General features: G+C 71.0%; 54 protein-coding genes (1 of these 54 only partly in view). 41 read left to right on the forward strand and 13 right to left on the reverse strand.

Annotation, left to right across the window (positions count from 1 at the left end; translation table 11 throughout):
- Positions 1–135 precede the first annotated feature (135 nt).
- A complete protein-coding gene (locus ACFRFH_RS17125; RefSeq protein WP_382464208.1) occupies positions 136–324 on the reverse strand; it encodes a hypothetical protein in 189 nt (62 codons plus the stop codon).
- Positions 325–787: 463 nt separating this feature from the next.
- Between ACFRFH_RS17125 and ACFRFH_RS17130 the strand changes: the two genes are divergently transcribed.
- The 6 genes from ACFRFH_RS17130 to ACFRFH_RS17155 all read left to right on the forward strand — a co-directional run bounded on the left by ACFRFH_RS17130 (position 788) and on the right by ACFRFH_RS17155 (position 8,376).
- Entirely contained in the window at positions 788–2,404 is a 1,617-nt protein-coding gene (locus ACFRFH_RS17130; protein ID WP_382464209.1) for an ABC transporter substrate-binding protein, read from the forward strand.
- Between the two features lie 5 nt (positions 2,405–2,409).
- Positions 2,410–3,339: an ABC transporter permease gene (locus ACFRFH_RS17135; protein ID WP_382464210.1), complete on the forward strand. Its 930-nt coding sequence runs from the start codon at positions 2,410–2,412 to the stop codon at positions 3,337–3,339.
- Positions 3,329–4,213, forward strand: coding sequence for an ABC transporter permease (locus ACFRFH_RS17140; RefSeq protein ID WP_382464211.1), 885 nt, complete (start codon positions 3,329–3,331; stop codon positions 4,211–4,213). The genes ACFRFH_RS17135 and ACFRFH_RS17140 overlap by 11 nt, the downstream gene beginning before the upstream one ends.
- Positions 4,210–5,877: a dipeptide ABC transporter ATP-binding protein gene (locus tag ACFRFH_RS17145; protein ID WP_382464212.1), complete on the forward strand. Its 1,668-nt coding sequence runs from the start codon at positions 4,210–4,212 to the stop codon at positions 5,875–5,877. Before ACFRFH_RS17140 ends, ACFRFH_RS17145 begins: the two co-directional genes overlap by 4 nt.
- Before the next feature lie 74 nt (positions 5,878–5,951).
- Positions 5,952–7,868, forward strand: coding sequence for a translational GTPase TypA (typA, locus tag ACFRFH_RS17150; protein ID WP_382464213.1), 1,917 nt, complete (start codon positions 5,952–5,954; stop codon positions 7,866–7,868).
- 37 nt (positions 7,869–7,905) lie between these two features.
- Positions 7,906–8,376 (forward strand): hypothetical protein, encoded by a 471-nt coding sequence (locus ACFRFH_RS17155; RefSeq protein WP_382464214.1) that lies wholly within the window; start codon positions 7,906–7,908, stop codon positions 8,374–8,376.
- 179 nt (positions 8,377–8,555) lie between these two features.
- On the opposite strand, the gene efeB is transcribed toward ACFRFH_RS17155, so the two are convergent.
- The 3 genes from efeB to efeU form a co-directional block, all read right to left on the reverse strand.
- Positions 8,556–9,833: an iron uptake transporter deferrochelatase/peroxidase subunit gene (gene efeB / locus ACFRFH_RS17160; protein ID WP_382464215.1), complete on the reverse strand. Its 1,278-nt coding sequence runs from the start codon at positions 9,831–9,833 to the stop codon at positions 8,556–8,558.
- 2 nt (positions 9,834–9,835) lie between these two features.
- Positions 9,836–11,017 (reverse strand): iron uptake system protein EfeO, encoded by a 1,182-nt coding sequence (gene efeO / locus ACFRFH_RS17165; RefSeq protein WP_382464216.1) that lies wholly within the window; start codon positions 11,015–11,017, stop codon positions 9,836–9,838.
- 64 nt (positions 11,018–11,081) lie between these two features.
- On the reverse strand, positions 11,082–11,948 hold the full coding sequence (gene efeU / locus ACFRFH_RS17170) for an iron uptake transporter permease EfeU (protein ID WP_382464217.1): 867 nt from the start codon (positions 11,946–11,948) through the stop codon (positions 11,082–11,084).
- A gap of 99 nt (positions 11,949–12,047) precedes the next feature.
- On the opposite strand from efeU, the gene ACFRFH_RS17175 reads away from it, so the two are divergent.
- The 4 genes from ACFRFH_RS17175 to ACFRFH_RS17190 all read left to right on the forward strand — a co-directional run bounded on the left by ACFRFH_RS17175 (position 12,048) and on the right by ACFRFH_RS17190 (position 15,416).
- The gene (locus tag ACFRFH_RS17175) at positions 12,048–12,425 is read left to right on the forward strand and encodes a hypothetical protein (protein ID WP_382464218.1); all 378 of its coding nucleotides are present in this window, start codon (positions 12,048–12,050) and stop codon (positions 12,423–12,425) included.
- A 45-nt stretch (positions 12,426–12,470) separates the two neighbouring features.
- Positions 12,471–12,791 carry a ferredoxin gene (gene fdxA / locus ACFRFH_RS17180; RefSeq protein ID WP_382459791.1) on the forward strand — a complete coding sequence of 107 codons (321 nt, stop codon included), beginning with the start codon at positions 12,471–12,473 and terminating at the stop codon, positions 12,789–12,791.
- Position 12,792: 1 nt separating this feature from the next.
- Positions 12,793–13,926 carry a succinyldiaminopimelate transaminase gene (gene dapC / locus ACFRFH_RS17185; protein ID WP_382464219.1) on the forward strand — a complete coding sequence of 378 codons (1,134 nt, stop codon included), beginning with the start codon at positions 12,793–12,795 and terminating at the stop codon, positions 13,924–13,926.
- Positions 13,927–14,153: 227 nt separating this feature from the next.
- Positions 14,154–15,416 carry a citrate synthase gene (locus tag ACFRFH_RS17190; protein ID WP_382464400.1) on the forward strand — a complete coding sequence of 421 codons (1,263 nt, stop codon included), beginning with the start codon at positions 14,154–14,156 and terminating at the stop codon, positions 15,414–15,416.
- Between the two features lie 83 nt (positions 15,417–15,499).
- Here ACFRFH_RS17190 and ACFRFH_RS17195 read toward each other — a convergent pair whose 3' ends face one another.
- Together ACFRFH_RS17195 and ACFRFH_RS17200 are read right to left on the reverse strand one after the other, a co-directional pair.
- Positions 15,500–18,118, reverse strand: coding sequence for a penicillin acylase family protein (locus ACFRFH_RS17195; protein ID WP_382464220.1), 2,619 nt, complete (start codon positions 18,116–18,118; stop codon positions 15,500–15,502).
- Positions 18,119–18,239: 121 nt separating this feature from the next.
- Complete coding sequence (locus ACFRFH_RS17200) at positions 18,240–18,863, reverse strand: TetR/AcrR family transcriptional regulator (RefSeq protein WP_382464221.1); 624 nt, start codon at positions 18,861–18,863, stop codon at positions 18,240–18,242.
- Between the two features lie 123 nt (positions 18,864–18,986).
- Here ACFRFH_RS17200 and ACFRFH_RS17205 point away from each other — a divergent pair, with 123 nt between their 5' ends.
- From ACFRFH_RS17205 to ACFRFH_RS17240, 8 genes are all read left to right on the forward strand, one after another.
- Entirely contained in the window at positions 18,987–20,588 is a 1,602-nt protein-coding gene (locus ACFRFH_RS17205) for a carboxyl transferase domain-containing protein (protein WP_382464401.1), read from the forward strand.
- A gap of 5 nt (positions 20,589–20,593) precedes the next feature.
- Positions 20,594–22,774 carry a biotin carboxylase N-terminal domain-containing protein gene (locus tag ACFRFH_RS17210; protein ID WP_382464222.1) on the forward strand — a complete coding sequence of 727 codons (2,181 nt, stop codon included), beginning with the start codon at positions 20,594–20,596 and terminating at the stop codon, positions 22,772–22,774.
- Between the two features lie 2 nt (positions 22,775–22,776).
- Positions 22,777–23,970, forward strand: coding sequence for an acyl-CoA dehydrogenase family protein (locus ACFRFH_RS17215; protein WP_382464402.1), 1,194 nt, complete (start codon positions 22,777–22,779; stop codon positions 23,968–23,970).
- A gap of 97 nt (positions 23,971–24,067) precedes the next feature.
- Positions 24,068–24,853: a CoA transferase subunit A gene (locus tag ACFRFH_RS17220; RefSeq protein WP_382464223.1), complete on the forward strand. Its 786-nt coding sequence runs from the start codon at positions 24,068–24,070 to the stop codon at positions 24,851–24,853.
- Positions 24,850–25,497: a CoA transferase subunit B gene (locus ACFRFH_RS17225; RefSeq protein WP_370054081.1), complete on the forward strand. Its 648-nt coding sequence runs from the start codon at positions 24,850–24,852 to the stop codon at positions 25,495–25,497. The genes ACFRFH_RS17220 and ACFRFH_RS17225 overlap by 4 nt, the downstream gene beginning before the upstream one ends.
- The gene (locus ACFRFH_RS17230; protein ID WP_382464224.1) at positions 25,494–25,982 is read left to right on the forward strand and encodes a MaoC family dehydratase; all 489 of its coding nucleotides are present in this window, start codon (positions 25,494–25,496) and stop codon (positions 25,980–25,982) included. Before ACFRFH_RS17225 ends, ACFRFH_RS17230 begins: the two co-directional genes overlap by 4 nt.
- A complete protein-coding gene (locus ACFRFH_RS17235; RefSeq protein ID WP_382464225.1) occupies positions 25,979–26,797 on the forward strand; it encodes an HpcH/HpaI aldolase/citrate lyase family protein in 819 nt (272 codons plus the stop codon). The genes ACFRFH_RS17230 and ACFRFH_RS17235 overlap by 4 nt, the downstream gene beginning before the upstream one ends.
- Positions 26,798–26,967: 170 nt before the next feature.
- Positions 26,968–28,137, forward strand: a complete 1,170-nt coding sequence (locus tag ACFRFH_RS17240; protein ID WP_382464226.1) for an aldo/keto reductase — start codon at positions 26,968–26,970, stop codon at positions 28,135–28,137.
- 695 nt (positions 28,138–28,832) lie between these two features.
- On the opposite strand, the gene ACFRFH_RS17245 is transcribed toward ACFRFH_RS17240, so the two are convergent.
- Positions 28,833–29,417: a TetR/AcrR family transcriptional regulator gene (locus ACFRFH_RS17245; RefSeq protein ID WP_382464227.1), complete on the reverse strand. Its 585-nt coding sequence runs from the start codon at positions 29,415–29,417 to the stop codon at positions 28,833–28,835.
- Positions 29,418–29,599: 182 nt separating this feature from the next.
- On the opposite strand from ACFRFH_RS17245, the gene ACFRFH_RS17250 reads away from it, so the two are divergent.
- Together ACFRFH_RS17250 and ACFRFH_RS17255 are read left to right on the forward strand one after the other, a co-directional pair.
- Entirely contained in the window at positions 29,600–30,949 is a 1,350-nt protein-coding gene (locus ACFRFH_RS17250) for a M16 family metallopeptidase (RefSeq protein ID WP_382464228.1), read from the forward strand.
- A gap of 38 nt (positions 30,950–30,987) precedes the next feature.
- Positions 30,988–31,590 carry a histidine phosphatase family protein gene (locus ACFRFH_RS17255; RefSeq protein ID WP_382464229.1) on the forward strand — a complete coding sequence of 201 codons (603 nt, stop codon included), beginning with the start codon at positions 30,988–30,990 and terminating at the stop codon, positions 31,588–31,590.
- Positions 31,591–31,594: 4 nt separating this feature from the next.
- Here ACFRFH_RS17255 and ACFRFH_RS17260 read toward each other — a convergent pair whose 3' ends face one another.
- On the reverse strand, positions 31,595–32,104 hold the full coding sequence (locus tag ACFRFH_RS17260; protein ID WP_382464230.1) for a GNAT family N-acetyltransferase: 510 nt from the start codon (positions 32,102–32,104) through the stop codon (positions 31,595–31,597).
- Positions 32,105–32,200: 96 nt separating this feature from the next.
- On the opposite strand from ACFRFH_RS17260, the gene dapB reads away from it, so the two are divergent.
- Both dapB and ACFRFH_RS17270 read left to right on the forward strand, forming a co-directional pair.
- Positions 32,201–32,980, forward strand: coding sequence for a 4-hydroxy-tetrahydrodipicolinate reductase (gene dapB, locus ACFRFH_RS17265; protein WP_382464231.1), 780 nt, complete (start codon positions 32,201–32,203; stop codon positions 32,978–32,980).
- Positions 32,981–32,987: 7 nt separating this feature from the next.
- Complete coding sequence (locus ACFRFH_RS17270) at positions 32,988–33,443, forward strand: hypothetical protein (protein WP_382464232.1); 456 nt, start codon at positions 32,988–32,990, stop codon at positions 33,441–33,443.
- Here ACFRFH_RS17270 and ACFRFH_RS17275 read toward each other — a convergent pair.
- From ACFRFH_RS17275 to ACFRFH_RS17290, 4 genes are all read right to left on the reverse strand, one after another.
- The gene (locus tag ACFRFH_RS17275; RefSeq protein ID WP_382464233.1) at positions 33,440–34,348 is read right to left on the reverse strand and encodes a TIGR01777 family oxidoreductase; all 909 of its coding nucleotides are present in this window, start codon (positions 34,346–34,348) and stop codon (positions 33,440–33,442) included. The genes ACFRFH_RS17270 and ACFRFH_RS17275 overlap by 4 nt on opposite strands.
- A 4-nt stretch (positions 34,349–34,352) precedes the next feature.
- Positions 34,353–34,778 (reverse strand): OsmC family peroxiredoxin, encoded by a 426-nt coding sequence (locus ACFRFH_RS17280; protein ID WP_370054070.1) that lies wholly within the window; start codon positions 34,776–34,778, stop codon positions 34,353–34,355.
- Between the two features lie 104 nt (positions 34,779–34,882).
- On the reverse strand, positions 34,883–35,362 hold the full coding sequence (locus tag ACFRFH_RS17285) for a DUF4395 family protein (protein ID WP_382464234.1): 480 nt from the start codon (positions 35,360–35,362) through the stop codon (positions 34,883–34,885).
- Between the two features lie 2 nt (positions 35,363–35,364).
- The gene (locus tag ACFRFH_RS17290) at positions 35,365–35,844 is read right to left on the reverse strand and encodes a thioredoxin family protein (RefSeq protein ID WP_382464235.1); all 480 of its coding nucleotides are present in this window, start codon (positions 35,842–35,844) and stop codon (positions 35,365–35,367) included.
- Between the two features lie 114 nt (positions 35,845–35,958).
- Between ACFRFH_RS17290 and dapA the strand changes: the two genes are divergently transcribed.
- From dapA to dapF, 16 genes are all read left to right on the forward strand, one after another.
- The gene (gene dapA, locus ACFRFH_RS17295) at positions 35,959–36,936 is read left to right on the forward strand and encodes a 4-hydroxy-tetrahydrodipicolinate synthase (protein WP_382464236.1); all 978 of its coding nucleotides are present in this window, start codon (positions 35,959–35,961) and stop codon (positions 36,934–36,936) included.
- 73 nt (positions 36,937–37,009) lie between these two features.
- Entirely contained in the window at positions 37,010–38,686 is a 1,677-nt protein-coding gene (locus ACFRFH_RS17300; RefSeq protein ID WP_382464237.1) for a ribonuclease J, read from the forward strand.
- An 88-nt stretch (positions 38,687–38,774) separates the two neighbouring features.
- Positions 38,775–39,827, forward strand: coding sequence for an efflux RND transporter periplasmic adaptor subunit (locus ACFRFH_RS17305; RefSeq protein ID WP_382464238.1), 1,053 nt, complete (start codon positions 38,775–38,777; stop codon positions 39,825–39,827).
- Positions 39,824–40,525, forward strand: coding sequence for an ABC transporter ATP-binding protein (locus ACFRFH_RS17310; protein ID WP_382464239.1), 702 nt, complete (start codon positions 39,824–39,826; stop codon positions 40,523–40,525). Before ACFRFH_RS17305 ends, ACFRFH_RS17310 begins: the two co-directional genes overlap by 4 nt.
- Complete coding sequence (locus tag ACFRFH_RS17315; protein WP_382464240.1) at positions 40,522–41,736, forward strand: ABC transporter permease; 1,215 nt, start codon at positions 40,522–40,524, stop codon at positions 41,734–41,736. Before ACFRFH_RS17310 ends, ACFRFH_RS17315 begins: the two co-directional genes overlap by 4 nt.
- Before the next feature lie 50 nt (positions 41,737–41,786).
- On the forward strand, positions 41,787–42,278 hold the full coding sequence (locus ACFRFH_RS17320) for a GNAT family N-acetyltransferase (protein WP_382464241.1): 492 nt from the start codon (positions 41,787–41,789) through the stop codon (positions 42,276–42,278).
- 117 nt (positions 42,279–42,395) lie between these two features.
- Entirely contained in the window at positions 42,396–45,209 is a 2,814-nt protein-coding gene (locus ACFRFH_RS17325; protein WP_382464242.1) for a DNA translocase FtsK 4TM domain-containing protein, read from the forward strand.
- 5 nt (positions 45,210–45,214) lie between these two features.
- A complete protein-coding gene (pgsA, locus tag ACFRFH_RS17330; protein ID WP_382464243.1) occupies positions 45,215–45,838 on the forward strand; it encodes a CDP-diacylglycerol--glycerol-3-phosphate 3-phosphatidyltransferase in 624 nt (207 codons plus the stop codon).
- Entirely contained in the window at positions 45,825–46,343 is a 519-nt protein-coding gene (locus ACFRFH_RS17335) for a CinA family protein (RefSeq protein WP_382464244.1), read from the forward strand. Before pgsA ends, ACFRFH_RS17335 begins: the two co-directional genes overlap by 14 nt.
- Before the next feature lie 184 nt (positions 46,344–46,527).
- A complete protein-coding gene (locus tag ACFRFH_RS17340) occupies positions 46,528–46,839 on the forward strand; it encodes a helix-turn-helix transcriptional regulator (protein ID WP_345834619.1) in 312 nt (103 codons plus the stop codon).
- Positions 46,840–46,903: 64 nt separating this feature from the next.
- Positions 46,904–47,128: a DUF3046 domain-containing protein gene (locus ACFRFH_RS17345; RefSeq protein WP_382464245.1), complete on the forward strand. Its 225-nt coding sequence runs from the start codon at positions 46,904–46,906 to the stop codon at positions 47,126–47,128.
- A 239-nt stretch (positions 47,129–47,367) separates the two neighbouring features.
- Positions 47,368–48,447: a recombinase RecA gene (gene recA, locus ACFRFH_RS17350; RefSeq protein ID WP_382464246.1), complete on the forward strand. Its 1,080-nt coding sequence runs from the start codon at positions 47,368–47,370 to the stop codon at positions 48,445–48,447.
- A 335-nt stretch (positions 48,448–48,782) separates the two neighbouring features.
- Complete coding sequence (locus ACFRFH_RS17355; protein WP_382464247.1) at positions 48,783–49,382, forward strand: regulatory protein RecX; 600 nt, start codon at positions 48,783–48,785, stop codon at positions 49,380–49,382.
- A 64-nt stretch (positions 49,383–49,446) separates the two neighbouring features.
- Positions 49,447–51,111 carry a tRNA (N6-isopentenyl adenosine(37)-C2)-methylthiotransferase MiaB gene (gene miaB, locus ACFRFH_RS17360; RefSeq protein WP_382464248.1) on the forward strand — a complete coding sequence of 555 codons (1,665 nt, stop codon included), beginning with the start codon at positions 49,447–49,449 and terminating at the stop codon, positions 51,109–51,111.
- On the forward strand, positions 51,108–52,055 hold the full coding sequence (miaA, locus tag ACFRFH_RS17365; protein ID WP_382464403.1) for a tRNA (adenosine(37)-N6)-dimethylallyltransferase MiaA: 948 nt from the start codon (positions 51,108–51,110) through the stop codon (positions 52,053–52,055). The genes miaB and miaA overlap by 4 nt, the downstream gene beginning before the upstream one ends.
- Positions 52,056–52,093: 38 nt before the next feature.
- Complete coding sequence (gene dapF, locus ACFRFH_RS17370) at positions 52,094–52,972, forward strand: diaminopimelate epimerase (protein ID WP_382464249.1); 879 nt, start codon at positions 52,094–52,096, stop codon at positions 52,970–52,972.
- Between the two features lie 4 nt (positions 52,973–52,976).
- On the opposite strand, the gene ACFRFH_RS17375 is transcribed toward dapF, so the two are convergent.
- Positions 52,977–53,594, reverse strand: a complete 618-nt coding sequence (locus ACFRFH_RS17375) for a class I SAM-dependent methyltransferase (RefSeq protein ID WP_382464250.1) — start codon at positions 53,592–53,594, stop codon at positions 52,977–52,979.
- 88 nt (positions 53,595–53,682) lie between these two features.
- Here ACFRFH_RS17375 and hflX point away from each other — a divergent pair, with 88 nt between their 5' ends.
- The 3 genes from hflX to metE form a co-directional block, all read left to right on the forward strand.
- A complete protein-coding gene (hflX, locus tag ACFRFH_RS17380) occupies positions 53,683–55,242 on the forward strand; it encodes a GTPase HflX (RefSeq protein ID WP_382464251.1) in 1,560 nt (519 codons plus the stop codon).
- A gap of 227 nt (positions 55,243–55,469) precedes the next feature.
- Entirely contained in the window at positions 55,470–56,438 is a 969-nt protein-coding gene (locus ACFRFH_RS17385; RefSeq protein WP_382464252.1) for a methylenetetrahydrofolate reductase, read from the forward strand.
- Positions 56,435–56,498 carry the beginning of a 5-methyltetrahydropteroyltriglutamate--homocysteine S-methyltransferase gene (gene metE, locus ACFRFH_RS17390; protein ID WP_382464253.1) on the forward strand. It continues 2,288 nt past the right edge of the window, so only the first 64 of its 2,352 coding nucleotides appear in the window; its start codon is at positions 56,435–56,437; the stop codon falls past the right edge of the window. Before ACFRFH_RS17385 ends, metE begins: the two co-directional genes overlap by 4 nt.

The raw sequence follows: 56,498 nt of genomic DNA on the forward strand, positions 1-56,498 counted from the left end.
CTACATGCCCCCGGCCGCGGGCGGGCCGCACCCCGCGGCCCCCCCCCCCCCGCCGGCCCCGCGGGGGGCGCGGGGGCTTTAGGGCTGTTGTGCGGCTGGGGGCCGCGTCGCCCGCCGCGCCCCACTTTCATTCTGCTAGCGGTTGAAGGCGACGCACTTCTCGGTGTAGCTGCTCACGTTGCCCGACGATACTCCGAAGCCCCAGTTCAGCGTGCTCTTCCCGCTGTTGTACGAGTACGAACCGTTCGCCGTGACCTGGCGAACAAGAGTGTCCTGCGACCACGCCGTGTTGGAGGGATTCCCTTCGTTAGTGATACGTCGCACAGCGGCCGTGACTGACGACCGGGACCGGTTCGCCGTGATCGTCCACGAACGCCCAGGTCAGCGTGTGGTGTGCGCTGGCGTACGAGTGCTCGCCGGGAGATGCCGGAACCTCCACCGTGGCTCTCGCGCCCGCGGTGTTGTTCTCGTAGACCGTGAGACGAACGGCTGAGTCGCTCTGCCACGACACTTCGACGACCCCCGCGCCGCATCCCGCCGTCTGCCTCTCGCTGACAGAGGTCCTTTCGGACCGCTCGGGGGATGCGGCACCGGGGGCGCCGGGGAACCCTACCGACAGGGCCGCGAGCGCCATTGCACTGAACGCTGCGGATCTGAGGAAGGGAATTGTGGTTCGCACGGTAGTGATCGTAACGGGTTGAATCAGGAATTTCAATGTAACCAGAAGAACTTGCAACTCCAGCGCGGAGACCATATGGTCTGAAGTCGACCCGCTCAGGAGGAATTCGTGTCCATCAGACTTCTCGGCCGTTCGCTCGCTGCTCTGGCTGCGGCGGGATCGCTCGTGCTCACCGCCTGCAGCAGCCCCGACACCGCGTCGAAGGCGGACACGACCGCCATCGTCGTCGCGAACGGCAGCGAGCCGCAGAATCCGCTCGTCCCGACCAACACGAACGAGACCGGTGGGGGCAAGATCATCGACGCCGTGTTCTCCGGGCTGCTCGCCTACCAGGCCGACGGGAAGCCGGTGAACGATGTCGCCCGGTCGATCGAGACGAGCGACTCGCAGCACTTCACCATCACGATTAACGGCGACCGCACCTTCAGCAACGGCGAGAAGGTCACTTCCCGGTCGTTCGTGGACGCCTGGAACTACGGGGCGAAGAAGAGCAACGCGCAGCTCCTGAACTCGTTCTTCGAGGACATCGAGGGCTTCTCCGCCGAGACGGACAGCGAGCTGACCGGCCTCACCGTCGTCAGCGACACGGAGTTCACGCTCGACCTGAAGACCCCCGTGTCCGACTTCCCGCTGCGGCTCGGCTTCTCCGCGTTCTATCCGCTGCCCAGCATCGCCTTCGACGACATGGCGGCCTTCGGCGCGCACCCGATCGGGAACGGTCCATACAAACTGGCGAGCGCGAAGACCTGGAAGCACGACGAGAGCATCGACCTCGCGGTGAACCCCGGCTATACCGGCCCGCGGAAGGCGAAGAACGGCGGGCTCCGCTTCGTGTTCTACGCCTCGCTGGACTCCGCGTACGCCGACCTGAGGTCGGGGACGCTCGACGTCCTGGACGCGATCCCCGACGCGGCGATCGCGACCTTCGAGAAGGACCTCGACGGCCGGGCGATCAACCAGCCTGCCGCGGTGTTCCAGAACATCGCCATCCCGGAGCGGATCGTGCACTTCGCGGGCGAGGAGGGGAGGCTGCGTCGTCAGGCCCTCTCGCTGGCGATCGACCGGCCGCAGATCACGAAGGTCATCTTCGACGGCACGCGGACCCCGGCCAAGGACTTCACGTCGCCGGCGATCCCCGGCTGGTCCGGGAGGCTCGACGGCTCCGGCGTGCTCGACCACGACGCGAAGAAGGCCAAGCAGCTCTGGGCCGACGCGGACACGCTCTCGCCGTGGACGGGGACGTTCACGATCGCCTACAACGCCGACGGCGGCCACCAGGGCTGGGTGGATGCGGTCGCGAACAACCTCAAGAACACTCTCGGGATCGACGCGAAGGGTGAGGCCTCGCCGACGTTCGCCTTGCTGCGCACCGCGGTCACCGATCACACCATCGACTCGGCGTTCCGCCAGGGCTGGCAGGGCGACTACCCGGGACTGCTCACCTTCCTCCGGCCGGTGTACGGGACGGGCGCGCTGTCCAACGACTCCGGGTACGCGAACCCGGAGTTCGACGCCCTGCTCGCGAAGGGGCTCGCCGAGCCGGACGTGGAGGCCGCCAACGCCGAGTTCCGTGCCGCGCAGGAGCTCCTGCTGCGCGATCTGCCGGCGATCCCGCTCTGGTATCAGAACGTCACCGGCGGCTACAGCGCCTCGGTCGAGCACGTCACGTTCGGGTGGAACTCCGTGCCGCTCTACGAGCAGGTCACCAAGCACTCCGCGCCGTAGCGCCGATGATCCGCTTCCTCGGCTTCCGCCTCCTCCAGGCCGTCCCGGTCCTACTGGGCACGACGCTGCTCATCTACTTCATGGTGTTCGCCATGCCGGGGGACCCCATCGTCGCCCTGTTCGGCGACCGGGCGCCGAGCCCGGCGGTGCTCGCGGAGCTGCGCAGCCGGTACCTCCTCGACCAGCCGTTCCTCGTCCAGTACCTGAACTACCTCGGCGGCATCCTCCGCGGAGACTTCGGCACGTCGTTCTCCGGCGAGCCGGTGCGCGAGATCCTGGCGCGCACGTTCCCGGTCACGCTGCGGCTCGCGCTGCTCGCGCTCGCGATCGAGATGGTGGTCGGCATCGCGGTCGGGCTCGTGAGCGGCCTGCGGAAGGGCCGGCTCTTCGACGCGAGCGCGCTCGTGGTGGGCCTGCTGCTCATCTCGGCCCCCATCTTCGTGATCGCGTTCGTCCTCCAGTACGTGTTCGGGATCTGGCTCGGCTGGGCGCGGCCGACCGCCGGACCGGGGGCGCCGCTGCAGGACCTCGTCCTCCCGGCGCTGGCGATGGCGGCGATCAGCGTCGCCCAGATCGTGCGGCTGACCCGTTCGTCCGTCATCGACACGAACGGGATGGACTTCGTCCGGGTCGCAGCGGCCAAAGGGCTGGCCCGTCGCCGGATCGTGCCGGTCCATGTGCTGCGCAACTCGCTCATCCCGGTGGTCACGTTCCTCGCGGCGGACTTCGGCGTGATGCTCGTCGGGGCGACGGTGACGGAGGGCATCTTCAACGTCCCCGGCGTCGGGCGCACGCTCTACCAGGCGATCATCCGCGGGGAGGGGCCGACCGTGGTCTCGTTCGTGACGGTCATGGTGCTGCTCTATCTCGTCGTCACCCTGCTCGTCGACCTCCTCTACGCCGTGCTCGACCCGAGGATTCGCCATGCGTCGTGACGAGCCGTCGGCCCGGGCCGCCACGCTCTGGTCGGACGCCTGGGACGACCTGCGCCGGCGGCCGATGTTCTGGTGCTCGGTCGTCCTCATCGCGCTGATCACCGCCGTTGCCCTGTTCCCGGGACTCTTCGCGCAGGCCGCGCCGAACAACGACTGCCTGCTGGGCAACAGCAACGGCGGACCGGCGCCCGGGCACCCGCTCGGGTTCACCAAGCAGGGCTGCGACATCTACTCGCGCATCGTCCACGGCACGGGGACGTCGCTCTCGGTCGGTGTGCTGTCGACCACGCTCATGGCGATCCTCGGCGTCGTGTTCGGAGCGCTGGCCGGCTACTACGGAGGCTGGATCGACACTGTGCTGTCGCGCGTCGGCGACATCTTCTTCTCGATCCCGTACATCCTGGCGGCTGTGGTGATCATGTCGGTGTTCGCGAAGTTCGCCAGCGTCTGGGTCATCTCGCTCGCCATCGGGGTCTTCGCCTGGCCAGCGACCGCGCGGGTGCTCCGGGCGGAGGTGCTCCGCGTCAGGACGGCCGACCATGTGCTGGCCGCGACGGCGATCGGACTGTCCCGCTTCCGCATCATGCTGCGCCATGTGCTGCCCAACGCGCTCGCGCCGGTCATCGTCGTGACCACGCTGTCGCTCGCGGGCTCGATCGTCGCGGAGGCGACCTTGTCGTTCCTCGGCGTCGGACTGCCGAGCGACGTGATGTCGTGGGGCAACGACATCAGCCAAGCGCAGAACGACCTTCGGACGGCCCCGCAGACGCTCATCTATCCATCCCTGGCGCTCTCGGTCACCGTGCTGAGCTTCATCATGCTCGGCGAGGCGGTCAGGGACGCGCTCGACCCGAAGGCGAGGTCACGCCGGTGAGCGCAGCATCCACGCAGACCGACGCGAGCCCGCTCCTGGTGGTCTCGGGCCTCCGCGTGGGATTCCCTTCGCGCGGCGGCGTCACCACCGCGGTCGACGGCGTGGACCTGACCATCCGTCGCGGGGAGACGGTCGCGATCGTGGGGGAGTCCGGCTCGGGCAAGTCCACGACCGCGCACGCGATCATCGGGCTCCTGCCCGGCGCCGGCCGCGTCCTCGGCGGATCGATCGTGCTCGACGGCGTGGAACTCACGACGCTGGGCCGCAGGGAGCTGGAGTCCGTGCGCGGACGGGAGATCGGCTTCGTGCCGCAGGACCCGATGTCGAGCCTGAACCCGGTCTGGAGCGTGGGATTCCAGGTGGAGGAGGCCATCCGGGCGAACGGCGTCGCCAGAGGCCGCCGTGCGGTGCGCGCGAAGGCGATCGAGGTACTCGAGCGGGCAGGCTTAGCCGACGCGGGCAGCCGGCTGAAGCAGTACCCGCACCAGTTCTCCGGCGGGATGCGCCAGCGCGCGTTGATCGGGATCGGCCTCTCCGGCGACCCGAAGCTCCTGATCGCCGACGAGCCCACCTCCGCCCTCGACGTGACGGTGCAGCGCGGCATCCTGGACCACCTCGGCACGCTCACGCGGGAGCTCGGCACCACCGTGCTCCTGATCACGCACGACCTCGGGCTCGCGGCCGAGCGCGCCGATCGGGTCGTGGTGATGCACCAGGGCCGGGTCGTGGAGGCCGGGCCGAGCCGCGAGGTGCTTCAGCGTCCTGCGCACCCGTACACGCACAGGCTGGTGGAGGCCGCGCCGATCGTCGCCGCGGGGCCGCTGCGCACCACGGACCGGCGTCTGGCGGCGGCTGCGGAGGCGACCCCGGCGATCGAGGTCAACGGGCTCACCAAGGTCTACCCGGTGCGCAGCGGCGGCCTCCGATCGTCCTCCCTCACGGCCGTGGATGACGTGAGCTTCGCCGTGCCGACGGGCACCACGACCGCCCTCGTCGGCGAGTCCGGCTCCGGCAAGTCCACGGTCGCGAAGCTGATCCTGCGTCTGGAGGAGCCGACCAGCGGCCGCGTCGCGATCGACGGCCGGGACACCGGCGCCCTGAACGCCAGGGAGGTCTTCGCCCTCCGCCGCCGGATGCAGCCGGTGTTCCAGGACCCGTACGGGTCGCTCGACCCGCTCCGCAGCGTCGGCGCCAGCATCGCGGAACCGCTCGCCGTGCACCGGGTCGGCGACCGGGCCTCCCGTCGGCGGCGCGTCGCCGAGCTGCTGGACCGCGTGGCACTGCCCGCCGCGTTCGCCGCGCGCTACCCGAACGAGCTCTCCGGCGGCCAGCGCCAGCGCGTCGCCATCGCCCGGGCGCTGGCGCTGAACCCCGGCATCGTCGTGCTCGACGAGGCGGTGTCGGCGCTCGACGTTCTGGTCCAGGCGCAGGTGCTCGACCTCCTCGCCGAACTGCAGGACGACCTGGCGCTGACCTACCTGTTCATCACGCACGACCTCGGGGTGGTGCGCCGGATCGCGGACGACGTCTGCGTGATGCGGGCGGGCCGGCTGGTGGAGCAGGGCACGACGGCGGAGGTGTTCGGTTCGCCGCGTGAGGAGTACACGCGCGCCCTGCTCGACGCCGTGCCCGGTGCGGCCATCCCGCTCGGTCATCGGCCGTAAACGGAGGCGCCCGGCCGCTGGGATAGAATGGACCGTTCCCCTTCTTCCTTCTGACGAGAGTCGAGCCCTCACGCATGTCCGAGAACGCCGTCGCCCACCGCGACGATCTGCGCAATGTCGCGATCGTCGCCCACGTCGACCACGGCAAGACCACGCTGGTCGACGCCATGCTGCGGCAGACCAACTCGTTCGGCGACCACGAGCACGTCGAAGAGCGTGCCATGGACTCCAACGAGCTGGAGCGTGAGAAGGGCATCACGATCCTCGCCAAGAACACGGCGATCTCCTACAAGGGCAAGCACGCCGCCGACGGCCCGATCACCATCAACGTGATCGACACCCCGGGTCACGCCGACTTCGGCGGCGAGGTCGAGCGCGGCCTGTCGATGGTCGACGGCGTCGTCCTGCTGGTGGACGCGTCCGAGGGCCCGCTGCCGCAGACGCGCTTCGTGCTGCGCAAGGCGCTGGAGGCCAAGCTCCCCGTCATCCTGCTGGTCAACAAGACCGACCGTCCGGACGCCCGCATCGACGAGGTCGTGCACGAGAGCCAGGACCTCCTGCTCGGTCTCGCGAGCGACCTCGCCGACGACGTGCCGGACCTCGACCTCGACGCGATCCTCGACGTCCCCGTCGTCTACGCCTCCGGGCGCAACGGCGCCGCGAGCCTGAACAAGCCCGAGAACGGCGAGCTGCCGGACAACGGCGACCTCGAGCCGCTCTTCGAGGCCATCCTCGAGCACATCCCGGCGCCGACCTACGACCCGGAGGCTCCGCTCCAGGCGCACGTCACCAACCTCGACGCGTCGCCGTTCCTCGGCCGCCTGGCGCTGCTGCGCATCTTCAACGGCACGCTGCGCAAGGGCCAGACCGTCGCCTGGGTGCGTCACGACGGCGACGTGCACAACGTGCGCGTGACCGAGCTGATGATCACCAAGGCCCTCGACCGCTACCCGGCCGAGAGCGCCGGCCCCGGCGACATCGTCGCCGTGGCGGGCTTCGCCGACATCATGATCGGCGACACACTGGCCGACCCGGACGACATCCGCCCGCTGCCGCTCATCCACGTCGACGACCCAGCGATCTCGATGACGATCGGCACCAACACCTCCCCGCTCGTGGGCAAGGTCAAGGGCCACAAGCTCACCGCGCGCATGGTCAAGGACCGCCTCGACCGCGAGCTGATCGGTAACGTGTCGCTGCGCGTGCTCGACATCGGCCGCCCCGACGCGTGGGAGGTGCAGGGCCGCGGCGAGCTGGCGCTGGCCATCCTGGTCGAGCAGATGCGCCGCGAAGGCTACGAGCTGACGGTCGGCAAGCCGCAGGTGGTCACCAAGAAGGTGGACGGCAAGACGCACGAGCCGTTCGAGCACCTGACCATCGACGTGCCGGAGGAGTACCTCGGCGCGATCACCCAGCTCCTGGCGGCGCGCAAGGGCCGCATGGAGAACATGTCGAACCATGGCACCGGCTGGGTGCGCATGGAGTTCATCGTCCCCTCGCGCGGCCTGATCGGCTTCCGCACCGAGTTCCTCACCATCAGCCGCGGCACCGGCATCGCGAACGCGATCTCGCACGGCTACGACGAGTGGGCCGGGCAGATCATCACCCGCAGCAACGGCTCGATCGTGGCCGACCGCTCCGGCGTGGTCACCCCGTTCGCCATCATCGCGCTCCAGGAGCGGATGACCTTCTTCGTGAACCCCACCGAGGAGGTCTACGAGGGCATGGTCATCGGCGAGAACTCGCGCGCCGACGACATGGACGTGAACATCACCAAGGAGAAGAAGCTGACCAACATGCGTCAGTCGACGGCCGACAACTTCGAGTCGATGACGCCGTCCCGCCAGCTCACGCTGGAGGAGTGCCTGGAGTTCGCCCGCGAGGACGAGTGCGTGGAGGTCACCCCGGAGGCCGTGCGCATCCGCAAGGTGGAGCTCGACGCGACCGCCCGCGGTCGCGCCGCGTCGCGCCTCAAGCGCCAGGACGCGTAAGCGCCACCCTCGGGTCGGCGACGCGCATAATCGACTCATGAGACGCTCCCGCCTGCTCGCGCTCCCGGTCGCGGCCCTCCTCTTCGTGGGGGTCGCGCCGGCGCTCGCGGGCTGCAGCTTCCAGACCGTCGTGAAGAACGTCACCGGCGGCAACGTGGATCTGGGCGGGAACAAGGTTCCGTCCGACTTCCCGAAGGCCGTGCCGCTCGCGAAGGGCGCCGTCGTCTTCGGCGCCGGCGTCGGAAGCGGCCACGGCAAGGTCTGGAACGTGACGATCAAGGTGCCGGACGCGAAGGCGTACCAGGACATCGCGAAGCAGCTCGCGGACGCGGGCTTCGACGGCGGCTTCGGCGCCCAGGGGCCCGACGGTGGTGGCACCGGGACGTTCTCCAACAGCGAGTTCGGCGTCCTCGTCGTCGTCAGCGACGCCGGCAGCAACGGCTGGGTGGCCAACTACTCGGTATCGCGCGCGGCCGTCGACACCCCGACCCCGACTTCGACGCCGTAACCCCCTCCACGATTCGTGCCGAATGTCGCGAAAAGCGCCGCCAATCGCGCGATTCGTGCCGAATGTCGTGACCAGCGCCGCTTCTGCGATTCGTGACGAATGTCGCGAAAAGCGCGCGCATTTCGGCGATTCGGCACGAATGTCGTCGGGGAAATTCCGACGATTCGTGGGGAATGTTGTCAGGCGAAGAGCCCGGCGCCGACGTAGGAGCCCTCGCGGGCGCCGGGCGGCACCGCGAACACGGCGGAGCCGACGTGCTTGAGGTACTCGTTCATGAGGTCGTTCTTCGCGAGCCGGTTCTGGATGGGGATGAACTGCGTGCGCGGGTCGCGCTGGAACGCGATGAAGAACAGCCCGGCGTTCAGGCGCCCCAGGTCGTCGTTGCCGTCCACGAAGTTGTAGCCGCGGCGCAGCAGCTGCGCGCCCCCGTTCATCGAGGGATGCGCGAGGCGGACGTGCGAGTCGGGGTCGATCTTGGTGCCGCCGGCCGGTGACAGCGCGAGGAAGTTCGGCTCGCTGAACTCGGTGCCGCCCGAGAGCGGCGCTCCCTCGCCCTTGTCCCGCCCGACGATGCGCTCCTGCTCGCCGAGCTGCTGGCGGTCCCAGGTCTCGATGACCATGCGGATCTTCCGCGCCACCAGGTACGAGCCGCCGTGCATCCACGCCGCGCCGTCGCCGCGGTCGGCCCAGACCTGGTCGGCCACGATCGAGGAGTCCTCCGCCTTGATGTTCGCGGTGCCGTCTTTGAAGCCGAACAGGTTGCGGGCCGTGGTCTGGCTGCGCGAGGTGGATGAGGTGCGGCCGAAGCCGAGCTGCGACCAGCGGATGGCGGCCCGGCCGAACGCGATGCGGGACAGGTTGCGGATGGCGTGCACGGCCACCTGCGGGTCCTCGCTGCACGCCTGCACGCACAGGTCGCCGCCGGTGAGGCTGTCGAGCAGCCCGTCGCCGGGGAAGTGCGGGAGGTCGACCAGCGCGGCCGGGCGCTTGCCTGCGATCCCGAACCGGTCGGCGCCGTCGGCGGCCGTGAACAGTGTCGGGCCGAAGCCGAACGTGAGCGTGAGGCCGCCGGGCGGGAGGTCGAGCGCCTCGCCGGTGTCGTCCGGGGGAGCGTCGGACGGGCCGGAGGCGGGGCCGTACTTTCCGGCCGGCTTGCCCTGCGTCATCCGGGCCGCCGCGACGGTCCAGTCCTGCAGCAGCTCGATCAGCCCGTCCCGGTCGAGCCCGGCCGCCACGTCGAACGCGGCGAAGTGGAGCCGGTCCTGGGCGGGCGTGACGATGCCGGCCTGGTTCGCGCCGTAGAACGGGTAGGTCGCGCTGTCGGGGGAGGAGGCGACCGCGTGGCCCACGGCCGCACCGGCACCGAACCCGACGACGCCGGCGCCGACGGCGGCGCCCGCGAGGCCGAGCATCCCGCGCCGGGACAGGCCGGGGCGTGAGGTCGTGTCGTCGGCCACCGCTACTTGACCAGGATCGAGGTGAGCCGGCTGAGCGGCTCGCTCAGGGCGTTGACCGAGTCGGACAGCTCCTTGACCTGCGAGGTCGTGAGCTGCGTGTAGCTCACGAACCCGGCGCCCTCCGTGTACTGGGCGAGGAGCGTGTCGATCGTCGCGAACTCTGCGTCGAGCGTCTTCGCCGTGGCCTTCCCGGTCGCGCCCTTCTCCAGCAGGATCGCGCGCACGTTGCCGTAGGCGACCTCCGCGCCCTCCACGTTGGCCTTGAAGTCCCACAGATCGGTGTGCGAGAAGATCTCCTCCTCGCCGGTGATCTTGCTGCGCGAGACCTCCTCCATCAGGCTGGCGGCGCCGTTGGAGATCTGGTCGAGCGTGAGGCCGAAGTCCTTGGCGTGGACGAGGTCGTACAGCCGCTGGGTGTCGGCGACGAGCCGGTCGCCGAGGGTCTTCCGGCCGGCGGCGTCGGAGGCCGTGAACCCGGCGGGCGCCCACAGGTCCTTCTCGATGCGGTGCCAACCGGTCCACTCCTGGCCCTGCTCCAGGTCGGCCTCGCGGAGGTCGAGGGCCGGGTCGATGTCGCCGAACTGCTCGGCGGTCGGCTCGATCCGCTCGTAGTAGGAGCGCGCGACGGGGTACTGGGCGCGGGCCGCCGCGTCGTCGCCGGCCTCGTAGGCCGCCGCGAACGCCTTGGTCGACGTGAGGAGCTCCCCGGCCTGGTCCTTGACGTAGGAGACGTAGTTGGTCACAGCCTGCGCGACCTGCGTGCTCTCGCTGACGGACTTCGTGTCGCCGGAGCCCTTGGTGACGGTGAACTTCGCGACAGAGGTCGGGTTGCCGACCATCCCCTTGCGGCACGCGGTGAAGTAGCTGCCCTCGGCGAGCTGGACGACGTAGTTGACCGTCGTGCCCGGGCCGATGTTCTCCTTCTCGCCCGCGATCCGCAGCTTGTCCTGCGCGAGCACCTCGAACTCGTTGACGTCGCTGCCGGTGTTGGTGACCTGGAAGGTGATCGGGCCGGCGGGCGCCGTCGCCGTCTTCACGGTGCACGCGGTGTCTGTCAGCGTGACCTGGATGGCCTCCGCCTCGGCGACGGCCTTGTTCGGGACGCAGCCGGTGAGGGCGAGCGCGACGGCCGCGGCGGCGGCCAGGGTGCCGGCGATCGTGCCGAGCTGACGGTGTCGGGGCATGGCGGTGCTGTGCTTTCTGCTCTGGTGGATGCTGTGGTGGCCCGCGCGGCGGCGGGACCGCGGATCAGGAGTGGACGGGCGTCCGTGGCGCGGGGGCGGACGGAGCCGCGGTGGCGGCCGGTCGCGCGTGCGACGCCCGGTGCTGCCGCACGTAGAAGAACGTCACGACCACGATGTAGCCGGCCCAGGCGACGACCTGCGGCCAGGTCGGCGACGGGTTGAAGTTGAGGATGCCCGCGAGCGCGGTGCCGTACCAGCTCGACGACGGGATGAGGCCGCTGATGTCGTAGGCGTGGATGCCGGCGCCGGGGATCACACCCGCCTCCTGCAGGTCGCCGATACCGTAGGCGAGCACGCCGCCCGCGACGAGGATGAGGAACGCCCCGGTCCAGGTGAAGAACGACCCGAGGTTGATCTTGACCATGCCGCGGTAGAGAAGGAAGCCCAGCACCGCCGCCGTGACGAGGCCGAGGACCGCGCCGATGACCGGCTCCCAGCCGCCGCCGATGCTGGCGACCGTCGCCCAGACGAAGAGCGCCGTCTCGATGCCTTCGCGGCCCACGCTCAGCATGGCGAGGATCACGACGCCCCAGCCCGCGCCGACGAGCGCGGAGTCGAGCCGGTTCTGGAGGGTGGACTTCATGCTGCGGGCGGTCTTGCCCATCCAGAAGATCATCCAGGTGACGAAGCCGACCGCGATCAGGGACAGCGTCCCTCCGACGATCTCCTGCGCCTCGAAGCTGAGTCCGTAGGGGCCCCAGGTGAGCAGCGCCCCGATCCCGAGCGGGACGACGAGCGCGACGCCGACGCCGATCCACAGTTTCGAGAGGACGTCGTTCCGTCCGATCTTGACCACGTACGCGACGAGGATGGTGACGATGAGCGCCATTTCGAGGCCTTCGCGGAGGCCGATCAGATAGTTCGCGAGCACAGAGGACCTTCGAGTGGAGGTGGGGAATGTTGGTAAGGCTAACCTTACCTGCTCGACTCTAGAACACGTCCGGCTGCCGTGTCCAGTTAGGATTCGAGCATGCTGAGCCGGATCGTCAACGCCGTCCTCCTGGTCGTCGCGGGAGCGGTGATCGGCGGGATCGGCACGGTCGCGCACCAGCTCACCGTCACCTGGGGCGTCACGATCCCGCTCGGGCTGATCGGCTCGCTGCTCTGCTTCACCGCGCTGCTGGTGGGCTTGCGGCTGCTCGGCCACTCCCGCTGGCCCGCGCTGTGCGCAGCGCTCGGCGCGATCGCCGTCATCCTGGTTTTCACCCAGCAGAGCGCGGGTGGCTCCGTGCTCATCCCGAACAACCTGCTGGGGCAGATCTGGCTGGTCGGGCCGATCCTCATCGCCGCCGTCGTCGTCTCCTGGCCGGATGTGAAGCGGGCGGCGGGCCGGACCGGAACGGCCTAAGCTAGAGGGACAGCCACCCGCCGTCCGAAGGGAATCCGAACAACAGTGACCTACGTCATCGCCCTCCCGTGCGTCGATGTGAAAGACCGCGCCTGCATCGACGAGTGCCCCGTCGACTGCATCTACGAGGGCGAGCGCTCGCTGTACATCCACCCCGACGAGTGCGTCGACTGCGGCGCCTGCGAGCCGGTCTGCCCGGTCGAGGCGATCTACTACGAGGACGACCTCCCCGAGGAGTGGGCCGACTACTACAAGGCCAACGTGGAGTTCTTCGACGACATCGGCTCGCCGGGCGGCGCGGCCAAGGTCGGCGTGATCGCGAAGGATCACCCGCTCATCGTCGCCCTGCCGCCACAGGCGCACTGACGTGGCGCTCGGGGCCCTGCCCGACTACCCCTGGGACCTGATGGCGCCGTACGCGGCGCGTGCCCGTGAAGCAGTGCCGTTCGGCGACGCCTCCGGGATCGTGGACCTCTCGATCGGATCGCCGGTCGACCCGACGCCCGCGCTGATCCGCGACGCGCTCGCGCACGCGACCGACGCGCACGCCTACCCGCAGACCGTCGGCACACCCGCGCTGCGCGAGGCGATCGCCGCGTGGTTCGCGCGTCGCCGCGGCGTGCCCGGCCTCGCGCCGGAGGACGTCCTCCCGACCATCGGCTCCAAGGAGCTCGTCGCCTTCCTGCCCTTCTTCCTCGGCCTCGGCGAGGGGGACGCCGTCGTGCACCCCCGCGCCGCGTACCCGACCTACGCGATCGGCGCGGCGTTCGCCGGCGCGGAGGCCGTGGCGAGCGACGACCCCGCGGAGTGGCCGGAGAACACCCGCCTGGTCTGGCTCAACAGCCCGGGCAACCCCGACGGCCGCGTGCTGTCGGTGGAGGAGCTGCGGGCGGCCGTGACGCGGGCCCGCGAGCTGGGCGCAGTCGTCGCGGGCGACGAGTGCTACGCCGAGCTCGGCTGGGACGCGCCGTGGGATGCCGCACCGACCCCCAGCGTGCTCGACCCGCGCGTGGTCGGCGGCGACCGCAGCGGCGTGCTGGCCGTCTACTCGCTGAGCAAGCAGTCCAACCTCGCCGGCTACCGGGCCGCGTTCGTCGCGGGCGACCGCGCGCTGATCGCGCGCCTCACCACGGTGCGCAAGCACGCCGGGCTCATGCTGCCGTCGCCGCTGCAGGCCGCGATGGTCGTCGCGCTCGGCGACGACGCGCACGTCGCGGAGCAGCGCGGTCGCTACCGGGCGCGGCGGGAGCTGCTGAAGCCGGCGCTGGAGGCCGCGGGCTTCCGCGTCGACCGCAGCGAGGCCGGGCTCTACCTCTGGGCGACAGAGGGGCGCGACGCCTGGGAGAGCATCGGGCGGCTGGCGGACCTCGGCATCCTGGCCGGTCCCGGTGTCTTCTACGGCGACCACTATCCGGAGCACGTCCGCCTCTCGCTCACGGCGACGGACGAGCGGATCGGCGCCGCGGCCTCCCGGTTGCGCGCGTTTGGAGACACCCTCTAAAGGGCCTCCGCAGCCTTTGCCCGATGCCACAGTTGTCGCGTGGGTTGGCTAGGCTGTACGAGCACGGCTTCACTGCGTGGTCGACACGATCGGCACGCGAAGCATCCCAAACCCACTCAGGAGGCGTTGTGAGCGGACTCGGCACCGAGCAGGCCGGCACCGATCGGACTGCCGCGCAGCCGCAGGCGGAGCAGCGCGGCCCCGCCCAGGAGGCGGCCACCGCCCGGCTGAGCTACCCCGGCGGCGTGGCGGAGTTCCCGATCCTGCCGAGCACGCAGGGCGCGTCGAGCATCGACCTCTCCAGCCTGACCCGGCAGACCGGGCTCACCAGCCTCGACTACGGCTTCGTCAACACCGCCGCCACGCGTTCGGCCATCACCTACATCGACGGCGACGCGGGGATCCTGCGCTACCGCGGCTACCCGATCGAGCAGGTCGCCGAGAACTCGACGTTCCTCGAGGTCGCCTGGCTGCTCATCCACGGCGAGCTGCCGACGCCGGCCGAGCTGGCCGACTTCGACGAGCGCATCCGCCGCCACACGCTGCTGCACGAGGACCTCCGCCGCTTCTTCAGCGCCCTCCCGCACGACGCGCACCCGATGTCGGTGCTCTCCAGCGCGGTGTCCGCCCTGTCGACCTTCTACCAGGACTCGCTCAGCGTCAGTGACCCGGAGCAGGTGGAGCTCTCCACCATCCGCCTCCTCGCCAAGCTTCCCGTGATCGCGGCCTACGCGCACAAGAAGAGCATCGGCCAGGCGTTCATCTACCCGGACAACTCGCTGAGCTTCGTGGACAACTTCCTGCGGCTCAACTTCGGCACGATGGCCGAGCCGTACGAGGTGAACCCCGTGCTCTCGCGCGCGCTGGAGCGCCTGCTGATCCTGCACGAGGACCACGAGCAGAACGCCTCCACGTCGACCGTCCGCCTCGTCGGCTCCACCCAGGCGAACCTGTTCGCCTCGGTCTCGGCCGGCATCAACGCCCTCTACGGCCCGCTGCACGGCGGCGCCAACGAGGCCGTCCTGCAGATGCTCGCGGACATCCGCGACTCCGGCGAGAGCGTCCAAAAGTTCGTCGAGCGGGTCAAGAACAAGGAGTCCGGCGTCAAGCTGATGGGCTTCGGGCACCGCGTCTACAAGAACTTCGACCCGCGCGCCCGGCTCGTCAAGCAGTCCGCCGACGAGGTGCTCGCCGCGCTCGGCGTGCACGACCCGCTGCTCGACATCGCCAAGGAGCTCGAGGAGGTCGCGCTCGCCGACCAGTACTTCGTCGACCGCCGCCTCTACCCGAACGTCGACTTCTACACCGGCGTGATCTACAAAGCGATGGGCTTCCCGACCCGGATGTTCACCGTCCTGTTCGCCATCGGCCGCCTCCCGGGCTGGATCGCCCACTGGCGCGAGATGACGCAGGACCCGAGCACCAAGATCGGCCGCCCGCAGCAGCTCTACGTCGGCGACGCCGAGCGCACCTGGCCCAGCACCCGCTGACCCGCGCCTAGCCTTCCACCGAGGGGCACGTCGTTGTCACTTTTCACGCCGAGAAGTGACAACGACGTGCCCCTCGGCGGTGTTCAGGGGGTGAGGGTGAGGGTTTGGGTGGCGGCGGCGTCGGTTGCTGGGGCGGTGAAGGGCCACGGGCGCGTGCGGCCGGAGGCCCAGAGGGGGGCCTGGTCGGCGTAGTGGGAGTCGAACGCGTGCCCTGATGCGCCGGTGAGGTTGATCCAGGTGCTGCGGTCGAAGTCGGAGAGATCGACCACCATCCTCATCGACGGCGCCCGGTCGACCTTATAGCCGTCGGAGGCGTCCCAGCCGGTCGCGTCCACGACGCTCGAGCCGCCGCCCACCGGGTACGGCCCGCGGTTGAACAGCCACTCGATCGGCGCGACGCCGGACGACCCGAACGACGCGTTGGTGAGCTCCAGGGTGTGCAGGGAGTCCCAGCGCCAGCTCTTCGGGTCGCCGCCGAGGGAACTCTCGGTCTCCTTCCAGGCCTGGTTCGCCGCGTACTCGATCATGTCGTCCCGGTCGAGCGTGCCGAGCCGGCTGTCCGCCCACCACGCCGAGTCCGGCTGCTTCACGAGGGCCTGGACGACCTGGAACCACCGGTCGCCGCCGGCCGGGGGTGCGTCGGCCGGGAGCTTGCGCCCGAACGCGTCGGCGAGCAGGTTCTTCCAGAACACCGCGAAGTAGGCCGCGGCGGCGCTGTCGCCGTCGTCGTGGTAGTTCCAGCCGCGCAGCAGCGCCGCGGCCTTGGCGACGCCGGAGGCCGGATCCGCCTTCGCGCCGACCGCGATGAGCAGGGGGGTGAGCGTCGCCGCGTTGGCGTCGTACGTGTCGGCCTGGATGGCGGACATGTCCTTCGACGTCACCGTGTGGCCCGCGTCCAGCAGTTTCGTGAGGCGCAGCTGGATCTGGTTCGCGCGGTAGCCGGCGTCCCAGTCCTGCGTGATCATCGCGGGGAACTGCGGGCCGGCGGCGGCGTTGTTGGCCGTCACGATGTACCCGCTCGGCGGGTTCAGCACGCTCGGGAGCTGGTCGTAGGGGATGGTCCCTACCCAGCCGTACGCGCTGGTCCAGCCGGGAACGGGGATGGTCCCGTCGCCTTTCGCGCGCACCGGGATGAGTCCGGGCGCCTGGTAGCCGATGTTGCCGTCCACGTCGGCGTAGATGAGGTTCTGCGACGGCACCTGGAACGACGCCGCGGCGGCCCGGAAGCTCGCCCAGTCGTGCGCGGTGTCGAAGGCGAAGATCGCCCCGGCGGTCGGCCCGGGCGTGAGCGCGGTCCACTCCAGCGAGAGCTGGAACTCCTGCGCGGGGACGCCGAGCTTGCCGGCCTGGTCCTTCGCGATGACGCCGTAGCCGTCGCTGAGGTCGGTGATGATCGGGCCGTGCCGGGTCGAGCGGATCGTGATCCGCTCATCGGGGCCTCCCGCGACGTGGATCGTCTCGTGCCGGATGGTCAGCGGCACCTGCGCGCCGTCGTACTCGTAGGTGTTGCCGGTGACCTTCTCGACGTAGAGGTCGGCCACGTCCGGCCCGAGGTTGGTGAACCCCCACGCGATGCGGTCGTTGTGGCCGATGATCACGCCGGGGAGCCCGGAGAAGCTGAAGCCCGCGACGTCGAACGGGCACTGCGCGTCGACGACCGCGCAGTGCAGGCCGACCTGGTACCAGACCGAGGGCATCACCGCGCCGAGGTGCGGGTCGTTGGCGAGCAACGGCTTCCCCGTCGCGGTGTGCGCTCCGGAGACGACCCAGGAGTTCGAGCCGATGTCGTCGCCGGCCGGGCCCATCAGGGTCGGGAGGGCGTCGAGGCTCGACGCCACCTGCTCCAGCCGGTTCTGGTACTGGGCGGCGGGCACAGCGGCGAGCGCGGCCGTCGCGTCCGCATCGCCGGCCGCGGAGGAGGCCGGCGCCTTCGAGCCGGCCGGGGCGGCGTCCGGGGTCGTCGTGGCCGGGGTGCCGCCGCCGAGCGCCGTGATCGTCGGGTGCGCGCTGTAGTCGTAGGCGGGATGCAGCTCGGCGATCTGCTGGGGCGTCAGCTTGGTGGCCAGCAGCGCCCGGTCGATCTCGTCCTCCAGGTTGGAGCGGAGGTCCCAGGCCATCGCCTTGAGCCAGGAGACCGAGTCGACCGGCGTCCACTGCTCCGGGTGGTAGTCCGGGTTCTGGATGCCGAGGATCGCGTACTCCAGCGACAGCTGCGGGCCGGAGTGCGTGTTCAGGTACGCGTTCACGCCGTCGGCATAGTCCTGGTAGTAGCGCAGCGAGGTCTTGTCGAGTTGCTTCACCTCCTGCTCGGCGACGTCCTTCCAGCCGAGCGTGCGGATGAAGGTGTCGGTGGGGAGCTGGCTCGCGCCGAACAGCTCGGAGAGCCGGCCGGAGGTGACATGGCGGCGGAAGTCCATCTCCCAGAACCGGTCCTGGGCGTGCACGTAACCCTGCGCCCGGAAGAGGTCGTCGGCGGTGCGCGCGGTGATCTGCGGGACGCCGGCGGAGTCGCGCGTCACGGTCACCGGAGCGCTCAGGCCGTTGAGGTGCAGCGAGCCGGAGGTCTGCGGGAACGAGAGGGTGACCGTCCACACCGCGAGGCCGCCCGCGAGGAGGACGAGGACGAGCATCACGGCGAGGATGACTCCGAGCGTCCGCAGCACACGGTGGTGCAACCTCAGCCGGGGGGTGTCGTCGCCCACGTCGCCTCCCGTCGAATCCGCCGGGGGCGTCGCCCGGCGCGTGTTCGGACTCTAGCCGACGCGGGTGTCGTACCGAAGAGGCGGTTCGGGTCGTCCCGAGGTCAGGGAGGCGAGCGCGGTGTCAGCGGGAGGTCAGCGCCGACCAGGCCATCCGTTCGAGCACCGGGCGCACCGAGGCGTCGGTGGTGTGGGCTGCGCCGGCGCGCGCTGAGTGCGGCGTGGAGTTGATGAGCCCGAAGGTCGCCTGCACGCGCACGCGCAGTTCGTCGGCGGCGAGCGACGGGTGCAGCTCGCCGAGCACGCGCATCCACAGCTCGATGTAGCGGCGCTGCAGGGTGCGCACCGCGCGGCGGTCCTCGGGGGCGAGGGCGTCGAGGTCGCGGTCCTGCACGCGGATGGTGTCGGCCTCGGTGAGCGCGAAGTTCACATGGAACGCGATCAGCCCGTGCAGCGCGCCTGCGGGGTCGGCGGCCTCCCGCACGACGGCGGCGCCGCCGTCGAGGAGGTTCTCGCTGACCCCGACCAGGAGGGCGGCGAGCACGGCCTGCTTGGACGCGAAGTGCCGGTAGACGGCGGGGCCGCTGACGCCGGCGGCGGCGCCCAGGTCTTCGATCGAGACGCCGTTGAAGCCGCGCTCGGCGAATTTGCCTGCCGCGGCCTCCAGCAGCGCCGCGCGCCGGTCGGCCTTCGCCTGACTGCGCTGGGTCGGCCGCGCGAGCGGGTCGGCCGGGACGGTCTCGGTCATCTCTCTAGGACTCTCCAGTGCGGGCTGGACATTCGGGTTAATGAACACTAACCTAAATTCGAGTTAGTGACCACTAACTCATGTCGACGAGGACACGGGAGCACGATGCCTGCCCTGAGCACGATGCCCGACCAGAGCACCACCGCGGGCGCGAGCGCGCCGGCGGGGAACGGCGCCGCCCAGCGCGCGCTGGTGGCCGACCTCCGCGAGCGCCTGGCCGTCGCCGCGGCCGGCGGCCCGGAGCGCGCCCGCGAGCGCCACGTCGCCCGCGGCAAGCTGCTGCCGCGCGACCGCATCGACGCGCTGCTCGACGAGGGCAGCCCCTTTCTCGAGATCGCCCCGCTGGCCGCGACCGGGATGTACGGCGACGAGAGCCCGGCCGCCGGCGTCATCGCCGGCATCGGCCTGGTCGAGGGCCGCCACGTCATGATCGTCTGCAACGACGCGACGGTGAAGGGCGGCACGTACTACCCGATGACCGTCAAGAAGCACCTGCGCGCGCAGGAGATCGCGCTGGAGAACCGCCTCCCCTGCGTCTACCTGGTCGACTCGGGCGGCGCGTTCCTGCCGATGCAGGACGAGGTCTTCCCCGACCGCGACCACTTCGGCCGCATCTTCTACAACCAGTCCCGGCTGTCGGCGGCGAAGATCCCGCAGATCGCCGCGGTGCTCGGCTCGTGCACCGCCGGCGGCGCGTACGTCCCGGCCATGAGCGACGAGACGGTCATCGTCCGCAACCAGGGCACCATCTTCCTCGGCGGCCCTCCGCTGGTGAAGGCCGCCATCGGCGAGATCGTGACGGCGGAGGAGCTCGGCGGCGGCGACCTGCACGCCCGCACCTCCGGCGTGGTCGACCACCTGGCGGAGGACGACGAGCACGCGCTCGGGATCGTCCGCGAGATCGTCGCCACCCTCCCGCAGCCCGCCGCGCCGGCGTGGGAGGTGCTGGCCACCCGCGCCGCCATCGCCGACCAGGAGGAGCTCTACGACGTCGTCCCCGTCGACGTGCAGGCGCCCTACGACGTGCACGAGGTCATCGGCCGCCTGGTGGACGCGGGGGAGTTCAGCGAGTTCAAGCCGGACTACGGCACCACGCTGGTGACCGGCTTCGCGCACATCCACGGCCACCCGGTCGGGATCGTCGCCAACAACGGCGTGCTGTTCAGCGAGTCGGCGCTCAAGGGCGCGCACTTCATCGAGCTGTGCGACCAGCGCGGGATTCCGCTCGTCTTCCTGCAGAACATCTCCGGCTTCATGGTCGGCCGCGACTACGAGGCGGGCGGCATCGCCAAGAACGGGGCCAAGATGGTGACCGCGGTCGCCACCACCCGGGTGCCCAAGCTCACCGTCGTGATCGGCGGCTCCTTCGGTGCGGGCAACTACTCGATGTGCGGCCGGGCGTACTCGCCCCGGTTCCTCTGGATGTGGCCGGCCTCCCGCATCTCCGTCATGGGCGGCCAGCAGGCGGCCAGCGTGCTCGCCACCGTCAAGCGCGACCAGCTCGACGCGCGCGGCGAGGAGTGGAGCGCCGAAGACGAGGCGGCCTTCCGGGCGCCGATCACCGCGCAGTACGAGGACCAGGGCAACCCCTACTACTCCACCGCCCGGCTGTGGGACGACGGCGTGATCGACCCCGCCGACACCCGCATCGTGCTGGGGCTGGCGCTCGACGTCTGCTCCCGCGCCCCGCTGCCCGACACGGCCTTCGGCCTCTTCCGGATGTGACGACGATGACCGACTACTCCTCTGTTCCGTTCGAGTCCGTGCTGGTGGCCAACCGCGGCGAGATCGCCTGCCGCGTCATCCGCACGCTGCGCCGCCTCGGCATCCGCTCGGTGGCCGTCTTCAGCGACGCCGACCGCGACGCCCCGCACGTCCGGCTCGCCGACACGGCCGTCCGCATCGGACCCGCGCCGGCGCGCGACAGCTACCTCTCCGTCGAGGCCATCGTCGACGCCGCGCGCCGCACCGGCGCCGCGGCGGTGCACCCCGGCTACGGCTTCCTCTCCGAGAACGCCGCGCTCGCCGACGCCTGCGAGGCCGCCGGCATCGTGTTCGTCGGCCCCGGCGTGCACGCGCTGGAGGTCATGGGCGACAAGATCTCCGCCAAGCAGGAGGTCGGCCGCTCCGGTGTGCCGACCATCCCCGGCATCGCGGAGCCCGGACTCGGCGACGACGAGCTCGTCGCGGCGGCCGAGAACATCGGCTACCCCGTGCTGGTCAAGCCCTCCGCGGGCGGCGGCGGGAAGGGGATGCAGGCGGTCCACGCCGCCGCCGACCTCCCCGAGGCGCTGCGTGCAGCCCGTCGCGTCGCGGCCTCGGCCTTCGGCGACGACACGCTTTTCCTGGAGCGCCTGGTGGAGTCGCCGCGGCACATCGAGGTGCAGATCATCGCCGACCGGCACGGCGCGGTAGTCCACCTCGGCGAGCGCGAGTGCTCCCTGCAGCGCCGCCACCAGAAGGTCGTCGAGGAGGCGCCGTCGCCCCTGCTCGACGCGGCGACGCGCTCACGCATCGGCGAGGCCGCCTGCCGGGTCGCGGCGAGCGTCGGCTACGTGGGGGCCGGAACGGTCGAGTTCCTGGTCTCCGCCGCGCGACCGGACGAGTTCTTCTTCATGGAGATGAACACCCGCCTGCAGGTCGAGCACCCGGTCACCGAGCTGGTGACGGGCGTCGACCTGGTCGAGTGGCAGCTCCGCGTCGCCGCGGGGGAGCCGTTGGCTTTCGTGCAGGACGACATCCGGCTCTCCGGCCACGCCGTCGAGGCGCGCGTGTACGCGGAGAACCCGGAGCGCGAGTTCCTGCCCGGTGACGGCACGGTGCTCGCGCTGCGCGAGCCGGCGGGCGAGGGCATCCGGGTGGACAGCGGCCTCGAGGCGGGGATGCGCGTCGTCACCGACTACGACCCGATGCTCGCGAAGGTCATCGCCTGGGCGCCCGACCGTGCAGGCGCATTGGCCCGGCTCGACCGCGCCCTCGCCGGCACCGCCGTGCTGGGTCTCGTGACCAACATCGCCTGGGTGCGCGACCTCCTGGCCGACGAGGACGTCCGCGCGGGCAGCATGGACACCACGCTGATCGACCGGCGCTTCTCCGCACTGGAGCCGGTCCCGGCCTCCACCGCCGAGCTCGCCGCCGCGGCGCTGCTGGCGCACCTGCAGCGGGAGACCGCGACCCCCGGCGGGGTCGGCGCGCTGTGGGGCGCGCCCAGCGGCTGGCGGCTCGGCTCGGCGCGACCCGTCCGCTACGACGTGGACGGGTCGGCCATTCAGGTGGACGGCGACCGGGTGACCCTGACCGGACCCGACGGCGAAATGCACGAGCACACCGCCCGGATCGCGGTGCAGCCCGGAGCGGCCGGCGAGCCGGACTCCGTCGTGCTCGACCTCGACGGCATGGTCACCCGCTTCGACGCGGCCCGCGACGGCGGCGCCGTCTGGCTCGCGCACGGGGGCCGCTCGCGCGCCCTGCGGCTGCGCACGCCCGCCGAGCGGCTGGCCGCGGCGCTCGCCGCCCGGGAGCGGGGCGAGGCGGCCGCGCATCCCGAGGTGCGCTCGCCCATGCCGGGCACCGTCGTGGCCGTGCCGGTCGCGTCCGGCGTGGAGGTCGCGGCCGGCGACACCGTGGCGGTCGTGGAGGCCATGAAGATGGAGCACCGCCTCCTCGCCCCCATCGCGGGAACCGTGACCGTGAAGGTCTCGCCCGGCGACCTTGTGAAGCTCGACCAGCTCGTGGCCGTCGTCGACGCGCCGGAGCCGGACGACGCCGTCACCACACCGGACGCCGTCACAACATCGAACGTCCCGCCGACCCCGGCGGACACCCCAGAGCCGACAGAATCGGCCCCCGCATCCCACGGCGAGCACGCCGCGGCAGGGACCGTCACCACAACAGACAGGAATCTCCGATGACCATGATGTCCAGCCCCGACCTCGCCGTCGCCGGCTTCGAGCTCACCGACGAGCAGCGCCGCCTCCGCGACGAGGTGCGCGACTTCGCCGACACCGTCGTCGCGCCCGCCGCGTACGAGTACGACACCAAGCGCAGCCTCCCGTACGGGATCATCGCCGAGATGGGCCGGATGGGACTCTTCGGCCTCCCGTTCCCCGTCGAGTACGGCGGCCAGGGCAAGGACTACCTCTCGCTCTGCCTCGCGGTCGAGCAGCTCGGCCGGGTGGACCAGTCCATCGGCGTGACACTGGAGGCCGGTGTCGGCCTCGGCGCGATGCCGATCTTCCGAGGCGGCACCGAGGAGCAGAAGCAGGAGTGGCTGCCGATGCTGGCCCGCGGCGAGGCGCTCGCCGGGTTCGGGCTGACCGAGGCCGACGCCGGCTCGGACGCCGGTGGCACCAAGACCACGGCGGTCCTGCGCGACGGCGAGTGGGTCCTGAACGGCACCAAGCAGTTCATCACCAACTCCGGCTCGGAGATCACCAAGCTCGTCACCATCACCGCCGTGACCGGCGAGGAGCGGCGCGCGGACGGCTCCATCAAGAAGGAGCTCTCGGCGATCATCGTCCCGACCGGCACGCCCGGCTTCGTGGCAGAGCCGGTCTACGACAAGGTCGGCTGGCACACCTCCGACACCCACCCGCTGACGCTCACCGACGTGCACGTTCCGGAGGCCAACCTCCTGGGCGAGCGCGGCCGCGGCTATGCCAACTTCCTCCAGACCCTCGACGAGGGCCGGGTCGCCTTCGCCGCCCTCTGCACGGGCGCCGCGCAGGGCTGCCTGGAGGAGGCCATGCGCTACGCGAAGTCGCGCAATGTATTCGGCCGGTCGATCGGCTCCAACCAGTACATCGCCTTCAAGATCGCGCGGATGCAGGCCCGGGTGCACGCGGCTCGCCTCGCGTACTACGACGCCGCGTTCAAGCTGATGGCCGGCGTCCCCTTCAAGATGGAGGCCTCCATCGCCAAGCTCGTCGGCAGCGAGGCCGCGATGGACAACGCCCGCGACGCGACCCAGATCTTCGGCGGCTACGGCTTCATGAACGAGAACCCGGTCGCCCGCCACTACCGCGACTCGAAGATCCTGGAGATCGGCGAGGGCACGACCGAGGTCCAGCTCATGATCATCTCGCGGGCCCTCGGCTTCGAGGACTGACCCGTCGCCGGCCGCCGAGTCGCCGCCGAACTGGCGACTCGGCGGTTTCGGCGGTACTTTTCGGCGTACTGGATCGTGAGAGACAAGGGAGTGCAGCGTGATCGATAAGACGGTGGGGAGCGCGGCGGACGCCGTCGCCGACATCCCGAGCGGCGCCAGCCTGGCCGTGGGCGGCTTCGGGCTGTGCGGCATCCCGAGCGCGCTCATCCAGGCGTTGCTGGAGGCTGGGACGACCGACCTGGAGGTGGTCAGCAACAACTGCGGCGTGGACGACTGGGGGCTCGGCCTCCTGCTCGCCCAGCGCCGCATCCGCAAGATGATCAGCTCGTACGTGGGCGAGAACAAGGAGTTCGCGCGGCAGTTCCTCTCCGGCGAGCTGGAGGTGGAGCTGACCCCGCAGGGCACGCTCGCCGAGAAGCTGCGGGCGGGCGGCGCGGGCATCCCCGCGTTCTACACCCCGGCCGGCGTCGGCACGCAGATCGCGCTCGGCGGCCTCCCTCGCCGCTACAACGACGACGGGTCGGTCGCGGTCGCGAGCGAGCCGAAGGAGGTGCGCGAGTTCGACGGCGCCTCCTACGTGCTGGAGCGCTCGCTGCGCCCCGACTTCGCGCTCGTTCACGCGGCCAAGGGCGACCGGCACGGCAACCTCGTGTTCCACGCCGCCGCGATGAACTTCAACCCGCTCGCCGCGATGGCCGGCGGCATCACCATCGCCGAGGTGGAGGAGCTGGTCGAGCCCGGCGAGCTCGCACCGGGGGAGGTGCACCTGCCCGGGATCTTCGTCCAGCGCGTCGTGCTCGCGCCCGACGTGGAGAAGCGGATCGAGCGGCGCACGGTCGCCGCGCCGGCCGAAGCCACCGCCCAGGAAGGGAATGCCCGATGAGCCTCACCCGCACCGAGCTCGCCGCCCGCGTGGCGCTGGAGCTCGAGAACGGCCAGTACGTCAACCTCGGCATCGGCATGCCGACGCTCATCCCGAACTACATCCCGGAGGGCGTGGAGGTCATCCTGCACTCCGAGAACGGCGTGCTCGGGGTCGGCCCGTACCCGGCCGACGCCGACGTCGACCCCGACCTCATCAACGCGGGCAAGGAGACCGTCACCGTCAAGCGCGGCGCGGCCTACTTCGACTCGTCGCTGTCGTTCGGCATGGTCCGCGGCGGCCACGTCGACGTCGCCGTGCTCGGCGCAATGGAGGTCTCGGCGACCGGCGACCTGGCCAACTGGATGATCCCCGGCAAGATGGTCAAGGGCATGGGCGGCGCGATGGACCTCGTCTTCGGCGCCAAGCGGCTGATCGTGATGATGGAGCACGTCGACAAGGAGGGCCGGCCCAAGATCCTCGCCGAGTGCAGCCTCCCGCTCACCGGCACCGGCTGCGTGGACCGCATCATCACCGACCTCGCCGTGATCGACGTGACGCCGGACGGGCTCGTGCTGCGCGAGACCGCGCCGGGCGTGACGGTCGAGGAGGTCGTGGCCGCGACGGGCGCGCCGCTCGCGGTGGAACTGGAGGCAGCGTCATGAAAGAAATCGAGCAGCGCGGCCTCTACTACGAGGAGTTCGAGCTGGAGACCCGCTACCTGCACCGCCCCGGCCGCACGGTGACGGAGGCCGACAACGTCCTCTTCACCACGCTGACCATGAACACGCAGGCGCTGCACCTGGACGCCGCGTGGTCGGCGCGGCAGCCGTTCGGCGAGCGGCTGATGAACTCGATGTGGACGCTCGCGACGGTCGTCGGCGCGTCGGTAGCCCAGCTCACCCAGGGCACGATCGTCGCGAACCTCGGCTTCTCGGAGGTCTCCTTCCCGCACCCGCTGTACCACGGCGACACGCTCTACTCGGAGACGGCGGTGACGGCCAAGCGGCTGTCGGCCTCCCGCCCCGGCCAGGGGATCGTGACGCTGGAGCACACCGGCCGCAACCAGGACGGCGTCGTCGTCGCCACTGCGATCCGGCAGGTGATGGTGTGGTGCCGCGACGCGCACCTCGGGACGAGCGACGTATGACTCCGTTCCCGTGGGGCCCCGCGCTGCTGTTCTGTCCGGCCGACCGGCCCGACCGCTATGCCAAGGCGCTGGAGCGGTCGGACGCGGTCATCCTCGACCTGGAGGACGCCGTCGACCCTGTGCGCCGGCCGGCGGCCCGGGAGGCGCTCGCCGCCTCCGACCTCGACCCCGCGCGGGTGATCGTGCGGGTCAATCCGGCAGGCAGCGACGACCTGGCCGCCGACCTCGCCGCGCTCACGTTCACCCCGTACACCGCGGTGATGCTGCCGAAGGCCGAGCGTGCCGCGGACCTGCGTGCCCTCGCCGGGCTGCGCGTGATCGCCCTGTGCGAGACCGCGGCCGGCGTCGTCGCGGCGGCCGAGCTCGCCGCGGCGGAGCAGGTCATCGCGCTGATGTGGGGAGCGGAGGATCTGGTCGCCTCGCTCGGTGGCACGTCGAGCCGGCATCCGGACGGCCGCTACCGCGACGTGGCGACACACGCGCGCTCCGCGGTGCTGCTCGCCGCTGGAGCTGCGGGGAAACCCGCCGTGGACACGGTGCACCTCGACATCGCCGACCTCGACGGGCTCGCCGCGGAGGCCGAGGACGCAGTCGCCGTCGGGTTCGCCGCGACCGCGTGCATCCACCCCTCGCAGGTGGAGACCGTCCGCGCCGCGTACCGGCCGGACGAGGCGCAGGTGGCGGAGGCCGTCGAGCTGCTGGAGGCGGCACGCGCGGCAGGCGGGGGAGTGTTCCGCCACAACGGCAAGATGGTCGACGGACCGGTGCTTTCGCACGCCCGATCGGTGCTCCGGAGGGCGACCAGCACGTTGTGATGAAACCGTGATGAACGATTTTTACGCCGTTCACCGGTTTGGTCGTGCCGTGTCGGCGGCATGCCGTACTCTGCCCTTAACGTTCCAGAGAAGAGCACCCTCGAATCGATTCGAGCCACGAATCGGTCGGCAGCGTGAACACCCGCTCGAACGTCTGGAAGGGGGACGAGATGCCACAGCTCCTTCCCCTGCGCCTGCTCGAGAGCGTCGGCCTCCGCACCCCCGCCGTAGCGGCCGCGGCGGACGCTGACGGCACGTCGATTCCGGCGCCCGCGCGGCCGGCGACGACCTCGCAGCGGCCCGTCGAGCCCGCACCCGCGCCCCGCGCGCAGCCGACCGTGACCTTCTCCGAGCCGTCTACCGACACCGGCGGCCCCCTCGACATCGACAGCGGCCTGGGCCTCACCGGCCCGCTCTCGATCATCGCCCCGCGCCGCATCGGCGAGAGCGACCTCGCCGTGTACCCGCTGTCGCTCGGCGCCAGCGTCTTCGGCTGGACGGCCGACGGCGACACGTCCCTGGCGATCCTCGACCGCTTCGCCTCGCGCGGCGGCGACTTCATCGACACCGCGGACAGCTACGTCGGCGGCCGCAGCGAGGTCCTCATCGGCAAGTGGATGCACGAGCGCGGCAACCGCGACGACATGGTGGTCGCGACCAAGGTCGGCCGTCACCACGAGAACCAGGGCCTCGGCTCGGTGAGCATCGTGCGCGCCGTGGAGGCCTCCCTCGAGCGCCTGCAGACCGACCACATCGACCTGCTGTACTTTCACGACGACGACACGGAGGTCCCGCTGGAGGACAGCCTGGCGACCGCGGAGTGGCTCATCGAGACCGGCAAGGTCCGCTACCTGGGCGCGTCCAACTTCAGCGCGGACCGCCTCATCGAAGCGCGTGTGCTGGCGTCGGCCGGCCTGCCGAAGTTCGTCGCCATCCAGACCCAGTACAACCTCATGCACCGCGCCGAATTCGAGAGCGCTCTGCGCATCGTGGCGGCCGCCCAGGGCCTCGCCGTGATGCCGTACTACGCGCTGGCCAACGGCTTCCTCACCGGCAAGTACCGCTCGAAGTCCGACCTGAGCGCCGACGCCCGCAGCGTGCGCGCCTCGGCCTACGTCAACCGCAAGGGCATGCGCGTCCTGGCGGTGATCGACCGCATCGCCGCCGAGCACGGCGTGTCCGCGGCGAGCGTCGCGATCGCCTGGCTGCTGGCCAAGCGCACCATCGTGGCCCCGGTGGCGAGCGCCAGCCGCCCCGAGCAGGTCGACGGCCTGATGGCCGCCGCCGGCATCCGCCTCACCCGAGCCCAAATGCTCGACCTCGACCGCGTCTCCGAGTAGCGCGCCGCGTCCGTAGCCAACGGAGGACTCCAAGGGCGAACCGCCGCCCGACGACGGCCAACGGAGGACTCCCGCCCCAATCCCGCCCCGACCTCCTCCGCTAGCCGCGTCGGCAACGGAGGACTCCGGCCCCGATCCCGGCCCGCCCTCCTCCGCTAACCGCGTCGGCAACGGAGGACTCCGCCCCCGATCCCGGCCGAATCTCCTCCGCAAGCCCGTTGGCAACGGGGACTTCCGCCCCGATCCCGCCCCGATCTCCTCAGCGCGCGTCGCCAACGGAGGACTTCCGCCCCGACTCGGGCCGGATCTCCTCCGCTAGCCGACATCGGGCGGCGTGTCGCGCCCGATGTCCTCCGTTAGCGCGCCAATTCACTTCCGCGATCCCCGCCGCGTCTCCGAGTAACCCCGCGCGCGCAGCCAACGGGGGACTTCCGCCGCGCTTCCGCGCCGCGCGCAGCTAACGGAGGACTTCCGCCCCGATTCCACCCCACACACAGCCAACGGAGGACTCCAGCCCCAATCCGGGCCCGAACTCCTCCGTTAGCCCGTCGGCAAGGGGGGCTTCCGCCCGATCTCGGCCCGAACTCCTCCGCTGGCCCGTTGGCAACGGAGGACTTCAGCCCCGATCCCGGCCCGAACTCCTCCGTTAGCCGACATCGGGCGGCGTGGCGCGCGCGATGTCCTCCGGCGGCGGGCTACGCCTCGGAGAGGATGTGGTCCAGCGCGCGGTGCAGGGCCGCGCCCGCCGCGATCGGGTCGCCGACGTAGCCGCCGGCCAGGGCGCCGTCGCGCGCGAGGATGAGGTCGTCCGCCGCGTCGCCCGGCCGCGGGTGACCGATCTGGCGGAAAAGCTCCTCGATGTGCTTGGCGTACCAGTCCCTGTGCGCGGTCACGGCGACGCGCACGGGGTGGGTCTCATCGGAGAACTGCGCTGCGGCGTTGATGAACGGGTCGCCGCGGAAGCCGGGGCGCACCGCCTCGGAGTTGATGGAGTCCACGAGGGCACGGGCGACCGCCGTCGGGTCGGACAGCTCCGCCTCCTTCTCGGCGAACCAGTCGCGCACCTGGCGGTCCCGGCCCTCGACGTAGGCGATGATCAGGAGGTCCTTGGAGCGGAAGTGCTTGTAGAACGTCGCCTTCGTCACCCGGGCGCCCGCGATGATGCGGTCGACGCCGACCGTGTGGATGCCCTCCTCGTAGAAGAGCTCGTCGGCGGTGGCGAGGATCTTGATCTTCGACGGTGCGGGCGGCCGGATGGTGGCGCGGGCACTTATGACCATCTGGTCGTCTCCTCTCTCCGGGAGGCTATGGCCTCCGCTCGTCTATGAGAACCCCCCGACCGGTCCGAGGGGGGACGACCGGTCGGGGTGGTCACTTCAGTATAGTGGTAGACAGACCAGTCTGTTTGTCCTCAATTTCCCAGTCTCCGCGAGAGAAGGAGCGCTGGCGTAGGGTGGAGGGGATGAACAGCGCAGTCGACCTCCCGCTCGGTTTGGCCGACCTCGCATTCGCCGCCTCCGGCGAGGCCCTCGTCCGCCGCACGATCCTGCCCAACGGCGTCCGCATCCTCAGCGAGCAGGTTCCGGGCGCGCGAAGCGCCACCCTCGGCTACTGGGTGGCCGTCGGCTCGCGCGACGAGACCGCCGACGTGGCGGGCAGCCTGGGCTCCACGCACTTCCTCGAGCACCTCCTCTTCAAGGGCACGCGCACGCGCACCGCCCTCGACATCGCGGTGTCCTTCGACTCGGTCGGCGGTGAGCACAACGCCATGACGGCCAAGGAGTACACCTGCTACTACGCCAAGGTGCAGGACCGTGACCTCCCGATGGCGGTGGAGGTCATCGGCGACATGCTCACCTCGTCGGTGCTCGACCCGACCGAGTTCGAGAACGAGCGCGGGGTCATCCTCGAAGAGCTGTCGATGGCGGAGGACGACCCGGCCGATGTCGCCAATGAGCGGCTCTTCACCGCGGTGCTCGGCGGCCATCCGCTGGGGAGGCCGATCGGCGGCCGCCCCGACACCATCCGCGCCGCGACCCGTGACGCCGTCTGGAGCCACTACCGGGCCAACTACCGGCCGCGCGACCTGGTCGTCACGGCCGCGGGCGCGGTCGACCACGACGTGCTCGTGGCGGGCGTTCGGCGCGCGCTCGACGCCGCAGGCTGGGACCGGGACGAGGAGGCCGCGCCGGTCGACCGCCGCCCGACCGTGGCCGCGACCGTCGAGCGCGGCGCGTCGGTCGTGACCGTCTCGCGGCCGATCGAGCAGGCGAACCTCATCATCGGGATGCCCGGCATCGTCGCGACCGACGAGCGCCGCACCACGATGAGCGTGCTCAACTCCATCCTCGGCGGCGGGATGTCGAGCCGGCTGTTCCAGGAGGTCCGCGAGAAGCGCGGCCTGGCCTACGCCGTCTACTCGTTCTCCGGCTCGTACTCCGACGCCGGCGTCTTCGGCCTGTTCTCCGGCTGTGCCCCGGCGAAGGCCAGGCAGGTCGCCGAGCTGATGCTCTCCGAGCTGCACCGCCTGGCCGACGGCGGTGTGACGGCGGACGAGCTCCGCCGCGCGGTCGGCCAGCTCTCCGGTGGGGCGGCGCTCGCGCTGGAGGATTCCGACACCCGGATGTCGCGGCTCGGCCGCGCCGAGATCAGCCTGGGGGAGTTCGCCGACCTCGACGAGAGCCTCCGGCGGCTGCACCTCGTCACCGCCGGTGACGTCCGAGAACTCGCACGGGACCTGGCCGACCGCCCGGTCTCGATCTCCGCGGTGGGTGGCGTCGACGATGACGTCTTCGCGGGCCTGGTGGCCTGACCGCCCGTCTCCATTCCGTTACCTCGAAAGGTCTACCGGTGCCCCATTACCTCTACCTGGTGCGTCACGGCGAGCAGCAGGACGCCGAGCACGGCCTGCCGGACGGCCCGCTCTCGCCGCGCGGCAAGCGCCAGGCGCAGCTCATCGCCGACCGGCTAAGCGGGTTGCCGCTGACCGGCATGTACCACTCGCCGCTCGTGCGCGCGGAGCAGACGGCCTCGATCATCGCCGAGCGGATGCCCGCGGTGGTGCCGGAGCCCTCCAGTCTGCTGTTCGACTGCATCCCGTCCGGTCCGACGCCCGACATGCCCAAGGCGTTCGAGTCGTTCTTCGGCCCCGTCACGGAGGCCGAGATCGATGCGGGCCGCGCCCAGATGGACGACGCGGTCAACGAGTTCCTGACGCCCGCCATGGGCGACCGGCACGACCTGCTGGTGACCCACAACTTCGTGATCGGCTGGTTCGTCCGCCACGTCTTCGACGCGCCGGCCTGGCGCTGGCTCGGCCTCAACCAGGCCAACTGCGGGCTCACCATCATCCGGGTGCGCTCGGCGAAGCCGCCCGTGCTGGTGGTGCACAACGACCTCGGCCACCTGCCGGTCGAGCTGCGCACCGGCCTGCCGGAGCTGCAGCCGGTCTAGCGGTTCACGCCGGCGTGTGGTTCGGGCCGAGCCGCTTGCGGAACCAGTCCGTCGCGTTCGGGTTGTCGTTGTACGGCTGAATGCTCTCGTAGCCGTGCGAGCTGTAGAGGCCGCCGGCGGCCTCCAGGCTCGCGTTGGTGTCCAGCACCACCTCGGTCGCGCCGAAGCCGCGCGCCCGGTGCTCCAGCTCGCCGAGGATGGCGCGGCCGAGGCCCCGGCCGCGGTGCGCCGGCGCCACCCAGAGATGCTTGATCTCGTAGCGGACGAGCTGCTCACCGTCGTCGGTCTCCGACAGCGGGACGGTCAGCTCGCGGATGCCGCCGCAGCCGGCCTCCCCGTCGTCGTACGCCAGCAGGAAGACGCCGGCCGGCGGCACGAACTGGCCGGGGTCGGGGAAGGTCGTGCGGTACGCGCCCTGGGTGGCGGGGAAGGACTCGGCGCGCTCGGCGAAGTAGTCCGCGAGCATCCGGTGGGCGGTCGCGTCGGTGACGGAGACATCGGCAAAGGACACCATCGTCCCAGCGTAACCGGCGCACATTCGTGCCGAATGTCGCGTTCGGCGGCGCGATACTCGGCATTCGTGCCGAATGTGCGCGGGTAGGGTGGACGGGTGACTATTCGCGTGGCCGTAGCCGGGGCGACCGGCAAGCTCGGATCGGTGGCGGTCCGTCTCATCGAGGCGGCCGACGACCTGGAGCTGGTGGCCGCTCTCGACTCCCGTACCCCCCTCGAGAAGATGCTCGGCGCCGACGTGCTGGTGGACATGACACTCCCGCCGGTCAGCCCGGGGATCGTGGCCTTCGCCGTCGACCACGGCCTCAACGTGCTGATCGGCACCTCCGGCTGGTCGGCCGACCGGATCCTGGACCTGGAGCGCCGGGTCGCCGAGCACGAGGGCGCGGGCGCCGTCGTCATCCCGAACTTCTCCCTGGGCTCCGCGCTCGGCACCGCGTTCGCGACCGTCGCCGCCCGGTTCTTCGACTCGATCGAGATCGTCGAGACGCACGGCCCGGGCAAGGTCGACTCGCCCTCCGGCACCGCGGTGCGGACCGCCGAGCTGATCGCGGCCGCCCGGCTGCAGCGCGGCCCGGTGGACGCGCCGCACACCGACCAGCGGGCGCGCGGCCAGCAGGTCGGCAGCGTACCGATCCACAGCCTCCGGATGCGCGGCGTCTCGGCCCAGCAGCAGGTGATCTTCGGCGGGGCGGGGGAGACCCTCACCATCCGCCACGACGCGGTCGGCCAGGAGGCCTATGAGACCGGCATCCTGCTCGCGCTCCGCGCCGCCGCGACGACCACTGGGGTGCTCGTCGGCCTGGACAAGCTGGTCGACCTGGGCATCTCCGAGCCGGACGGGGAGCCGCCGCGCCCGACCGTCCGCGAGGTGTAGGGCTCCGATGCGCAACCGTCTCGCGGCGCTGTTCATGGCGCTGCTGCTCGTCGTTTACCTGGTGCTGGTGTTCCAGCGCGCCGTGCTGCTGTTCGCTTCCGGGTCGGCCGTCGGCATCGCGATGGGTGTCGCGCTGGTCGTGATCGGGCTGGTGGCGGGCTGGGCGCTCGTGCGGGAGGTGCTGTTCGGCGTCCGCACCGAGAAGATCGTCAAGCTGATGGCCGCCGAGGGGACGCTGCCGGTGGACGACCTCCCGCACCGCGCCTCCGGCCGTCCGCTGCGCGACGCCGCCGACGCGGAGTTCCCGCAGTTCAAGGCCGAGGTGGAGGCGGCGCCGGAGAGCTGGCGGGCGTGGTTCCGGCTCGGGCTCGCCTACGACGCGAGCGGCGACCGGCGCCGGGCGCGCGCGGCGCTGCGGCAGGCGATCGGGCTGTACCGGGCGCAGGAGCGCGCAGCCGGCTAGGCTGCCCGCTCCACCAGCCGCGCCATCGCCTCCTGCACCGTCGCGTCCCGGAAAACGAACCCGTCGTCGAGCAGGCGCTGCGGCAGCACCCGCTGATCCGCGAGCAGCAGCTCGCGACCGGCCTCGCCGAGCCCGAGGGTCACGACCGGCCGCGGCAATGGGAGGCCGTACGGACGGTGCACCGCCTTGGCCAGCGCGCGCAGCACCTCGCCGGCGGTGGCGGGCTGCGGCCCGACGAGGTCGACCGGCCCGCTCAGGCCGGAGGTCAGCAGGTGGACGATCGCGGCGGCCTCGTCGTGCAGGCTCACCCAGGGCCAGTGCTGCCGGCCGCCGGCGATCGGGCCCAGGAGCCCGGCCTTCGCCAGCCGGAGCAGCGGGGTCATCGCGCCGCCGGGCCCGACGACGACGCCGGTGCGGAGGGTGACGACGCGGGTCGTCGTCGGCGCGAGGTGCGCCGCCGTCTCCCAGGCCTCCACCACGTCCGAGAGGAACCCGGTGCCCTTGGTGGAGTCCTCGGTCAGGGTCTGTCCCGGCCGGTCGCCGTAGTACCCGACCGCCGCGCCGCTGATGAGGACGCCGGGCGGGTTCGCGGCCTGGCGCATCCCGTCCGCGAGCGTGCCGGTCGCGGCCAGCCGGGAGTCGAGGATGCGGCGCTTGTGCGCGGCGGTCCAGGGCAGCCGGTTGAGGGAGGCTCCGGAGAGGTTCACCACGGCGTCCGCGTCGTCCAGCAGCCGCAGGTCGATGCTCCGCGCCGAGGGGGCCCAGGCGCGCTCGTCCGCGGCGGCCGGCTCCCGCCGCACCAGGCGGAGGGCGACGTGGCCCTCCGCCCGCAGCGCGCGGACGAGCTCGGTGCCGATCATGCCGGACGCGCCGGCCACGAGCACCCGCATCGGCTGAGGCCTCATCGGCTCAGGCCAGCGTGGCTTCGATCGTGATCGGGATGCCGACCAGCGCCCGCGAGACCGGGCAGGTGCGCTTGGCCTCGTCGGCCAGGCGCTGGAAGTCCTCCTCGCCGAGCCCCGGGACGGTCGCCTCGACCAGGAGGTGGCTGCCGGTGATGCCCTCCGCGGGGTCGAAGGTCACCGCGGCGGTGGTGCGGATGCTCTCCGGCGCCGTGCCGAAGGCGGCGAGGACGTTGGAGAACGCCATGGAGAAGCAGGCGGAGTGGGCGGCACCCAGCAGCTCCTCGGGCGTGGAGGTCTCCGCGCCGCCCTCCGAGCGCGCCTTCCAGTTCACCGAGAGCGTCGCCGCTCCCGACGAGTCGAGCGAGACCGTCCCCGACCCGGACTTCAGATCGCCGGTCCAGACCGTGGTGGATTCGCTGGTGACTGCCATGAGACCTCCTGTTGTCCACGCCGCTGAATGCGCGCGGGTCCGACCAGACTACTGGCGGCGTCCGACCCGTCGACCCCCGTCCGGGGGATTCCCGGTTTCGGTCATCAGACCGCGCTCGCACGCCTCCGGATGACGCCGGCCCGCACGAGCAGCAGGTAGATCTGGCAGCCCAGGCAGTGGGCGAACACGGCGTTGAGGAAGGCCGCGACGAACGCGAGGGCGGCGGCGATCGGCAGCGCGGCGGGCACGCCCAGCACGAACAGGAGGAGACCGAGCCCGGTGACGACGAGTCCCACACCCTGCGCGAACGTCGGCGGAGCCGGGTCCTCCAGCTCGGTCGGCGGCGCGAGCCGGGGGCGCACCGCCACGCGGTACAGCAGGCCGTACGGATGGCGGCGCACGCCCGCGAAGGCTCCCCAGGCGAACAGGGCGGCGATCAGGAGCAGCAGCACCGCGGCGGCGGCGGTCGCGCCGGTGAGGGCGAGGAAGAGGTCGATCAGCAGCAGGACGGCCGTGATCGCGGCGCCGAACCGCGGCGAGCGCGGGTCGATTCCGGTGGCGGGAGATTTCGGGGCGTCGGTCATGGTCACTCCGTCAGGATGCGGTCGAGGGCGCTGCGGACGTCGCCGGGCCGTGCGGCCCCGGCGATGCGGCCGCGAACGGTGCCGCGGGCGTCGAGCAGCAGGGTGGTCGGGGTCTGCAGCACGCCGAACCGGCGGGCGAGCTCCGGGCGGACGGTCAGGTCGACGTCCAGGTGCTCGACGCCGTCGTGCTCGCCGGCGAGGCCGTGCAGCACGCGCGCGGTCGACGGGCACTGGGCGCAGAAGGCCGTGGAGAACTGGACGAGCGTCGCGCGCGAGCCGAGCCCGGCCGCGCCCACCTCGGCGGCAGTCACCCGGTCGGCCCGTGCCGAGCGGACCCGGCCGGTGCGGGCGCGCCAGAGGATTCCGGCCACCGTCGAGACGGCGACCAGTCCGAGCAGGACGAGGAGGGCGGAGGGTGCGGACATGGTGAGCGCGACGATACGCGCGCCGCGCCACCGGCTGAAGTCAGTGTGAACGAACATGACGGCGTTTGTCCTCCACAGCCTGTCCTCCACAGGCCGGGCCCTGGGACGACCTCTCCACAGATCGGCAGGCGGGGAGGCGGTCGCCTGGCCCGACCCGATAGCCTTGACTCCATGGCCGCTCCCGCTAATCCCTTCGGCCAGGTGCTCGTCGCCCTGGTCACGCCCTTCACCGCCGACGGCGAGGTCGACTGGGCCGGCGTGGAGAAGCACATGGACGACGTCATCGTCGCGGGCGCCGACGGCATCGTCGTCACCGGCACCACGGGGGAGACCTCCACCCTCACCGACGCCGAGAAGCTGCGCCTGGTCGAGGTGGGCAAGGACGTCGCGGGCGGCCGGGCCAAGATCATCACCGGCGGCGGCTCCAACGAGACCGCGCACGCCATCCAGCTCTACAAGCAGAGCGAGAAGGCCGGCGCCGACGGCGTCATGATCGTCACGCCGTACTACAACAAGCCGACGCAGGCCGGAATCCTCACGCACTTCCGCATGATCGCGGACTCCACCGATCTGCCGGTCATCCTCTACGACATCCCCGGCCGCACCGGCGTCCCGATCAAGTACGAGACCATCCTGCGCATCGCCAAGCACCCCAACGTGCTCGCCATCAAGGACGCCAAGGGCGACTTCAGCGAGGTCAGCCGGGTGCTCAACCAGACCGACCTGATGTACTTCTCCGGCGACGACGCCAACGTGCTCCCGCACCTGGCGATCGGCGCCACGGGCCTCATCGGCGTCACGGCCAACATCACCGCGACCCCGTACCGCCAGATCGTGGACGCGGTCAACGCCGGCGACCTGACCACCGCCACGGCCGCCCACCAGAAGCTGGAGCCTCTGGTCCGCGCCGTCATGACGCACGTCCCCGGCACTGTGGCGGCCAAGTACATCCTGCACGGCCTCGGGCGTATCTCCAGCCCGCGCGTCCGTCTCCCGCTGGTCGGCCCGGAGGAGTGGGAGGCCGCGCAGATCGAGGACGAGCTCGACCTCGTCCGCGACATCCCCGGCGCCGACTTCCGCAACTTCCGCCCCGATCGCAACGCCGCCGCCGGCGGCGCGCTGCCCAAGATCGCCGGCGCCACACGCTAGGGCCGCTCTGCGGCCGGTTCCACCCCGGGCCCGACGCCCGGATGTACGTACACACCTGAACATTGGAGGGCAGATGCCCAACCTCGTCTCCGCGCCCCCGGCTCTCGAACCGGGAACGCTCCGAATCATCCCCACCGGCGGTCTCGGCGAGATCGGCCGCAACATGACCGTCTTCGAATACGAAGGCAAGCTCCTCATCGTCGACTGCGGCGTCCTGTTCCCCGAGCAGGACCAGCCGGGCGTCGACCTGATCCTGCCCGACTTCACCCCGGTCCGCGACCGCCTCGACGACGTGCTCGGCGTGGTGCTGACGCACGGGCACGAGGACCACATCGGCGCGGTGCCCTACCTCCTGAAGCTGCGACGGGACATCCCGCTGATCGGCTCCGGTCTGACCCTCGCGCTCGTGGAGGCGAAGCTCAAGGAGCACCGCATCCAGCCGTACACGCTCACGGTCAAGGAGGGCCGCACCGAGCAGCTCGGCCCGTTCGACCTGGAGTTCGTCGCGGTCAACCACTCCATCCCCGACGCGCTCGCCGTCGCCATCACCACGCCGGCCGGCACGGTGCTGCACACCGGCGACTTCAAGATGGACCAGCTCCCGCTCGACGACCGGATCACCGACCTGCGCGCCTTCGCCCGCCTGGGCGAGAAGGGCGTCGACCTGTTCATGGCCGACTCCACCAACGCCGATGTGCCCGGCTTCACGCCGCTCGAGCGCTCCATCGGCCCCGTGCTCGACAACGTGATCGCACGGGCGCCGCGCCGGGTGATCGTCGCCAGCTTCTCCAGCCACGTCCACCGCGTGCAGCAGGTCCTCGACGCCGCCGCCGCCAACGGCCGCCGCGTCGCGCTGCTCGGCCGCTCGATGGTGCGCAACATGACCATCGCCTCCGAGCTGGGCTACCTCAAGGTTCCCGAGGGCGTGCTCATCGACTACAAGAAGGCCGCCGACCTCCCGGACGACGAGATCGTCTACATGTCGACCGGCTCCCAGGGCGAGCCGATGGCGGTGCTCGCGCGCATGGCGAACCTCGACCACCAGATCGAGGTCGGCCACGGCGACACGGTCATCCTGGCCTCCAGCCTCATCCCGGGCAACGAGAACGCGGTCTACCGGGTGATCGACGGGCTGACCAAGCTCGGCGCCAACGTCGTGCACAAGGGCAACGCCAAAGTGCACGTCTCCGGTCACGCGGCCGCGGGCGAGCTGCTCTACTGCTACAACATCCTGAAGCCGCGCAACGTCATGCCCGTGCACGGCGAGTACCGCCACCTGGTCGCCAACGCGCGGCTCGCGATGGACACCGGCGTGCCGGAGAAGAACACGATCATCGCCGAGGACGGCACGGTCATCGACCTCCGCGACGGCGTCGCCCGCGTGGTCGGCCAGCTCGACCTCGGCTTCGTCTACGTGGACGGCTCCAGCGTCGGCGAGATCACGGACGCCGACCTCAAGGACCGCCGCATCCTCGGCGAAGAGGGCTTCATCTCGATCATCGTGGTCGTGGAGGCCGCCAGCGGCCGCATCGTCACGGGCCCGGAGATCCACGCCCGCGGCTTCGCGGAGGACGACGCGGTGTTCGACGCCGTCAAGCCGAAGATCGCGGCGGCGCTCGCCGACGCGGCGCACAGCGGCGTCCGCGACTCGCACGCGCTCTCCCAGGTGGTCCGCCGCACGGTCGGCCGCTGGGTGAACACCAGCTACCGCCGCCGTCCGATGATCGTCCCGCTCGTCATCGAGGCGTGATTCGGAGTATCACTGGCTACATGTAAGATGGAATTCAGGTGACGTCGGGGGTCGGCGCACACTGAATGAAGGGCTGCATGTGGGGGTCATGCGACGTTGGGTCTTCCCGGCGATCCGAATCGTGATCGTGGCGGCGATCGCCGTCGCGCTGGTGAAGCTGGCGTTCTTCCCGAGCGGGGAGTCCACCGCGGCCGATCCGGCGACGCCGACCGGTCGGCTGACCGACCCGGTCACGGCCGTGACGACAGGCACGATCGTCAACGACGTGACGGTGACCGGGTCGGTCGTGGCCGACGACGCGGTCCCGGCGCGGGCGACCGCGGCCGGAACGGTGAACACGGTCCAGGCGACGGTCGGTCAGCCGGTCGCGGCCGGGGCGGTGCTCTTCGACATCACAGTGGAGACGCCGCGCGACCCGGTCACCGAGACCGGGCCGGACGGCTCGCAGACCGTCACCGAGCGCAAGCCGATCATCAGTTACGTGGAGGTCACCGCGCCGATCGCGGGCGTCCTGAGCGAGCTCTCAGTGCTCGCCGGTCAGAGCGTCGCGATCGGCGACACGGTCGGCTCGGTCGCACCGCCGAGCTTCTCGGTCTCGGCCACGCTCCCGGCCGAGCAGCAGTATCGCCTGGTGAATCGGCCGAGCGAGGCCACCGTCACGGTCACGGGCGGTCCCGCCCCGTTCACCTGCACCGGGCTGACCATCACGACGCCGCCCGCAACCGCCGCGAACGCCGCCCCGAACACAGAGCGGGGGACGGGCGGCAACAACGGCGGCACCGACTCCACCACGACGGTCCGCTGCGCCGTCCCTGCAGACGTCACCGTGTTCGCCGGGCTGAGCGCCGATCTCACGATCTCCGCCGGGCGCGCCGAGAGCGTGCTCACGGTGCCCACCACGGCCGTGAAGGGCTCCGCGGAGAAGGGCGTCGTCTTCGTGCCGGACGAGAAGGGCGGCGACCCCACGGAGGTGCAGGTCGGGCTCGGCCTCACCGACGGCACCTCCGTCGAGGTGACGGAGGGACTGAAAGAGGGCGACACCGTGCTGCAGTTCGTGCCGGGCGCGCAGACCCCCGAGGGCGGCTGCGTGCCGAGCGGCAACGGCATGATCTGCACGGGCCCCGGGACGGCGGGGCCGTGACGGAACTGCTCCGCCTCAGCGGCGTGACGAAGACCGTGCAGGTCCCCGACGCCGAGCCGCTCACCATCCTGCACGGCGTCGACCTCGTCGTGGCGGCGGGGGAGCGGGTGTCGGTCGTCGGGCGCTCCGGGTCGGGCAAGTCGACCCTGCTCAACATCCTCGGCCTCCTGGACTCGCCCAGCAGCGGGGAGTTCGAGTTCGAGGGCGTCCCCGTCGAGCGGATCGGCGGACGCGAGCGCGACCGGCGCCGTGGCGCCGACGTCGGGTTCGTCTTCCAGCAGTTCAACCTGCTCTCCGGCCGGACGGCGCTCGAGAACGTGATGACCCCGCTGCTCTACGCGAGCGGCCGGCGGTTCTGGAGGCGCAGACTCCTCGCCACCGAGATGCTCGAGCGTGTCGGGCTCGGCCATCGTCTCGGCTCGCTGCCCGAGGTGCTCTCCGGCGGCGAGCAGCAGCGCGTCGCCATCGCCCGGGCGCTGGTGCGCGGGCCGCGGCTGATCCTCGCCGACGAGCCGACCGGGGCGCTCGACGTCGAGACCGGCACGAGCGTCATCGACCTGCTCGAGGAGGTCGCCGCCGAGAACGACGCGGCCCTCGTCGTCATCACGCACGACCCGGCGGTGGCCGCGCGCTCCCAGGTCCGTCACCGGCTCGACGCCGGCCGCCTGCACGCCGCGACCGCGGAGGCGGCGGCATGAACGCGCTCTCCGCCCTGTGGGGCGCGCTCGTCGAGGCCTGGCAGGAGGTGCGCATCCACCGCACCCGCGTGCTGCTGTCGCTGATCGGGGTCGGGGTCGCCGTGTGCGCGCTCAGCTCGGTCGTCGGACTCGCCGGCATCGTCGAGCAGGCGATGCGCGAGAGCGACGAGCGCTGGGGTGGTCGTCCTGCGCTGATCGCGGTTCACCCGATGGGGGAGGACGCCGCGAGCGAGGAGCGCATCCAAGCCACCTGGGCCACGATCCTCAAGCGTCACGACATCCAGTACTCCTCGAAGGTCGGGAACACCTCCCTCCCCGTGCAGTTCCGCGACGGCGTGACCTCGGTCATGGCGCAGACCGTCGACCCTGACTTCGCGACGATGCACCGTACGGTCGTGAAGGACGGCCGGTGGTTCCGGTCCGCGGACGAGGCCGTGCTCGCGCCGCCGATCATCGTCAACGAAGCCTTCTGGCGGCGGCTCGGCTCGCCGGCGCTCGCCACGCATCCCACCGCGACCGTGCTCGACGGTGAGTTGAAGGTGACGGCGCTCGTCATCGGCGTCGTGAAGACGCCGGAGTCGCCCGACGACGCGACGGCGATCGTCCTGAACTCCTCGCTCGACCGGCTTGCGGCATCGCAGACCCGTCCCTTCGAGCCACCGTCGCGGGAGGCGTGGGTGCCTCCGGAGGTCGCGACGCCGCTCGTCTCCGCGATCACCGCCGAGTTCGATCAGGCGCTCGGGAAGGACGTGGTGAGCGTCGACCGCACCGACTATATGGCGAACCGTGACAGGGACCCCCTCCTGCCTCTCAAGCTGGGCGTCGGCGGCATCGCCGTGCTCATCCTGCTGCTCGGCGCGCTCGGGCTGGTCAACATCGCGATGGTGACGGTGCGGCACCGCATCCGGGAGATCGGTGTCCGCCGCAGCTTCGGGGCGACCAGCGCCCGGGTCTTCTTCGCGGTGATGATGGAGAGTGTCGTGGCGACGGTCGTGGCCGGCGCGGCGGGCGTCGCGCTCTCTGTTCTTGTCGTGAAGAACCCGTGGGTGGAGGAGCGGCTCAGTCAGGGGATGATCTCGGACATGCCGCCGTTCCCGGTCGAAGCCGCCGTGCTCGGCCTGGTGGCCGCGACGGCGGTGGGGGCGCTGGCGGGGCTGCTGCCGGCGCTCGTGGCCGTGCGCGTCAAGGTGATCGACGCCATCCGGTATTGATGGCCGCCGCTGTAACCCGCACGAAACACGCCGGCGAGTAGCGTTCAGCCATGACAGGGTTCCTGATCCGCCCGGCGAACCGTGAGGATGCGCGCGTCCTCTCGGACATGCTGGTCGAGGCGGCGAACTGGAACGTCGCCCGCGCGCGTCCGCGCGTCGCCGTCCTGGAGGACCCGGCCGTCCTGCGCTACGTCGCCGGCTGGAAGCGGCCGGGGGACTTCGGCTGCGTCGCGGAGGACGCCCACGGCGCGGCGGTCGGCGCCTGCTGGGCCCGGCTGTTCCCGGCCGACCAGCCCGGCAAGGGGTTCGTCGCCGTCGGCGTGCCCGAGTTGACCCTCGGCGTCAACGCGCAGTGGCGCGCACAGGGCGTCGGCCGCGCGCTGCTGCAGGAGCTGGGCAGGCAGGCCGCCGCCTCCGGCGCGAACCGGCTGAGCCTGAGCGTCGAGCGCGCGAACTTCGCCCAGCGGCTCTACGTGAGCGAGGGCTACGTGACGGTCCAGTCGCGGGCGACGGCCGACACGATGATGCGTGCGGTGCGCTGAGCTGCGCCGCCACTCCCTCACGGCCTGTCCTCCACAGCCCGCGCCCCGCTGCCGATTTTCCCCGATATCAGCGCGTGATCCGTCCCCCTGCCGGGGGTCCGAAGTAGCGTTGATCCTATGGCTACGAGCACCAAGTCGACTTCGTCCGCCCGGGGGTCCGGTCGCGGCGGCTCGACGGCGCGCAAGACGGCCGCCAAGACCCCGACGAAGACGCAGAACCAGAGGACCGTCGCGTACCCGGCCGCCGACGACGCGCCGAGCCCGCTCGTCCGCGCCTGGATGGGCCTGGCGCACCTCACCGGCGGCGCGTTCCGCGCGCTCGGGCCGGAGAAGCTCAGCAAGGAGGAGCGCCGCGACGGGTTCCCCTTCTTCATGGTCCTGCTGGCCATCGCGGGGGTCGTCGTCGAGTGGTTCCTGATCAACGACCAGGTCGCCCGCACGCTCGACTCCTGGACGTTCGGCCTCCTCTTCGGGCGGGTCTCGTTCGCCCTCCCGGTGATCATGGTGGTCTTCGCCGCCTGGCTGTTCCGGCATCCCAGCTCCGTGCACGACAACACGCGCATCGGGATCGGCCTCGGCATCCTGCTGCTGATGGTCTCCGGCCTCTGCCACCTGTTCAGCCACCACCCGTCGCCCACCGACGGCGTCGCCGCACTGGCGCAGGCCGGCGGCATGCTCGGCTGGCTCATCGCCGCCCCGCTCTCCTGGCTGATCACGCCCTACGGGGCCGCCGCGGTCATCATCCTGCTGCTGATCCTCAGCCTCTTCATCATCACCAAGACGCCGCCCAACAAGCTGCCCGCGCGCATCCGCGAGCTGTACGCCTACCTGTTCGGCGCGCAGCTCCCCACGGAGGAGGAGCGTCAGGAGGCCAAGGACGAGCGCAAGAACCAGCGCACCGAGCAGGTCGAGCTCGACGGGCTGGACGAGCCGGAGGGCGAGACCGCGCTGCCCTGGTGGCGGCGCAACAAGTCCCAGCGCGAGGAGGACCCGGACTACGAGGCGCCCGCCGACCTCACCGAGGTGTTCGGCGCCCCCGCGCGCGGCAAGGGCGAGTTCGCCTCCGCACTGGAGCCCGACCCGGCGAGCGACCACTACAACACCGATGTGCTCAGCGAGCTCGCCAACGCGGAGACCGTTCTGCAGCGCTTCACCGGCGAGCTGCCGCCGACAGCGGCCGCGGCGCCGCTCGTGCCGACCGCTCCCGCCGTGCTGCCGGGCTTCCAGGCCGGCGCCGAGGACTTCGACGAGACCGTCGCGGTCGACGACGGTGTCGCGCAGCCGACCGCGCCGTACAACCTCCCCTCGGCATCCATGCTCGCCGCGGGCACGCCAGCGAAGACCCGCTCCAGCGCGAACGAGGAGATCGTCGCCGCGATCACCGAGGTGCTGACCCAGTTCGGCGTCGACGCCAAGGTGACCGGGTACTCCCGCGGCCCGACGGTCACGCAGTACGAGATCGAGCTCGGCCCGGGCGTCAAGGTGGAGCGCGTCACGGCGCTCAGCAAGAACCTCTCCTACGCGGTCGCGAGCAACGAGGTCCGCATCCTCTCGCCCATCCCGGGCAAGTCCGCCATCGGCATCGAGATCCCGAACAGCGACCGCGAGATCGTCTCGCTCGGCGACATCCTCCGCTCCCCGGCGGCCGCCAAGAGCGTCCACCCGATGACCATCGGCGTCGGCAAGGACGTCGGCGGCGGGTTCGTGGTCGCGAACCTCGCGAAGATGCCGCACCTCCTGGTGGCCGGCTCCACCGGCTCCGGAAAGTCGAGCTTCGTCAACTCGATGATCACCAGCCTCCTGATGCGCGCGAAGCCGTCGGAGGTTCGCATGGTGCTCATCGACCCGAAGCGCGTCGAGCTCACCATCTACGGCGGCGTCCCGCACCTCATCACGCCCATCATCACGAACCCCAAGAAGGCCGCAGAGGCGCTGCAGTGGGTCGTCAAAGAGATGGACATGCGCTACGACGACCTGGCGAGCTTCGGCTTCCGGCACATCGACGACTTCAACAAGGCGGTCGTCAACAACGAGATCGTGCTGCCGGAGGGCAGCGAGCGCAAGCTCAAGCCCTACCCGTACCTCCTCGTGGTCGTCGACGAGCTCGCCGACCTGATGATGGTCGCCCCGCGCGACGTCGAGGACTCGATCGTCCGCATCACCCAGCTCGCTCGCGCGTCCGGCATCCACCTGGTGCTCGCGACGCAGCGCCCGTCGGTGGATGTCGTCACCGGTCTCATCAAAGCCAACGTCCCGTCCCGCCTCGCGTTCGCCGTGACCAGCGTCACGGACTCGCGCGTCATCCTCGACCAGCCGGGCGCCGACAAGCTCATCGGCCAGGGCGACGCGCTGTTCCTGCCGATGGGCGCCTCCAAGGCGCTGCGCGTGCAGGGCGCGTGGGTGAACGAGGACGAGATCCAGAAGGTCGTGGAGCACGTCACCCGCCAGGCCCGCCCGGAGTACCGGCAGGACGTCACGGTCGGCGCCGAGAAGAAGCAGATCGACTCGGACATCGGCGACGACCTGGAGCTGCTGCTCGCGGCCGCCGAGCTCATCGTCTCGTCGCAGTTCGGGTCGACGTCGATGCTTCAGCGCAAGCTGCGGGTCGGCTTCGCCAAGGCGGGCCGGCTCATGGACCTCCTGGAGTCCCGTGAGATCGTCGGGCCGTCCGAGGGCTCGAAGGCCCGCGACGTGCTCGCGACGGCGGAGCAGCTCCCGCAGGTGCTGGCGCGCCTGCGCGGGGAGGAGCCGCCGTCGCGTCCCGCCGCCGCCCCGGCGCCGTCGGGCCAGCCGGCCCCGCAGCCCGTCGCCGGCGCGCACGACGACGGCGACCGGTACGGAGCCGACCCCGTCGCCGCGATGACCGAGGGCTATCCTGAGGTGGACGGCGACTCGGACGAGGACGCCTGGCAGCTGACCGACAGGGAGTAGATCGCATGTCGGTGCCCGACACGCCTCCGCCTGCCGCGGCGGACGGCAGCACGAACCGTGCGAGCAACTGGAACGTGCCCAACCTGATCACGGTGGTGCGCATCCTCCTCGCGCCCGTGTTCGTCTGGATGCTGCTCGCCGACGACGGCCACGACGGCCCGCTGCGCTGGACGGCGGCGGTGCTGTTCGTGCTCGCCATCGCCACGGACGGCGTGGACGGCGCGATCGCCCGACGCAACAACCTGGTCACCGACCTCGGCAAGCTGCTCGACCCGATCGCCGACAAGGTGCTGACCGGCGGCGCGCTGGTGTCGCTGTCGATCCTCGGCGAGCTGCCCTGGTGGGTCACCATCGTCATCCTCGTGCGCGAGATCGGCATCACCGTCTACCGGTTCGTCGTCATCCGCCAGGGCGTCATCGCGGCCTCCCGCGGCGGCAAGATCAAGACCATCGTGCAGTCGGTGGCCATCTCGTTCGCGCTGTTCCCGCTGTGGACGATCTTCGGCGACTGGATCTACTGGGTGAACGGCATCCTGATGACCGCCGCCGTGATCCTGACCGTCGTGACCGGCTTCGACTACCTCTGGCAGGCCTACCGGGGCCGGAGGGCCAAGCGTGCCGGGGCCTGACGACGTCGCCGCGGCCGACCTCACCTTCCGCGTCGTGCGCACGCTCATCGAGCGCCGCCAGACGATCGCCGTCGCGGAGTCGCTGACCGGCGGCGGCCTCGCGGCCGAGCTGACCCGCGTCCCGGGCGCCTCGGCGGTCGTGCTCGGTGCGGCCGTCGCCTACGCGACCGAGCTCAAGCACACACTGCTCGGGGTGGACGCCGACTTGCTCCAGCGGGAGGGGCCGGTCGACCCGGAGGTCGCGCGGCAGCTGGCGGCCGGCGTGCGGGAGCGGCTCGCCGTCGACGGGCGTCCCGCCGACCTCGGCCTCTCGACGACCGGTGTCGCCGGCCCCGACCCGCAGGGCGGCCACGCGGTTGGCACCGTCTACGTCGGTGTCGCGTCGGCCGCGGGAGTGCGTTCGGTCGAGCTGAGGCTCGCGGGGGACCGGCAGTCGATCCGCTCGCAGACGGTCGCGCGGGCGGTCCGCGAACTGGCCGTCGAGCTCGGGATCGTGGCGCGCTGACACCCCTTCGGGGGTGCTTCCGGACTCCGCTGCAGGCCAGGGAATAGCTGGTGTTTCCGTTCGGTTACACCTCCTTGCATTCACAACGAAAGCCCAGTCGTCGCGGATATCGTGACTGACATGGATGCGGTACAGTTGGCATCCAATTCGATACGTCGGCAGGGTAGAAGAAGGAGGCTCCGAAATGATTCTTGTACGTCAGGAAATCGGCGACGTGCTCAGGGACTTCCGCCTGCAGAAGGGCCGCACCCTCCGCCAGGTCGCGAGCAAGGCGAGTGTCGCCCTCGGTTACCTCAGCGAGGTCGAGCGCGGTCAGAAGGAGGCCTCCAGCGAGATCCTCGCCTCGGTGGCCGACGCTCTGGAGACCCCGGTCTCCGTCATCATGCGCGAGGTCGGCGACCGCATCGCGGTGCTCGAGGGCCTCGAGCCGGTCATCCCCGACACCATCCCCGACGACTTCGTCTCCGCCATGGACGCGAACCTCGTCTCCCGCTGAACATCCACGACATTCTCGAGGGCGCCCCGCACGATGCGGGGCGTCCCTCGTTTAAGGTGAAGCCATGAAGTTGAGCGAGTTCCAGCGCGCCGTCACCGACGAGTTCGGCTCGGGATACGGACAGGCGCTGCTGAGCGACCTCGTGCTTGGGGAGCTCGGCGGACGCACGGCGCAGGACGCGCTGAACGCCGGCATCCCGGCGCGCGACGTGTGGCTCGCGCTCTGCCGGGAGACCGGCGTGCCCCAGTCGCACTGGTACGGCGCCGGCATGCCCGCCCCGAAGCGCTGACGCCCGCCGCGCATTCGTCACGAATGTCGCGAAAAGCGGCGGCAAAGGCGACATTCGTGACGAATGTGCGGCCGACACGCCGTCGTGAATCGCTCGAAGATATGTTCGGAACTGGGTAGACTCCTGCACAGGCAGCAATCGAAAACGAGTTGTCCACGGATCCATCGACCGACGCCCGGAGTGTCGGCGGTCGCCCGTACAGTCGATCTCGTCAGCGAAGCCCACGAAGGAGAACCGCAATGCCATCACCCGCAGACCGCGAGAAGGCGCTCGAGACCGCGCTCGCCCAGATCGACCGTCAGTTCGGCAAGGGCTCGGTCATGCGACTGGGCAGCGACGAGCGCGCCCCCGTCGAGGTCGTCCCCACCGGGTCGATCGCGCTGGATGTCGCCCTCGGCATCGGGGGTCTGCCCCGTGGCCGCATCGTCGAGATCTACGGTCCGGAGTCCTCCGGCAAGACCACGCTGACCCTGCACGCCATCGCCAACGCCCAGCGGGCCGGCGGCATCGCGGCCTTCATCGACGCCGAGCACGCGCTCGACCCGGAGTACGCCCGCAAGCTCGGCGTCGACATCGACGCCCTCCTCGTGTCGCAGCCCGACACCGGTGAGCAGGCGCTGGAGATCGCCGACATGCTGGTGCGCTCCGGCTCCATCGACCTCATCGTCATCGACTCCGTGGCCGCGCTCGTGCCGCGGGCCGAGATCGAGGGCGAGATGGGTGACTCCCACGTCGGCCTCCAGGCACGCCTCATGTCGCAGGCGCTCCGCAAGCTCACCGGTGGGCTCAACCAGACCAACACCACGATGATCTTCATCAACCAGCTGCGCGAGAAGATCGGCGTCTTCTTCGGAAGCCCCGAGACCACCGCCGGCGGTAAGGCGCTCAAGTTCTACGCGTCGGTGCGACTCGACATCCGCCGCATCGAGACCCTGAAAGACGGCACCGAGGCGGTCGGCAACCGCACCCGCGTCAAGGTCGTGAAGAACAAGATGGCGCCGCCCTTCAAGCAGGCCGAGTTCGACATCCTCTACGGCGTCGGCATCTCGCGCGAGGGCAGCCTGATCGACTTCGGCGTCGAGCACGCCATCGTCAAGAAGTCCGGCGCCTGGTACACGTACGAGGGCGACCAGCTCGGCCAGGGCAAGGAGAACGCGCGCAACTTCCTCATCGCGAACGCCGACATCGCCGCCGAGATCGAGAAGAAGATCCTGATCAAGCTCGGCATCGTCGCGGACCCCAACGCGGCCGCGGCGCCGGCGGAGGCGGACAACGTGGACTCGCTGGAGAAGAAGCTGCAGGCTCGCAAGGGGGCGTGATCGTGCGCTCGGCGCGAGTCGGGCGGCGAGAGCGAGCAGCACTGACGCCAGCGGGAGAAGAATGAGGAGGGGCCGTTGTGGTCGTGAGATTTCCTTCCGAATCGTCGGGTGCGGAGGCCGAGGGGTCTGAGCATGTGGCTCCGGTGACGCCGTTGCGTCGTGCGCCGGGGTCGGGGTCGGCGAAGCGGGAGCGGCTTGCTGAGCCGGGGGTCGCGCGGCCGGTGCGGCCGGTCGCGGAGCTTCCGGGGGCACAGCTCCCGGGGACGCAGGAGTCGCGGGACGCGGGCTCGGGCGACGACTCTGAGCGGTGGAACAATACGTGGGCTGCTGAGCCTGTGCAGCGTTCCGGGGCGGTTCGTTCCGGCGCGGTCGGTGCGACCCCGGTGCCGGAAGCCGGCTCGGAATCCGGCGCCGGAGCGGCCTCCGCGGACGACGAGGAGACCGAGCGGCTGACGCGCAAGGCGTCGGGGCTCACCATCCGCCAGCTCGCGCGGCGGGGGATGTCGCGGTGGGAGCTGGAGCAGTTGCTCACCAAGCGGGAGATCGCTCCGGAGGTGTTCGCTCCCGAGCTCGACCGGCTCCAGGCGATGGGCGTGATCGACGACGCGTCCCTCGCGGCGACGCTGGCCTTCACGCAGCACAGCAGGAAGGGGCTCGGGCGCTCGGCGATCGAGCTCGACCTGAAGCGGCGGCACATCGCTCCCGAACTGATCGAGGAGGCGCTGGCCGACATCGCGGACGAGGACGAAGTGGAGCGGGCGACCGAGCTGGCGGTCAAGCGGATCGGTCAGCTGTCGTCGTACGACGACGAGACCACTCGGCGGCGGCTGCACGCGTTCCTCGCGCGCAAGGGGTACGACTCCTCGGTGGTGCGGCAGGCGATGGACGCGGCGTTCGCCACGCGTGGGCGTCGCGGTGGAGTGCGGTTCCAGTAGGCGCGAACGGGGGCCGGGCGGTCGTTCGATTCCGGTCCCGGTCGAACGTAGAATCGTACGCATCATGAGCACCATCGAGTCGATCAGCGCCGAGCCGAGCACCGCCCAGTTGAGGACTGCACAGTCGAGCACCGCCGAGCACTCCCGCGTCTTCGAGCCGTCCCCGGCCGCCCTCACTGAGGACGGGCGTCCGCGGACATACGAGGTGCGCACGTTCGGCTGCCAGATGAACGTGCACGACTCCGAGCGGCTCAGCGGCTCGCTGGAGGCCGCCGGCTACGTCCCGGCCGACGGCGCCGAGGCGGACATCGTCGTGATCAACACCTGCGCGGTCCGCGAGAACGCCGACAACAAGCTCTACGGCAACCTCGGCCACCTCGCCGGCGTGAAGCGCCGGCACGCGGGCATGCAGATCGCCGTCGGCGGCTGCCTCGCCCAGAAGGACAAGAACGTCATCCTCGAGAAGGCGCCCTGGGTCGACGTCGTCTTCGGCACCCACAACATGGGGTCGCTGCCCGGCCTCCTGGAACGTGCGCGCCACAACGACGCCGCCGAGATCGAGATCCTGGAGTCGCTCGAGACGTTCCCGTCCACGCTGCCGACCAAGCGCGACTCGTCCTACTCGGGCTGGGTGTCCATCTCGGTCGGCTGCAACAACACCTGCACCTTCTGCATCGTGCCGTCGCTGCGCGGCAAGGAGAAGGACCGCCGGCCCGGCGACATCCTCGCCGAGATCGGCACGCTGGTCGAGGACGGCGCCATCGAGGTCACGCTGCTCGGCCAGAACGTCAACTCCTACGGCGTCGAGTTCGGCGACCGCCAGGCCTTCAGCAAGCTGCTGCGCGCCGCGGGGGAGATCGACGGCCTCGAGCGCATCCGCTTCACCAGTCCGCACCCGGCCGCGTTCACCGACGACGTCATCGACGCGATGGCCGAGACGCCGAACGTGATGCCCCAGCTCCACATGCCGCTGCAGTCCGGCTCGGACCGCATCCTCAAGTCGATGCGCCGCTCGTACCGGTCGGAGAAGTTCCTCGGCATCCTCGACCGCGTGCGCGCCAAGCTGCCGGACGCGGCGATCAGCACCGACATCATCGTCGGCTTCCCCGGTGAGACCGAGGAGGACTTCCTCGACACGATGCGCGTCGTCGAGCAGGCCCGGTTCGCGTCGGCGTTCACGTTCCAGTACTCGATCCGCCCGGGCACGCCGGCGGGCGAGATGGCCGACCAGGTGCCGAAGGAGGTCGTCCAGGAGCGCTACGAGCGCCTGATCGCCCTCCAGGAGCGCATCTCCCTGGAGGAGAACGAGCGCCTGATCGGGCACGAGGTCGAGCTGCTGGTGGCCAACGGGGAAGGCCGCAAGGACGCAGACACCCACCGCCTGACCGGCCGGGCGCGCGACAGCCGCCTCGTCCACTTCGAGCTGCCTGAGGGGTCCGACGTCCCGCGCCCCGGCGACGTGGTCACCGTGCGGATCACGCAGGCGGCGCCGCACTACCTGATCGCGGACAGCACAGACGGTGCGCCCCTCGCGATCCGCCGCACCCGTGCGGGCGACGCGTGGGATCGCGCGGAGGCCGAGTCGTGCGCGGTACCGTCCCACGGCGACGGCGCGCAGGCGGCCGGACCGGTGTCGCTCGGCCTGCCGACGCTGCGGCCGCGCGCGCCGCTGACCTCCCCGGGCGTCGGCACCATGCCGATCTACGACCCGTCGGACGGCCAGCGCTGAGCGCGCCCGCCGCGGCTCTGCGCGACTCCGCCATCATTGCGATCGTCGGCGCCACTGGCACCGGCAAGACCGAGCTCTCGCTCGCGCTCGCGGAGGCCCTCCGCGCGAACGGTCGCGCGGCCGAGGTCGTCAACGCGGACGCGATGCAGTTCTACCGGGGCATGGACATCGGCACCGCCAAGCTTCCGCAGGCCGAGTGGCGCGGCGTTCCGCACCACCTGTTCGACGTCCTCGACGTGACCGAGGAGGCGACGGTAGCGCGCTACCAGCCGGAGGCACGGCGGGTCGTCGAGGAGATCCTCGGGCGCGGGGCGACGCCCATCCTCGTGGGCGGGTCCGGGCTGTACGTGTCCAGCGTGATCTTCGACTTCCGGTTCCCCGGCACCGACCCGGAGCTGCGGGCGCGGCTGGAGGCCGAACTGGCGGCGCAGGGGCCCGGGATGCTGTTCCGGCGGCTGGTCGAGGTGGACCCGGAGGCGGCGAAACGCATCGGGTCGTCCAACGGGCGCAGGATCGTCCGCGCACTGGAGGTCGCCGAGCTCACGGGTCAGTCCGTCAGCGGCGCCCTCCCGGACGAGCCGCAGTACTGGCGGCCGACCGTCGTGCTCGGGCTCGCGGCGCCGCGCGACGAGCTCGTCCTCCGGCTGGACGCGCGCGTGGAGCGGATGTGGCGTGACGGCCTCACCGACGAGGTGCGGCGGCTGATCCCGCTCGGCCTGGAGGACGGGGTGACCGCCCGCCGCGCGATCGGGTACGCCCAGGCGCTCGCGGAGGTGAAGGGCGAGCTGACCCGTGCCGAGGCCATCGCGGCCACGCAGCAGCTCACCCGGCGGTACGCGCGCCGGCAGGTGAGCTGGTTCAAGCGCTACGCCGGCATCCACTGGCTCGGCTACGATGACGCGGACCTGACGGCCACCGCCCTGGACGCGCTCGGCACTCGCTGAGCAGACGACCGAGAGCCGGCGGCCGATAGGCTGGTGCGATGGCGACGCTCCACTTCACCAAGGGTCAGGGGACCGGTAACGACTTCGTGCTCTATTCCGACCCGGACGGACGTCAGCCGCTCACGCCGGAGCAGATCGCCGCGATCTGCGACCGGCACTTCGGGATCGGCGCCGACGGCGTGATCCGCGCGGTCCGCTCCACGCACCTGCCGGAGGGCGCCGAGGCGCTCGCGGAGGACGACGGCGCCGAGTGGTTCATGGACTACTACAACGCCGACGGCTCGGTCGCCGAGATGTGCGGCAACGGCATCCGCGTGTACGTGCGCTACCTGCTGGCGTCCGGGCTCGCCGAACTCGCCGACGGCGACACCCTCCCGATCGGCACCCGCTCCGGCGTGCGCGACGTGCAGCGCAACCTCACCGGGTTCCAGGTCGACCTCGGCCGGTGGCGCCTCGACGGCGGGGAGCCGCTGGTGCGCGCCAAGGAGCTGCCGGTCGCGCGTCCGGGCCTCGGCATCGACATGGGCAACCCGCACGTCGTCGTCGCGGTCGCGGACGAGTCCGAGCTGGAGGCCGCCGACCTCAGCTACATCCCGCGCATCGAGCCGGAGCCCGCGGACGGCGCGAACGTCGAGTTCGTCGTTCCGCACGACCCGCTGGTGCGCGACGGCATCGGCCGCATCCGGATGCGCGTGCACGAGCGGGGGAGCGGCGAGACCCTCTCCTGCGGCACGGGCGCGGCCGCGGCGGCACTGGCGGTGCGGCACTGGGCCGGCTCCGGCGCACCCGACCAGTGGCGCGTGGAGGTGCCGGGCGGCACGGTCGGCGTGCGGATGTTCCCGACCGAGGACGGCGAGCACGTCGCGCTCTCCGGCCCGGCCGAGCTGGTCTACACCGGCACCCTCGAACTCGCCTGAGGCTTCAGGAGGCGGCGGGCTTGCGGGTGCGGAGGACGCGGTAGCCCTTCGAGATCGCGGCGCGCGTCGTCGTCAGCTCGGGCATCGTCGCCTGGATCCAGCGCTGCAGGGAGTCGCTGCCGAGGTTGCGCTGCACGACCAGCCACGCGTCCGAGCCCGGCTCCAGCCGCGGCAGCCAGCGCTGCAGGATGTCGTGCAGCTCGTTCTTGCCGACGCGGATGGGCGGATTGGACCAGATCGTGGTGAATTCCAGCGACGCGGGAACATCATCCGGCGTCACGGGGTTAACATTCGTAAGACCGAGCTTCTGCGCATTCCGGCGCACCACGTCCAGTGCTCGGGTGTTGACGTCGACCGCCCAGACGGTCGCATGAGGGGATTCGAGAGCAAGTGTGAGAGCCAGAGGTCCCCAGCCGCAGCCGAGGTCGAGGAACTGACCGCCGGGCGGCGCGGAGGGGACATGGTCGAGGAGCACTCGCGTACCCATGTCGATGCGCTCGGGGCTGAAGATCCCGTTCGCCGTCACCAGTTCGTACGTCTGGCCCGCCAGGCGTGCGGTGAACGGCCGCAGGTTCAATTCGCTCTCGGGAGCGGGTGAGAAGTAGTGATCTCCGCTGGCCATATAGAGGACCGTACAGGACGCGGACCATCAGACAAACACGGTAAACAGACCGACTAGGGTGTACCCCACCTGGATCAGGGGACAGTGAATGACCGAACGAACAGATTTCGAAGAGCAGACCGCCGAAGAGACGGCAGAGCAGACCGCAGAACACACCGCCGGGCACACCGTCGACGACGTCGTCGCGCGCGTGCTCGCCACCCAGCAGAACCGCGCGACGGTGACGCTGTTCGGCTCCGGAGCCCAGGCGCTCCAGTCCAACGACACCGACGGCGACGGCCACGACGGCGAGCAGTACGAGCGCGAGGAGCGAGCGGCGCTCCGCCGCGTCTCCGGGCTCTCGACCGAGCTCGAGGACGTCACGGAGGTCGAGTACCGGCAGCTGCGGCTGGAGAACGTCGTGCTCATCGGCGTGTACTCGCAGGGCTCGCTGCAAGACGCGGAGAACTCGCTGCGCGAGCTCGCCGCGCTCGCCGAGACCGCGGGCGCCGCGGTGCTCGACGGCCTCCTGCAGCGGCGGCCGCATCCCGACCCCAGCACGTACCTCGGCCGCGGCAAGGCGGAGGAGCTGGCCGGAGTCGTCCGGGCGCTCGGCGCTGACACCGTCATCGCCGACACCGAGCTCGCGCCCAGCCAGCGGCGCGCGCTGGAGGACGTGGTGAAGGTGAAGGTGATCGACCGCACGGCCGTCATCCTCGACATCTTCAGCCAGCACGCAAAGAGCCGCGAGGGCAAGGCGCAGGTCGAGCTCGCGCAGCTCGAGTACCTGCTCCCGCGCCTGCGCGGCTGGGGCGAGTCGATGTCCCGCCAGGCCGGTGGCCAGGTGGGCGGCGCCGGCGCCGGCATGGGCTCGCGCGGACCGGGTGAGACGAAGATCGAGCTCGACCGCCGCCGCATCCACTCGCGGATGGCGAAGCTGCGGAAGCAGATCGCCGGGTTCAAGCCCGCGCGCGAGGCGAAGCGGGCCAACCGCAACCGCAACTCGGTGCCGTCCGTCGCCATCGCCGGGTACACGAACGCGGGCAAGTCCAGCCTCCTGAACCGGGTGACCAAGGCGGGCGTGCTCGTCGAGAACGCCCTGTTCGCGACGCTGGACGCGACCGTGCGCCGCTCGGTGACCGCCGACGGCCGGCTCTACACGCTGGCCGACACGGTCGGCTTCGTGCGCAACCTGCCGCACCAGCTCGTGGAGGCGTTCCGCTCGACGCTGGAGGAGGTCGCCGACTCCGACGTCATCCTGCACGTCGTGGACGGCTCCCACCCCGACCCGGCGTCGCAGCTCGCGACCGTGCGGGACGTGATCGGCGAGGTCGGCGCGCGGGACATCCCGGAGATCGTGGTGTTCAACAAGGCCGACCTCATCCCGGCTGACGACCGGCTCGTGCTGCGCGGCCTGGAGCCGGGCGCGATCTTCGCGTCGGCGCGCACCGGGGAGGGCATCGACGAGGTGCTCGCCGCGATCGCCCGCCTGCTGCCCGACCCGTCCGTCGAGGTGGAGCTGGTCGTCCCGTACGACCGCGGCGACCTCGTGTCGGCGCTGCACGAGCGCGGCCGCGTGCTGTCGACCGAGTATGTGGAGGACGGCACGCGGGTGCGGGCGCGGATCATGCCGGAGTACCAGTCCGTGTTCGAGCCGTTCGCCGTCTAGAGCGGGCGAGCGCACCGGCGTAGGAGGCCGGGCGGACCCACTGTGTCGCCAGATGACACGGCGGGTACCGTCCGGCCTCCGTCGTTGTTACTGTGCCTACACAACCGAAGCGGGCGACCGCCGACGTGGTGCGACAGCCGAGCCCGGCACCCGCCCGCCCCCTCCCATCGACGTCCCGATGTCGACCGGAGGAGGCCGCCTGTGACGCTGATCGACACCGAGGAATCATGGACTGTACCGACGCGCGGTTCTCATTCGAGCTGTATCCGCCGCGCAATGAACGCGCCGCCGCCGCGCTGCCCGCGACGATCGACCGGCTCGCCGCCGCCCACCCCGACTTCATCTCGGTGACCTACGGGGCCAACGGCTCGTCGCGCTCGTCGTCGCTGGAGGTGCTGCGCTACATCCTGGAGCAGACCGACGTCAGCCCGATGGCGCACCTGACCTGTGTCGGGTCGACGCACACCGAGGCGAACCGGATGATCCGGGAGTTCCTGGACGCCGGCATCCGACGCTTCCTGGCGGTGCGCGGCGACCCGCCCGCGGGCCTCGCGCCGGGGGACGACGGCCTGGGCGACATCAAGAGCTCCGGGGAGCTCGTGCAGCTCATCCACCGGGTGCAGGCCGAGCGCGTCCCGTACGACGCGCTCCCCGTGCCGGGGCTGCGGGCGCAGGCCGTGCTCTCGCACCGCGAGCATGTGCAGATCGCGGTCGCGGCGTTCCCGCACGGCCACCCGTCCCGCACCGTGTCGCAGGACATCGACGCCCTGCTCGCCAAACAGGCGGCCGGCGCCAATCTCGGCATCACGCAGCTCTTCTTCCACGCCGAGGACTACCTCTCGTTCGCGCAGCGGGCGAAGGACGCGGGCGTGGCCTTCCCGATCCTCCCCGGCATCATGCCGGTCACCTCGCCCGCGCGGCTCGCCCGGATGCTGGAGCTCAGCGGCGAGGACCTCCCGAGCGACCTCGCCATCCAGCTCGAGGTCGAGCCGGACGAGGAGGGCAGGCGCGAGCTCGGCATCGAGTGGACCGCGCGCCTGGCGCAGCGGCTGCTCGACGGCGGCGCCCCCGGCATCCACCTCTATACGTTCAACCAGCACAGTGCTGTCCTCTCGGTGCTCGAGAGGGTGGGGCTGCTGGACCCGACCACGACGACCACCTCCACCCCCGCGCAGAAAGCAGGCGACCCCGCATGACCGACACCACCACCCGTTCCGCCTTCCCGATGGGCACCATCATCGGCTACCCGCGCATCG

It is taken from the genome of Leifsonia sp. NPDC056824, from assembly GCF_042789575.1.
Classification (GTDB): Bacteria; Actinomycetota; Actinomycetes; order Actinomycetales; family Microbacteriaceae; genus Leifsonia.

Bases quoted from the DNA above. Each gene is read 5' to 3' on its own strand.
- ACFRFH_RS17140 (WP_382464211.1), top strand. From the start codon at position 3,329: ATGCGTCGTGACGAGCCGTCGGCCCGGGCCGCCACGCTCTGGTCGGAC.
- ACFRFH_RS17245 (WP_382464227.1), bottom strand. From the start codon at position 29,417: ATGGTCATAAGTGCCCGCGCCACCATCCGGCCGCCCGCACCGTCGAAG.
- ACFRFH_RS17315 (WP_382464240.1), top strand. From the start codon at position 40,522: ATGAACGCGCTCTCCGCCCTGTGGGGCGCGCTCGTCGAGGCCTGGCAG.
- ACFRFH_RS17200 (WP_382464221.1), bottom strand. From the start codon at position 18,863: ATGACCGAGACCGTCCCGGCCGACCCGCTCGCGCGGCCGACCCAGCGC.
- dapA (WP_382464236.1), top strand. From the start codon at position 35,959: ATGGCCGCTCCCGCTAATCCCTTCGGCCAGGTGCTCGTCGCCCTGGTC.
- ACFRFH_RS17175 (WP_382464218.1), top strand. From the start codon at position 12,048: ATGCTGAGCCGGATCGTCAACGCCGTCCTCCTGGTCGTCGCGGGAGCG.
- ACFRFH_RS17250 (WP_382464228.1), top strand. From the start codon at position 29,600: ATGAACAGCGCAGTCGACCTCCCGCTCGGTTTGGCCGACCTCGCATTC.
- ACFRFH_RS17275 (WP_382464233.1), bottom strand. From the start codon at position 34,348: ATGAGGCCTCAGCCGATGCGGGTGCTCGTGGCCGGCGCGTCCGGCATG.
- ACFRFH_RS17210 (WP_382464222.1), top strand. From the start codon at position 20,594: ATGACCGACTACTCCTCTGTTCCGTTCGAGTCCGTGCTGGTGGCCAAC.
- ACFRFH_RS17285 (WP_382464234.1), bottom strand. From the start codon at position 35,362: ATGACCGACGCCCCGAAATCTCCCGCCACCGGAATCGACCCGCGCTCG.
- ACFRFH_RS17325 (WP_382464242.1), top strand. From the start codon at position 42,396: ATGGCTACGAGCACCAAGTCGACTTCGTCCGCCCGGGGGTCCGGTCGC.
- ACFRFH_RS17225 (WP_370054081.1), top strand. From the start codon at position 24,850: ATGAGCCTCACCCGCACCGAGCTCGCCGCCCGCGTGGCGCTGGAGCTC.
- ACFRFH_RS17205 (WP_382464401.1), top strand. From the start codon at position 18,987: ATGCCCGACCAGAGCACCACCGCGGGCGCGAGCGCGCCGGCGGGGAAC.
- ACFRFH_RS17290 (WP_382464235.1), bottom strand. From the start codon at position 35,844: ATGTTCGTTCACACTGACTTCAGCCGGTGGCGCGGCGCGCGTATCGTC.
- ACFRFH_RS17215 (WP_382464402.1), top strand. From the start codon at position 22,777: ATGATGTCCAGCCCCGACCTCGCCGTCGCCGGCTTCGAGCTCACCGAC.
- ACFRFH_RS17280 (WP_370054070.1), bottom strand. From the start codon at position 34,778: ATGGCAGTCACCAGCGAATCCACCACGGTCTGGACCGGCGATCTGAAG.
- efeO (WP_382464216.1), bottom strand. From the start codon at position 11,017: ATGCCCCGACACCGTCAGCTCGGCACGATCGCCGGCACCCTGGCCGCC.
- ACFRFH_RS17135 (WP_382464210.1), top strand. From the start codon at position 2,410: ATGATCCGCTTCCTCGGCTTCCGCCTCCTCCAGGCCGTCCCGGTCCTA.
- typA (WP_382464213.1), top strand. From the start codon at position 5,952: ATGTCCGAGAACGCCGTCGCCCACCGCGACGATCTGCGCAATGTCGCG.
- ACFRFH_RS17230 (WP_382464224.1), top strand. From the start codon at position 25,494: ATGAAAGAAATCGAGCAGCGCGGCCTCTACTACGAGGAGTTCGAGCTG.
- ACFRFH_RS17305 (WP_382464238.1), top strand. From the start codon at position 38,775: ATGCGACGTTGGGTCTTCCCGGCGATCCGAATCGTGATCGTGGCGGCG.
- ACFRFH_RS17270 (WP_382464232.1), top strand. From the start codon at position 32,988: ATGCGCAACCGTCTCGCGGCGCTGTTCATGGCGCTGCTGCTCGTCGTT.
- pgsA (WP_382464243.1), top strand. From the start codon at position 45,215: ATGTCGGTGCCCGACACGCCTCCGCCTGCCGCGGCGGACGGCAGCACG.
- ACFRFH_RS17240 (WP_382464226.1), top strand. From the start codon at position 26,968: ATGCCACAGCTCCTTCCCCTGCGCCTGCTCGAGAGCGTCGGCCTCCGC.
- ACFRFH_RS17235 (WP_382464225.1), top strand. From the start codon at position 25,979: ATGACTCCGTTCCCGTGGGGCCCCGCGCTGCTGTTCTGTCCGGCCGAC.
- ACFRFH_RS17340 (WP_345834619.1), top strand. From the start codon at position 46,528: ATGATTCTTGTACGTCAGGAAATCGGCGACGTGCTCAGGGACTTCCGC.
- ACFRFH_RS17300 (WP_382464237.1), top strand. From the start codon at position 37,010: ATGCCCAACCTCGTCTCCGCGCCCCCGGCTCTCGAACCGGGAACGCTC.
- recA (WP_382464246.1), top strand. From the start codon at position 47,368: ATGCCATCACCCGCAGACCGCGAGAAGGCGCTCGAGACCGCGCTCGCC.
- ACFRFH_RS17345 (WP_382464245.1), top strand. From the start codon at position 46,904: ATGAAGTTGAGCGAGTTCCAGCGCGCCGTCACCGACGAGTTCGGCTCG.
- ACFRFH_RS17260 (WP_382464230.1), bottom strand. From the start codon at position 32,104: ATGGTGTCCTTTGCCGATGTCTCCGTCACCGACGCGACCGCCCACCGG.
- ACFRFH_RS17320 (WP_382464241.1), top strand. From the start codon at position 41,787: ATGACAGGGTTCCTGATCCGCCCGGCGAACCGTGAGGATGCGCGCGTC.
- ACFRFH_RS17385 (WP_382464252.1), top strand. From the start codon at position 55,470: ATGGACTGTACCGACGCGCGGTTCTCATTCGAGCTGTATCCGCCGCGC.
- ACFRFH_RS17155 (WP_382464214.1), top strand. From the start codon at position 7,906: ATGAGACGCTCCCGCCTGCTCGCGCTCCCGGTCGCGGCCCTCCTCTTC.
- dapF (WP_382464249.1), top strand. From the start codon at position 52,094: ATGGCGACGCTCCACTTCACCAAGGGTCAGGGGACCGGTAACGACTTC.
- hflX (WP_382464251.1), top strand. From the start codon at position 53,683: ATGACCGAACGAACAGATTTCGAAGAGCAGACCGCCGAAGAGACGGCA.
- miaB (WP_382464248.1), top strand. From the start codon at position 49,447: ATGAGCACCATCGAGTCGATCAGCGCCGAGCCGAGCACCGCCCAGTTG.
- ACFRFH_RS17375 (WP_382464250.1), bottom strand. From the start codon at position 53,594: ATGGCCAGCGGAGATCACTACTTCTCACCCGCTCCCGAGAGCGAATTG.